General features: G+C 58.1%; 55 protein-coding genes (1 of these 55 only partly in view). 26 read left to right on the top strand and 29 right to left on the bottom strand.

The window, feature by feature from the left end; genetic code table 11:
* The 5 genes from VEG30_11680 to VEG30_11660 form a co-directional block, all read right to left on the bottom strand.
* A protein-coding gene (locus tag VEG30_11680; protein HXZ80584.1) for an electron transfer flavoprotein-ubiquinone oxidoreductase crosses the window boundary here: on the bottom strand, positions 1-1,102 show its 5' portion. Its footprint begins 614 nt before the window's first position; 1,102 of the gene's 1,716 nt are visible here — the first part of the coding sequence; its start codon is at positions 1,100-1,102; its stop codon lies off the left edge, out of view.
* A 266-nt stretch (positions 1,103-1,368) separates the two neighbouring features.
* Entirely contained in the window at positions 1,369-1,773 is a 405-nt protein-coding gene (locus VEG30_11675) for a hypothetical protein (GenBank protein ID HXZ80583.1), read from the bottom strand.
* A gap of 101 nt (positions 1,774-1,874) precedes the next feature.
* The gene (locus tag VEG30_11670; protein ID HXZ80582.1) at positions 1,875-2,867 is read right to left on the bottom strand and encodes an electron transfer flavoprotein subunit alpha/FixB family protein; all 993 of its coding nucleotides are present in this window, start codon (positions 2,865-2,867) and stop codon (positions 1,875-1,877) included.
* Positions 2,868-2,893: 26 nt separating this feature from the next.
* Positions 2,894-3,664, bottom strand: coding sequence for an electron transfer flavoprotein subunit beta/FixA family protein (locus VEG30_11665; protein HXZ80581.1), 771 nt, complete (start codon positions 3,662-3,664; stop codon positions 2,894-2,896).
* A 102-nt stretch (positions 3,665-3,766) separates the two neighbouring features.
* A complete protein-coding gene (locus VEG30_11660; GenBank protein ID HXZ80580.1) occupies positions 3,767-4,165 on the bottom strand; it encodes a hypothetical protein in 399 nt (132 codons plus the stop codon).
* Between the two features lie 935 nt (positions 4,166-5,100).
* On the opposite strand from VEG30_11660, the gene VEG30_11655 reads away from it, so the two are divergent.
* From VEG30_11655 to VEG30_11635, 5 genes are all read left to right on the top strand, one after another.
* Positions 5,101-5,910, top strand: coding sequence for a hypothetical protein (locus VEG30_11655; GenBank protein HXZ80579.1), 810 nt, complete (start codon positions 5,101-5,103; stop codon positions 5,908-5,910).
* Positions 5,911-6,154: 244 nt separating this feature from the next.
* Positions 6,155-6,715 (top strand): elongation factor P, encoded by a 561-nt coding sequence (gene efp, locus VEG30_11650; protein ID HXZ80578.1) that lies wholly within the window; start codon positions 6,155-6,157, stop codon positions 6,713-6,715.
* Positions 6,716-6,911: 196 nt separating this feature from the next.
* Positions 6,912-7,205: an acylphosphatase gene (locus VEG30_11645; GenBank protein HXZ80577.1), complete on the top strand. Its 294-nt coding sequence runs from the start codon at positions 6,912-6,914 to the stop codon at positions 7,203-7,205.
* A 1-nt stretch (position 7,206) separates the two neighbouring features.
* Positions 7,207-7,761: an adenine phosphoribosyltransferase gene (locus VEG30_11640; protein HXZ80576.1), complete on the top strand. Its 555-nt coding sequence runs from the start codon at positions 7,207-7,209 to the stop codon at positions 7,759-7,761.
* A gap of 185 nt (positions 7,762-7,946) precedes the next feature.
* On the top strand, positions 7,947-9,734 hold the full coding sequence (locus VEG30_11635; protein HXZ80575.1) for a GAF domain-containing SpoIIE family protein phosphatase: 1,788 nt from the start codon (positions 7,947-7,949) through the stop codon (positions 9,732-9,734).
* A gap of 18 nt (positions 9,735-9,752) precedes the next feature.
* Here the strand turns inward: VEG30_11635 and VEG30_11630 are convergent, their stop codons facing one another.
* On the bottom strand, positions 9,753-10,022 hold the full coding sequence (locus VEG30_11630; GenBank protein HXZ80574.1) for a hypothetical protein: 270 nt from the start codon (positions 10,020-10,022) through the stop codon (positions 9,753-9,755).
* Between the two features lie 107 nt (positions 10,023-10,129).
* On the opposite strand from VEG30_11630, the gene VEG30_11625 reads away from it, so the two are divergent.
* Positions 10,130-10,912 (top strand): LytTR family DNA-binding domain-containing protein, encoded by a 783-nt coding sequence (locus VEG30_11625; GenBank protein HXZ80573.1) that lies wholly within the window; start codon positions 10,130-10,132, stop codon positions 10,910-10,912.
* 530 nt (positions 10,913-11,442) lie between these two features.
* Here VEG30_11625 and map read toward each other — a convergent pair.
* On the bottom strand, positions 11,443-12,189 hold the full coding sequence (map, locus tag VEG30_11620) for a type I methionyl aminopeptidase (GenBank protein HXZ80572.1): 747 nt from the start codon (positions 12,187-12,189) through the stop codon (positions 11,443-11,445).
* Positions 12,190-12,399: 210 nt separating this feature from the next.
* On the opposite strand from map, the gene trxA reads away from it, so the two are divergent.
* On the top strand, positions 12,400-12,732 hold the full coding sequence (trxA, locus tag VEG30_11615) for a thioredoxin (GenBank protein HXZ80571.1): 333 nt from the start codon (positions 12,400-12,402) through the stop codon (positions 12,730-12,732).
* A gap of 83 nt (positions 12,733-12,815) precedes the next feature.
* On the opposite strand, the gene lexA is transcribed toward trxA, so the two are convergent.
* The gene (lexA, locus tag VEG30_11610) at positions 12,816-13,433 is read right to left on the bottom strand and encodes a transcriptional repressor LexA (protein ID HXZ80570.1); all 618 of its coding nucleotides are present in this window, start codon (positions 13,431-13,433) and stop codon (positions 12,816-12,818) included.
* A 154-nt stretch (positions 13,434-13,587) separates the two neighbouring features.
* Positions 13,588-14,751: an aminotransferase class V-fold PLP-dependent enzyme gene (locus tag VEG30_11605; GenBank protein HXZ80569.1), complete on the bottom strand. Its 1,164-nt coding sequence runs from the start codon at positions 14,749-14,751 to the stop codon at positions 13,588-13,590.
* Between the two features lie 212 nt (positions 14,752-14,963).
* Between VEG30_11605 and VEG30_11600 the strand changes: the two genes are divergently transcribed.
* The 7 genes from VEG30_11600 to VEG30_11570 all read left to right on the top strand — a co-directional run bounded on the left by VEG30_11600 (position 14,964) and on the right by VEG30_11570 (position 22,405).
* Entirely contained in the window at positions 14,964-17,522 is a 2,559-nt protein-coding gene (locus VEG30_11600; GenBank protein ID HXZ80568.1) for a tetratricopeptide repeat protein, read from the top strand.
* Between the two features lie 129 nt (positions 17,523-17,651).
* The gene (locus tag VEG30_11595) at positions 17,652-18,851 is read left to right on the top strand and encodes an acetyl-CoA C-acetyltransferase (GenBank protein HXZ80567.1); all 1,200 of its coding nucleotides are present in this window, start codon (positions 17,652-17,654) and stop codon (positions 18,849-18,851) included.
* A 68-nt stretch (positions 18,852-18,919) separates the two neighbouring features.
* Positions 18,920-19,843 carry a 3-hydroxybutyryl-CoA dehydrogenase gene (locus VEG30_11590; GenBank protein HXZ80566.1) on the top strand — a complete coding sequence of 308 codons (924 nt, stop codon included), beginning with the start codon at positions 18,920-18,922 and terminating at the stop codon, positions 19,841-19,843.
* A 65-nt stretch (positions 19,844-19,908) separates the two neighbouring features.
* Positions 19,909-20,712: an enoyl-CoA hydratase-related protein gene (locus tag VEG30_11585; GenBank protein ID HXZ80565.1), complete on the top strand. Its 804-nt coding sequence runs from the start codon at positions 19,909-19,911 to the stop codon at positions 20,710-20,712.
* Positions 20,713-20,816: 104 nt separating this feature from the next.
* A complete protein-coding gene (ribH, locus tag VEG30_11580; protein ID HXZ80564.1) occupies positions 20,817-21,650 on the top strand; it encodes a 6,7-dimethyl-8-ribityllumazine synthase in 834 nt (277 codons plus the stop codon).
* Between the two features lie 50 nt (positions 21,651-21,700).
* Positions 21,701-22,138, top strand: a complete 438-nt coding sequence (nusB, locus tag VEG30_11575; protein ID HXZ80563.1) for a transcription antitermination factor NusB — start codon at positions 21,701-21,703, stop codon at positions 22,136-22,138.
* Positions 22,139-22,141: 3 nt separating this feature from the next.
* The gene (locus VEG30_11570) at positions 22,142-22,405 is read left to right on the top strand and encodes a DUF2621 family protein (protein HXZ80562.1); all 264 of its coding nucleotides are present in this window, start codon (positions 22,142-22,144) and stop codon (positions 22,403-22,405) included.
* 61 nt (positions 22,406-22,466) lie between these two features.
* Here VEG30_11570 and VEG30_11565 read toward each other — a convergent pair whose 3' ends face one another.
* From VEG30_11565 to VEG30_11545, 5 genes are all read right to left on the bottom strand, one after another.
* Complete coding sequence (locus VEG30_11565) at positions 22,467-22,952, bottom strand: heme-binding domain-containing protein (GenBank protein ID HXZ80561.1); 486 nt, start codon at positions 22,950-22,952, stop codon at positions 22,467-22,469.
* Between the two features lie 48 nt (positions 22,953-23,000).
* Complete coding sequence (gene ruvB / locus VEG30_11560) at positions 23,001-24,044, bottom strand: Holliday junction branch migration DNA helicase RuvB (GenBank protein HXZ80560.1); 1,044 nt, start codon at positions 24,042-24,044, stop codon at positions 23,001-23,003.
* A 215-nt stretch (positions 24,045-24,259) separates the two neighbouring features.
* Positions 24,260-24,466 (bottom strand): hypothetical protein, encoded by a 207-nt coding sequence (locus VEG30_11555; GenBank protein HXZ80559.1) that lies wholly within the window; start codon positions 24,464-24,466, stop codon positions 24,260-24,262.
* A gap of 394 nt (positions 24,467-24,860) precedes the next feature.
* A complete protein-coding gene (fusA, locus tag VEG30_11550) occupies positions 24,861-26,966 on the bottom strand; it encodes an elongation factor G (GenBank protein ID HXZ80558.1) in 2,106 nt (701 codons plus the stop codon).
* A gap of 419 nt (positions 26,967-27,385) precedes the next feature.
* On the bottom strand, positions 27,386-30,046 hold the full coding sequence (locus VEG30_11545) for a protein kinase (protein ID HXZ80557.1): 2,661 nt from the start codon (positions 30,044-30,046) through the stop codon (positions 27,386-27,388).
* 263 nt (positions 30,047-30,309) lie between these two features.
* On the opposite strand from VEG30_11545, the gene VEG30_11540 reads away from it, so the two are divergent.
* Both VEG30_11540 and VEG30_11535 read left to right on the top strand, forming a co-directional pair.
* Positions 30,310-30,774: a group 1 truncated hemoglobin gene (locus VEG30_11540; GenBank protein HXZ80556.1), complete on the top strand. Its 465-nt coding sequence runs from the start codon at positions 30,310-30,312 to the stop codon at positions 30,772-30,774.
* Positions 30,775-30,995: 221 nt separating this feature from the next.
* Positions 30,996-31,625 (top strand): thioredoxin domain-containing protein, encoded by a 630-nt coding sequence (locus VEG30_11535; GenBank protein HXZ80555.1) that lies wholly within the window; start codon positions 30,996-30,998, stop codon positions 31,623-31,625.
* Between the two features lie 141 nt (positions 31,626-31,766).
* Here VEG30_11535 and VEG30_11530 read toward each other — a convergent pair whose 3' ends face one another.
* A complete protein-coding gene (locus tag VEG30_11530; protein ID HXZ80554.1) occupies positions 31,767-32,027 on the bottom strand; it encodes a hypothetical protein in 261 nt (86 codons plus the stop codon).
* Between the two features lie 36 nt (positions 32,028-32,063).
* Positions 32,064-32,294 (bottom strand): carboxymuconolactone decarboxylase family protein, encoded by a 231-nt coding sequence (locus tag VEG30_11525; protein HXZ80553.1) that lies wholly within the window; start codon positions 32,292-32,294, stop codon positions 32,064-32,066.
* Positions 32,295-32,446: 152 nt separating this feature from the next.
* On the opposite strand from VEG30_11525, the gene trmFO reads away from it, so the two are divergent.
* Positions 32,447-33,778, top strand: coding sequence for a methylenetetrahydrofolate--tRNA-(uracil(54)-C(5))-methyltransferase (FADH(2)-oxidizing) TrmFO (gene trmFO, locus VEG30_11520; GenBank protein HXZ80552.1), 1,332 nt, complete (start codon positions 32,447-32,449; stop codon positions 33,776-33,778).
* Between the two features lie 192 nt (positions 33,779-33,970).
* Here the strand turns inward: trmFO and VEG30_11515 are convergent, their stop codons facing one another.
* The 4 genes from VEG30_11515 to tldD all read right to left on the bottom strand — a co-directional run bounded on the left by VEG30_11515 (position 33,971) and on the right by tldD (position 37,964).
* On the bottom strand, positions 33,971-34,486 hold the full coding sequence (locus VEG30_11515) for a hypothetical protein (protein HXZ80551.1): 516 nt from the start codon (positions 34,484-34,486) through the stop codon (positions 33,971-33,973).
* Positions 34,487-34,576: 90 nt separating this feature from the next.
* Complete coding sequence (locus VEG30_11510; GenBank protein ID HXZ80550.1) at positions 34,577-35,938, bottom strand: TldD/PmbA family protein; 1,362 nt, start codon at positions 35,936-35,938, stop codon at positions 34,577-34,579.
* Between the two features lie 8 nt (positions 35,939-35,946).
* A complete protein-coding gene (locus tag VEG30_11505) occupies positions 35,947-36,516 on the bottom strand; it encodes an inorganic diphosphatase (protein ID HXZ80549.1) in 570 nt (189 codons plus the stop codon).
* Between the two features lie 11 nt (positions 36,517-36,527).
* Positions 36,528-37,964, bottom strand: coding sequence for a metalloprotease TldD (tldD, locus tag VEG30_11500; protein ID HXZ80548.1), 1,437 nt, complete (start codon positions 37,962-37,964; stop codon positions 36,528-36,530).
* A 204-nt stretch (positions 37,965-38,168) separates the two neighbouring features.
* Between tldD and VEG30_11495 the strand changes: the two genes are divergently transcribed.
* A complete protein-coding gene (locus VEG30_11495; GenBank protein HXZ80547.1) occupies positions 38,169-40,850 on the top strand; it encodes a PAS domain S-box protein in 2,682 nt (893 codons plus the stop codon).
* A 4-nt stretch (positions 40,851-40,854) separates the two neighbouring features.
* On the opposite strand, the gene lipA is transcribed toward VEG30_11495, so the two are convergent.
* Entirely contained in the window at positions 40,855-41,781 is a 927-nt protein-coding gene (gene lipA / locus VEG30_11490; GenBank protein HXZ80546.1) for a lipoyl synthase, read from the bottom strand.
* A gap of 306 nt (positions 41,782-42,087) precedes the next feature.
* Between lipA and VEG30_11485 the strand changes: the two genes are divergently transcribed.
* A complete protein-coding gene (locus VEG30_11485; GenBank protein ID HXZ80545.1) occupies positions 42,088-42,687 on the top strand; it encodes a DUF4440 domain-containing protein in 600 nt (199 codons plus the stop codon).
* 15 nt (positions 42,688-42,702) lie between these two features.
* Here VEG30_11485 and VEG30_11480 read toward each other — a convergent pair whose 3' ends face one another.
* Positions 42,703-43,056: a cytochrome c gene (locus tag VEG30_11480; GenBank protein HXZ80544.1), complete on the bottom strand. Its 354-nt coding sequence runs from the start codon at positions 43,054-43,056 to the stop codon at positions 42,703-42,705.
* Positions 43,057-43,089: 33 nt separating this feature from the next.
* On the opposite strand from VEG30_11480, the gene VEG30_11475 reads away from it, so the two are divergent.
* The gene (locus VEG30_11475; protein HXZ80543.1) at positions 43,090-43,518 is read left to right on the top strand and encodes a DUF488 family protein; all 429 of its coding nucleotides are present in this window, start codon (positions 43,090-43,092) and stop codon (positions 43,516-43,518) included.
* Positions 43,519-43,524: 6 nt separating this feature from the next.
* Positions 43,525-44,385, top strand: a complete 861-nt coding sequence (locus tag VEG30_11470) for a DUF3891 family protein (GenBank protein ID HXZ80542.1) — start codon at positions 43,525-43,527, stop codon at positions 44,383-44,385.
* Positions 44,386-44,411: 26 nt separating this feature from the next.
* On the opposite strand, the gene dacB is transcribed toward VEG30_11470, so the two are convergent.
* On the bottom strand, positions 44,412-46,004 hold the full coding sequence (dacB, locus tag VEG30_11465; protein ID HXZ80541.1) for a D-alanyl-D-alanine carboxypeptidase/D-alanyl-D-alanine-endopeptidase: 1,593 nt from the start codon (positions 46,002-46,004) through the stop codon (positions 44,412-44,414).
* 172 nt (positions 46,005-46,176) lie between these two features.
* On the opposite strand from dacB, the gene folP reads away from it, so the two are divergent.
* Positions 46,177-47,121, top strand: coding sequence for a dihydropteroate synthase (gene folP / locus VEG30_11460; GenBank protein HXZ80540.1), 945 nt, complete (start codon positions 46,177-46,179; stop codon positions 47,119-47,121).
* Positions 47,122-47,210: 89 nt separating this feature from the next.
* Here folP and dtd read toward each other — a convergent pair whose 3' ends face one another.
* Both dtd and hemL read right to left on the bottom strand, forming a co-directional pair.
* Positions 47,211-47,663: a D-aminoacyl-tRNA deacylase gene (gene dtd, locus VEG30_11455; protein HXZ80539.1), complete on the bottom strand. Its 453-nt coding sequence runs from the start codon at positions 47,661-47,663 to the stop codon at positions 47,211-47,213.
* Between the two features lie 92 nt (positions 47,664-47,755).
* Entirely contained in the window at positions 47,756-49,054 is a 1,299-nt protein-coding gene (hemL, locus tag VEG30_11450; protein ID HXZ80538.1) for a glutamate-1-semialdehyde 2,1-aminomutase, read from the bottom strand.
* Between the two features lie 491 nt (positions 49,055-49,545).
* On the opposite strand from hemL, the gene VEG30_11445 reads away from it, so the two are divergent.
* Both VEG30_11445 and VEG30_11440 read left to right on the top strand, forming a co-directional pair.
* Entirely contained in the window at positions 49,546-50,811 is a 1,266-nt protein-coding gene (locus VEG30_11445; GenBank protein HXZ80537.1) for a carbohydrate porin, read from the top strand.
* A 151-nt stretch (positions 50,812-50,962) separates the two neighbouring features.
* The gene (locus VEG30_11440) at positions 50,963-51,178 is read left to right on the top strand and encodes a hypothetical protein (GenBank protein ID HXZ80536.1); all 216 of its coding nucleotides are present in this window, start codon (positions 50,963-50,965) and stop codon (positions 51,176-51,178) included.
* Positions 51,179-51,189: 11 nt separating this feature from the next.
* On the opposite strand, the gene VEG30_11435 is transcribed toward VEG30_11440, so the two are convergent.
* The gene (locus VEG30_11435) at positions 51,190-52,101 is read right to left on the bottom strand and encodes a deiodinase-like protein (protein ID HXZ80535.1); all 912 of its coding nucleotides are present in this window, start codon (positions 52,099-52,101) and stop codon (positions 51,190-51,192) included.
* Between the two features lie 195 nt (positions 52,102-52,296).
* Here VEG30_11435 and VEG30_11430 point away from each other — a divergent pair, with 195 nt between their 5' ends.
* Positions 52,297-52,791: a redoxin domain-containing protein gene (locus VEG30_11430; GenBank protein HXZ80534.1), complete on the top strand. Its 495-nt coding sequence runs from the start codon at positions 52,297-52,299 to the stop codon at positions 52,789-52,791.
* A gap of 105 nt (positions 52,792-52,896) precedes the next feature.
* On the opposite strand, the gene VEG30_11425 is transcribed toward VEG30_11430, so the two are convergent.
* From VEG30_11425 to VEG30_11415, 3 genes are read right to left on the bottom strand one after another with little or no spacing between them, the layout of a single operon-like run.
* Entirely contained in the window at positions 52,897-53,373 is a 477-nt protein-coding gene (locus VEG30_11425) for a DinB family protein (GenBank protein HXZ80533.1), read from the bottom strand.
* 14 nt (positions 53,374-53,387) lie between these two features.
* A complete protein-coding gene (gene selB, locus VEG30_11420; protein HXZ80532.1) occupies positions 53,388-55,316 on the bottom strand; it encodes a selenocysteine-specific translation elongation factor in 1,929 nt (642 codons plus the stop codon).
* 51 nt (positions 55,317-55,367) lie between these two features.
* Positions 55,368-55,670, bottom strand: a complete 303-nt coding sequence (locus VEG30_11415; protein HXZ80531.1) for a DUF962 domain-containing protein — start codon at positions 55,668-55,670, stop codon at positions 55,368-55,370.
* A gap of 129 nt (positions 55,671-55,799) precedes the next feature.
* Between VEG30_11415 and VEG30_11410 the strand changes: the two genes are divergently transcribed.
* A partial coding sequence (locus tag VEG30_11410; GenBank protein HXZ80530.1) for an AIR synthase related protein occupies positions 55,800-56,475 on the top strand: 676 nt, incomplete at its 3' end.

Below are 56,475 nucleotides of genomic sequence, written 5' to 3'. Positions count from 1 at the left end.
CGAAAGCGGTTTCGGCAGCCAGCATGCCCGATTTGATGGCTAGATGAATGCCCTTCAGCCGCTGCGAATTCAGGAAGCCTGCCGAATCTCCCAGCAGCATCCAGCCATTACCCGCAACCGGCGGAATCGACCACCAGCCGCCGTACGGCAAGGACTTCGCGCCATAGCGAATCAGCTTACCTCCAGCCAGCAGCTTGCTGACCAGCGGGTGCCGCTTGAAACTCTGCAGCACGGTCTGGGGATCGAGGCGCGGATCGGGATAATCGAGTCCGGTCACGAAGCCTAGCGACACAATGTTGTCCTTACTGCCGTAGATCCAGGCGCCGCCGTACTCCTTGCTGGTGAGCGGCCACGCCATCGTGTAGATCACTTCACCGGGGGCGATCCGTCCGGGCTGCACCTCCCAGAGTTCCTTCACGCCCACGCCATAGGTCTGCGGATTGCGATCTTTGCCGAGTTGAAAGCGTGCGACCAGTTGCTTGGTTAGCGACCCCCGAGTTCCCTCTGCAAGAATGACGATCTTCGACTTCAGGTCGTAACCGGGCTCGAAATTGTCTTTCTTCTCGCCATCTTTGCCCACTCCCTTGTCGTCAGTGCGAACTCCGATCACCCGATCATCCTCGATGAGCAGCTCAGAGCCGGCAAACCCCGTAAAGATGGTGATTCCCGTGGGCTCGACTTTCTCCCCCAGCCACTTCACGAAGCGGTTGAGGGAAATGACGTAATTTCCGTGATCACGCAGCGGAGGCGGCGTGATGGGCAGCTTGAACTGGCCCTTCTCGGTTAGGAAGTACACCGCTTCTTTAGTGCACTGCGCGTCGAGGGGAGCTTCTTTCTCAAATCCGGGCAGCAATTCGCGCATGGAGCGGGGATCGAGCAACGCGCCCGACAAGCAGTGCTGCCCAAGCTCACGAGCCTTTTCTAGGACATAGATGTTGTCCTTGGAAAGCTGCGCGTCAGGATGAGCGGCGTTGTGCTGATCGATGAGCTGCGCCAGCCGCAAGGCACAAGCCAAACCGGCAGGACCGGCGCCCACGATTACCACATCGGCTTCCATCTGCGGCCGTTCGATATTCTCCAGAGGCTTGCGAAAAATCAGCATAGAAGAACAGCCTTCCATGATTTGTCATCACGAGCGGCCTCCAGGCCGCGAGGAATCTGCAGTTCAACTGCAAGACCTCTCGACTGGGGCCGGGATTTTCCAATCCGGTTCTCGTTCAAAATGGCAGAACAAGGGATTTTAACCAGAGTAGTCACCACAGTTGAGATCAAACCGAGCATACAGAGCACCATGCAGAATAGCATCAGGAGTTGGAACGAAAGAAGATCGGTAAGAACTCGGCAACTCGCTGTCCTGATTTGGGGCTGTTACTTGGAGATCAGGTGTGCCTTCAGACTATGTCCGGAAACAAGCTTCACTTCCATCTCTTTTCCCTTGATGCGTACCTGCGCGGTCTGCCCTTTGCTCGATTCCAGCTCGTGCACCAGATCCACGACCACCGTGTCGAACTCGCCCTCATAATTCTGACCGCCCATCTTTACCGTCAGTTCGATAGTGAACTGGTGAACCGCGAACCAGCGCCCGTTGGGCACAATGCGCTTCGATCGCTGCACGTCGACGATGGTGGCGTTCTGGAAATCATTCGGGCCAGCCTGGGGAACAGGAGGAGGAAGGCTTGCGGCATCGATGGAGCCGGACAGCCAGAACAAGAAAATAGCCAGTACTAGAGCAGGAACAACAGAGGAGCGGCGATGATAAGCACAGGGCGGCATTCGCCACTTCGATCTGACGCGGTGTACGTGCAGATTAGCGCAGATTTATGCCAATGAGAAGACAGCCCGGGAACCGCCAATTACCAAGGTCTGCTCGCGCACTATCCCGTCTTTGCCTTCTTCACTTCTTCCACCAGCGGAGGAATCACCTCGAAGAGGTTGCCCACCACACCGAAGTCAGCGATTTCAAAAATCGGCGCTTCGGCATCCTTATTAACAGCCAGTATCGACCGTGCGCCCTTCATGCCGACAATATGCTGAATCGCGCCGCTAATCCCCAGCGCAATGTACAGTTTGGGAGCTACCGTCTGGCCGGACGATCCGATCTGGCGGTCCATCGGCAACCACCCCGCATCGCAGATGGGACGCGAGGCCGCGATCTCGCCGCCTAATGCATCTGCCAGTTGTTTGGCGATTTCGATGTTCTTCTCCTCCTTGATACCACGCCCAACCGCGACGATGACCTCCGCTTGGGTGAGATCAACTGCCTGCTTGGCCTCCTTGAAGGGAGCCTCCGGCCTGGTGCGGATGGCGCCATCGCCAATCTGCGCCGAGACAGTTTCTACAGCCGCCGGGCTATCACCAGGCTTCACCTGATCTCCACGAAAGGCGCCGGTTTGGAAGGTTGCAAGCCAGGGAGCGTCACTAACGAATCCGATATCTGCGGCAAACTTCCCCTGAAAGAGCTGGCGTGTGAAGAGCAGCTTGTCACCCTCTTTCTTGTAACCAATGCAGTCGCTGATGAGGGCGCGCCCAAGCGCCGTCGCCAGCTTCGGAGCGAAATCACGGACCTGGTACGTGTGGGGCATGAGCACCAGTTGCGGTTTGCATTCGCTGATGAACGACTTCAGAGCAGCCACATAGCCGTCAGGGGTGTAGGGCTCGAGTTGCGCGGCTTCGATCGCATACACCTTGGCAAGCTTCTTCGTAGCGACCTCGCCGGCAACAGTTCCAACTCCGCTGCCGACCACAGCGGCTTCCAGGGTCCAACCGGTTTCGGCCGCAATGGCCTGCGCGCCCGTTATCGTTTCCCAGGAGACTCGATTCAGCTTGCCTTCACGCTGCTCAACTATGGCGAGAATTGTATTGGGCATGAGTTCGTTAATTCTTCCTTCCAGCGCTACAACACGCGGACATCGTTACGAAGTTTGTCCACCAGTTTCTTTGCGATCTCTGCCGGCGGACCGTCCAACATTTCAGTCTTCTTAGTTTTTTGTGGGATATAAAGACGCTGGATTTGCTGCAAGTTGGGGCTCAGCGCGGAAGCAACCTCGGCATAGGTCACCTTGCGCAGCGGCTTGTTCTTCGCCTGCTTGATGCCGATCAGAGTTGCATATCGCAGCTTATTAATGCCGGACTGGATCGTGAGCACGGCAGGCAGCGGCATGTCCACGAACTGGAAGAAGCCGGATTCGAGTTCGCGCTTTACACGGATGCCGCCATCCTTTTTTTCGATCTGCATGATGATGGTTGCGTGCGGCCACCCCAGCAATTCCGCCAGCACCACTCCGGTTTGCGCAAACCCATAATCATCGGACTGGAGACCGGTGAAGATCAGATCGAACCGCTCGTCGCGAATCGCCTGGGCCAGGGCACGAGCGGTGTTGTAGGCGTCGAGCGCGACGAACTTGTCATCCTCCAGATGAATGGCGCGGTCGGCCCCCTTTGCCAGCGCTTCGCGCAAAACCTGCTGCGCCCGCGCCGGCCCCGAAGTGATCACCACTACCTCACCGCCATGCTTCTCTTTCTGTCGCAAGGCCTCTTCCAGTGCGTAGGCATCGGGCTCGTTCACTTCATAGCTGACATCTTCGCGAATCCAGGTGCCGCTCTCGTTCAGCTTGAGAGGGGCGTCCTTTTGCGGCACCTGCTTCATGCAAACCAGGATCTTCACTTTATCTCCTTGGGCTCCCGCGTGTGTTCGAGCGCAATCCTTGTCACAACCTGATCGCAGGACAAACAGGTCAGTATAAATGAGCGCGCCCAGCGAGTTCCGCTAGTCCAGAAACGCAACTGACTGAACGCCGGACACCTCGAAACGCTTGCGGCACCGCAAGTTCTTGCACGCCACCAGGTCGTCGCGGCGCACCATGTAAGAACGAGCCTTGGCAAAGCGAGCGCGATCGCGTTCGTCGGCCCGCGGCGGCAATTGACGCTTCTTGGTTCGCACTAGCCACGCCAATTCATAATCCGCGCTTTGGTGACAATGCGGGCAATTGAGTGTAGCCATTCGCTTGTCGGGCCGTTCGTCAAAGAAGTCCCGCTCATCCAGCATGGGAAATACAACTCCAGTCGCCGATTCTAGTTCATACTCACGATAGCGAAGCAACCCGCAGCACCACGGAATGACCATGACCCGAAAGAGGAAGAAGAAAAAATTCAGTGCCGCGACCACGGTCAGGGAGATCGCACGAGAACTAATTGGATCTCCTCCCCCGACACGACGCGAGCCGGAAACCAAGAAGGCGGCGAGACAAGAAAAACATAAAAAGACTTTGGCTAGGCTTCTCGAGCCGGAAGAAGACTGAAAACAGCCGCAAGAACCTGATTTCCACTAAAGCCGGCAATTTCAGGGTGGGAATGTCGCCGTCGGTTAACTTTCCTGATAATCCAAATTTTGAGTTTTCCGCACAACCATTCGCTTCCTTGTCTGCCCCATCTTGCAGAGCCCGACTGCTGGGTTTACTTGAATGTTAAGTCTCGCCGGCCCTGGAGACGCGGGGCAATCGCAACAATGTAAAAATATTTTTCTGCCAAGTAATTTCTTAGGTACACTGTCGGCCTCTGTACTAGACCCGAGTCCAAGGAGATTCAGGCCGTGACCAATGCCTCCCAGGCTGGTTGTGGGACTGATGTCCGCGGGCGATTTTTTGTCTCTCGTCTCGCAGTCCCTGTTCGTTTCGCCACATCCAGTCGCACGGGAGGACCACAGCCTGACCCTCTCCGCTAGTCCCTCGCCTGCTGCCGTCACCAGACGACTTCAGGAAGAGGGGTTAGGGCTCCCAGGCCAAACTCGGATACCCAGAACTCGGTACGAACCCCTGACTCCCAGGAGGACCCATGAAAAGCTTAGTCCGGCTTTGCGTTATTGCTTTGATGATGGCCGGTTTCTTGGCGGCTGCTGCCACCCCGGTTAACCAGACCGGGGCGAGAGGCGGCCCTATGCCCGGATGTCTCGGCTGCCCAATTGTTAACTAGCTGTTACTAACACTGTATTACTGACGTAACGGAGGGGCGCGCCTGGAAAGCTCTTGCGGGCAGGCCGAGGGATAGGTATGCTCGCTAGTGCAGCCCAGCTAACTGTACCTTAGGCAGCTTTAGGAAGGTCAGATGCGCGCCCTCGTTTACGGCTTTTGGGTCTTGTCTGTCCTGCTGGAATCCCTCCTTGTCGGAATCATGCTCCGACGCAAACTGCGCAAAGAATTTCCCATCTTCTTTATTTTCGTCGCTTTTGATGTATGCACCTTCCTGATCGAGTTCCCTGTCAGCTTCTTTTCCGTCCGCGGCTATTTCTATGTTTACTGGTCGTTCACCATCGTAAGCATCAGTCTGGAATTTGCCGTTCTGCACGAAATCTTCCGCATTTTCTTCCGGCCTTTCGAATCGTTGCAGAAGCTGGGTGATGTGTTGTATCGCTGGGCGTCGATCGTCATGGTTCTGATCGCCCTGGTAATGGCCATTTCCTCCTCGCAGACCGAACCTATCACCATTAGCACCCTGGTCTTGACCCTGGGACGCAGTATCAGACTGATGCAGTGCGGGTTGGTGATCTTCCTGTTTCTGTTTGGCCCGCACATCGGGCTGACTCCGCGCCATCACGTCTCCGGGGTTGTTCTCGGCTTTGGAATCTATGCTGCCGCCCAACTGGTGGTCTCTACCATGGTCTATCTGTTTGGCGGACAGCGCATGGCCCTGAGCAATTCGATTAACGAAATGTGCTGGTCGCTGGCGGCAGCCATCTGGGTGGTTTACATGCTGCTGCCGGAGCCAGAGCGGAGGCGAGCCAGCCAGTTCGAAGAATCGAGCAACTGGAACTATGCGCTAACCAACATCAACCAGGAAAAGGCACAGAACAACTTCCTGCCGAGTGTCGTCGACACCGTAGACCGCATCATGAACCGCCGAGAATCGCTCGACTAGCGCTGAATAGTAAGCAGCCTTCCCTAGGCGCGGGCAATTCCCATTCTGCCTGTGGGTTTTGTAGAATCGAGTTGCGTTAGGAACTGCGACCCCTGGCATTCTTGGCAGAAGTCTTGCGCTCGGATCGAATCTGCAGCGGGAACGGTACTGCAGGACTGTAAATCCGGGTGCTCGAGTCCTGCCGAACTGGCCGAGCGCAACCAGCCTGCTGTTCTTATTTTGAATTCATAAAGGAGACTTACCGATGGCGATTCCAGCCACCCAGTTGCGTCCCGGGATGGTGATTAAACATAACAATGACTTGCATTCCGTTTTCAGCGTGGAGCACCGCACCCCCGGAAATCTGCGCGCCTTTATTCAAGCCAAACTGCGCAATCTCCGCACTGGAGCCATGTTCGAGCATCGCTTCCGCTCCGCTGACGCCATCGAGAAGATTACAGTTGATGAAGTCAACATGGAGTACCTGTATAGCGATGGCGACGATTATTACTTCATGAACACCGAGAACTATGAACAGTTGCATCTGACTCGGGATATCCTCGGAGACTCGGTGGATTACCTGATCCCCAATTTGCAGATCAAGGTGGAGTTCTTCGATGGCAGGGCAGTGGGAGTGGAATTGCCGCAGACAGTGGAACTCACCGTCGTAGAGACGGAGCCGGGGTTAAAGAGCGCCACCGCATCCAGCGTTACCAAACCAGCGAAGCTGGAGACCGGCCTGGTGGTGCAGGTGCCACCCTTCATCAATGAGGGGGAGAAGATCCGGGTCGACACTTCGGAAGGCGCCTACCTGTCGCGGGCATGAGGCGGAACCGAAGAAAGAAGCTATGCCAAAAATCGGTTTTGAAAGGGCGCGGCTTCAGCCGCGCCGTCCAGAGCCGCATAATTCCTGGGCTTTAAGCCCCTGAGGGAAACGGACGTTTGCCCCTCGGTTCTTTATGAGATAGCTTCTAAATCCCTAGGTAAGGAAACTACGTCTTCCCGATCTCGAGATGGCATGCATGGAACGTACAAAGACTGAAGCGCGACAGTTTGTCGTTCGCGGCCGCGTGCAGGGAGTCGGCTTCCGCTGGTTTGTGGAGCGAGAGGCGCAGGCGCTGGGCATCGCGGGTTGGGTGCGCAACAACCCCGATAGCAGCGTGGAAGTGCTGGCGGTCGGCACTCGCGAGCAATTGTCAGCCTTACGTGGGAAACTGCGGGAGGGGCCGCGGGCGGCCCGAGTGGATGATGTGCAAGAGTTCGAAGCCCCGGCGTCGACAGATCTTAAGACCTTTCGTATTGAAGGAGCCTGGTAAGTTGACAGCAGAACCCAGACCGGCACAATTCGATGGTAACTATCTGAAGCAACTCATCCGCAGTGTGCCCGATTTTCCCAAGAAGGGCATTCTTTTTTACGACATCACCACCATGCTGAAGGACAAGCTGGGCTTCGCCAAAGTGATTGATGCCCTGTCAGAGCAATACATTGGACGCCACGTTGACCTGGTACTAGGCATCGAAGCGCGAGGATTTATTTTCGGTCCGGCCTTAGCCTACCGCCTCAATGCCGGGTTCGTTCCCGTGCGCAAGCCCAGGAAGCTGCCCGCTGAGACTGCCAAAGTCACCTACGCGCTCGAGTACGGGCAGGATTCGCTGGAAGTCCACAAGGACGCCATCCAGAAGGGACAGAGGGTAATCATCGTTGATGACTTGCTGGCGACCGGCGGCACCGCCCTGGCAACCATTGAGTTGGTCGAGCAACTGGAGGGGAAAGTGGAGAGCCTGGCTTTCATCGTAGAATTGGACTTCCTGAAAGGGCGCGCTCGCCTGGCGCCACATGAGGTGATTTCGCTGCTGCACTACGATCAGTAGCTGCGGATCCACTCGCCCCCCTTCTCCCAAGACTGTCCTTCCGGACATGGCACTCTCGTCTTTACGCTGACCAGCAAAATTATTGGCAGGCGATCTCAGTCCTCATATAGTGAATCATTCCCGGGACGTTTTTATCGCCTCGCGCTCATTAAGGCCAGCGTCATGTGCCCGCGGAGTGATCTGCCATGGAAACACCCTCAACGGCTTCGCCCACGGAAACGGGAAGCGCAAAAGACTACATTGGCGCCTTTGCCAATGCAGTAGCGTTGTTTGGCACGCCTGCAGCGGGAGGGGACATCTTCTCGCACATGCCCTCCTTACTGGTGGCCAACTTTGATGCCGTCCGCTCGGAACTGTGGCTGTGGGACGAATCGTCCAGCTCCGCTTACCTCACCAACGCGGCCGGACGGGAAGGCAGTCATCGCCGCGATTTCAGCACGTCAGGCGTGGGAGCGATCGGCAAGGCGGTGGGCTCGCAGAAGCCACTCTACAATGCCCCGCTGGTCACGGCCGGAGACGATGACCGGGAATTCGCCATCCGTACCGGACTGACCCATGTTTCTGCCTATCCGCTGATCGCGCGCGGCAGGTTTATCGGGGTCTCGGCTAACTACACGCTACAGCCGGTGGACAAGGACCTGCTGCAGTGGTGGGAGCTCTGCGCGCAAATTGGCGCCGCCAGCCTCCAGCAGGTACTCACCGATCGTGAGAATCAGAAAACCATCAGCCAGTTGGCGCTGCTGTTCGAAGCGACTCGGCTGCTCAATTCCACCCTCGATTTGGCGGAGTTGCTGGAATTGATTTTGAAAATCGCGCGCACCGAGGTGAAGGCAGATCGGGGCAGCGTGTTCCTGGTGGATGGCAAGAACAGAGAATTGTGGTCGATTGTGGCTCAGGGCCTGGATCATCAGGAGATTCGCCTTCCCTTCGGGCGCGGTGTCGCCGGCCGCGTAGCAGTCACTGGCGAGACCATTAATGTCCAGGATGCCTACGAGCTCGACTACTTTGAACGCAGCTTCGATCAGCGAACCGGTTATCGCACCAAATCGCTGCTTTGCCTGCCCATTCGACATTCTGCCGGACACATTGTGGGCGTGATCCAGTTGCTCAACCAACAGACCAGCGGACAATTCACCAAAGAAGACGAGGAGTTCCTCGCCAAGCTCTCCGGTCATATGGCGATGGCCTTGGAAAATGCCCGCATGCATCGCGATGCTCTCGAGAAGCAGCGCTCGAACCGGGAATTGGAGATGGCGCGCGGAATCCAGCGCAGCCTGTTGCCGGAGGCTCCCCCGGTCATACCCGGCTATGACCTGGCAGTTGCCAGCGAACCCTGCGCGGATGCTGGAGGAGACTATTACGACTTTCTGACCCTCGGTCCACAGACCATGCTGCTGGTACTAGCCGATGTCGAAGGTAAAGGCGTTGCCTCTGCCTTGGCGATGTCGAACCTACAGGCCTCCCTACGCGCGCTGGTGATGCATCTGCATTCGCTCGAAGTGGTGATGCTGTCGCTCAACGAGATGATCCTCAACGACAGCCGGTCGAAAAAGTTCCTGAGCATTTTCCTGGGGCTCGTCGACACGCGGCGCAACGTGTTGCACTTCATCAATGCCGGACATGTGCCCCCGTTGCTGATTAATGGGCAAACCGGCCAGTCCTCGAAGCTCGCCTCTGGTGGATCGGCGATCGGGCTCCTTCCCGGGGTGGAGTATGCCAAGGGGACGGCGAAGCTTGAGACGAGCGATGTCCTCGTGTGCTGCAGCGACGGAGTGGTGGACGCGACCAGTAGACAAGGGGAAACGTTCGGCGCGGATCGGCTGGGCGCATGCGTGGCCGCGCATCGTGAGCAGCGGGCAGAATCGATCATCGCTTCGGTTCAGAAGGAACTCAACAACTTCGCCGCCGGCGGCACCCACGTGGATGACAAGGTGCTGGTAGTCATGAAGGTGACCAAGGAGCGGGCGGAGTAAGGACGTTACGGATCTTCGCTAAGATGACACCTTTATTTCTTCTACTACCAACTGCGCGCCGCTAGGCAGATAGCCCTTCCTACGAAACCAATCCTCCATCGCACTCTTCAGCCGATCCACGGAAACGCGCGCCCCAATCTGCATCTCACCGTCAGCGACCGGCAGGGTATCGTCGAATACCGGGTCGTTCGTGAAGTTCCGCATCGCGAAGCTGTCGAGCCACTTGATAGGTGCGGTATGGCGCTGACCGTCCACTGCGTACTCGATCCGCACTTTGCGCGCGAACATGATGTGATTGTAATCATAGGAGGGCGTGTTGCTAGCCGAAGTTCCCCGCTGGCCTGAGGTTTGACGCTCCTGAAAAGCCGCCGATATACTTTGACGTGGAGTGCGAAATGTCGCTTTCTACCCTGATTGTGGATGACGAGCAGCTGGCCCGCGACGAGCTGGCGTTCCTGCTGAAATCCGTCGACGACCTCGAGGTCGTCGCCCAGGGCCGCAACGGTGTCGAAGCCGTGAGTCTGATCAAGGAGCACTCTCCTGACCTGGTCTTTCTCGACGTGCAGATGCCCGGCCTCGACGGCTTTGGGGTAATCAAGAAGCTGATTGATAAGAAAGTTCGTCTTCCCCAGTTCATCTTCGCTACGGCCTATGACCAGTACGCGGTTAAGGCATTCGAAGTGAATGCCGTCGATTACCTTCTGAAGCCCTTCGACAAGAAGCGAGTGACTGAATCGGTACAGCGCGCGCGCAAGAAACTGCAGGCAGCTGTAGCACCTTCCGATCGCGTCGATGCCCTGCTCAAAATGCTCGAGGGCAAGGAAGAGGACAAGAAGAAGACACCTGCCAAGATTCTGCTGAAATCTACAGGACGCCTCTTCCTGCTCGATCAGAAAGACATCAGCTTCGCTTCTATCGAGGATGGCGTGATTACCGTCGTGACTCCGGCGATGGAAGGTCAATCCAATTGCCGTACCCTGGAAGAACTGTTCGATAGCCTGGATCCCAACCTTTTCTGGCGCGCTCACCGCTCCTACCTGGTGAACATCAACCGCATCCGCGAGGTCGTGCCCTGGTTCAAGAGCTCTTACATGCTGCGCATGGATGACAAAAAGCAGACGGAGGTCCCGGTAAGCCGGGCCCAGACCAAGCGTCTGCGGGAACTCTTCCGGCTGTAGCAGCAATCCCCGCTGCTTTTGACTAGGGTGGGATAATTTACGAACCACCCGGAACGAACCACCCGGAACGAACCACGTGGGAACGGACGTCCTCGTCCGTTCAGGTCGAGGCGCAGCCTCGACTCCTTCGACAAATTCTTAGGACGTCATCCTGAGCGCGGACAGTAGAGTTTGTGTGGGACAGGCGATCTCGCCTGTCCACCTCGTCCGAGTCGAAGGCCCTATGTGTTTTCCAGAGCAAACAACCCTGAGGGTGCCCCACCCGAAACTTTGACCTTGCCCTGACGAGACAAGCCCCAGGTTACCGCTCGTTACTCCCGCTGTTACCGAAGTGACATTTACACCCCTGACCGAGCGTACATAGAATGGCCCCGTTGTTAGGCAGTTCTGGGGGAGGGCTGCCGTGGCGTCCTGGTTCCGCAAGGTCCAGGGCGCTTCTAATTTTTGGGGATCTGGAGCGGCCTCGCCTTGCGTGAGTCAACCACCCTTCCGCCGGCTTTTTGGCGTGCTTCCGGCGCTCCAATTGCCAGCTATGCCGCGCTCGTCAGGATCACCGGCTCACTGCGGGTAATCATGATAGTGTGCTCGTGATGGGCGCTTAGCTTGCGGTCCCGCGTCCGCACCGTCCACCCATCCTGACCGAGAAAAACATCGCCCGTCCCGGCCGAAATGATCGGTTCCACCGTGATCACCAGGCCTTCAGTCAGCAGCTCGTTCGAGTTTGGATCGGGGTAGTTAGGTACCGACGGCTTTTCGTGAATAGTGCGCCCGATGCCATGGCCGCAGAGGTCGCGAATTACGGAGAATCCGGCACGGTGTACTTCTTCTTCGACAACCCTCCCGATTTCCCGCACTGGCTGTCCCGCTCGGGCAACACCCAAAGCTTTTTGGAAGGCCTTCTCGGCGCAATGGGCCAGGCGGCGGGCCACTGAGCTGGTCTCTCCCACGGCCACGGTGATGGCGGCATCGGCCATGTAGCCGTCCTTCTCGACGGTAACATCGAGCTTTAACAGGTCGCCTTCGCGCAAAGGCCGGTTGCCGGGAATCCCGTGAACCGCCTCATCATTCACGCTGATGCAAACCGATCCAGGGAAGCCGTAAACCAGCACGGGTGCAGACTTTGCGCCTTCCTCGCGCATGACGTTGGCGCCGATCGCGTCCAGCTCCCCCGTGGTGACGCCACGACGTGCTGCCTGCTTCATCGCCAGCAGCATCTTGGCAACAACCACTCCGGCGGCTCGCATTCCCTGCAGCTCTTCTTCACTCGTAATCGACACAAATCTCTCCGGTTGTTGGATGTCCCAAAACGGGGTGGGGCTGCAACCTGCGCCCACAGGCCGCTTGCGACCTTCTTACGCAATCCGCATCATATAGGTTACGATACTAGCCGGTTCCCCCAGGCTCTTATTTGGTGGCTCGGAACACGGATTAAGCGCAATTATCGCTATGGCGCAATTATTTGAAGATTGGGAGAGTTCAGGAAGAATATGGCGAATGAGTTGATTTTTGAGGTCACTGACGCGAACTTCGATCAGCAGGTGCTGAAATCGGATCAGCCGGTAGTAGTGGATTTCTGGGCAGCCTGGTGCGGCCCGTGCCGTGCACTGGCGCCTATCGTTGACGAAGTGGCCAATACCTATACCGGCAAAATCAAAGTCGGCAAGATGGATGTGGACAAGAACGTAGCCACACCCCAGCGCTACAACGTGCGCGGAATTCCCACTCTGTTGCTGTTCAAGGGCGGACAGGTTGCCGAGCAGATCGTGGGCTACGTGCCCAAAGAAACCATCCAGAAGGCTATCGACAAGCATTTGGCGTAATTGCCGGGGACCCTCATAACAAACATCGAGCCCAGCCAGAATTGGCTGGGTTTTTTTGCGATGCCAGCGAATCCGATTCGTGCCTAGTATTTGCGCAGCACTCCGATCACCCTCCCCTGCACTTGGACCGCTGCGGCGGGAACGATGATGGGCTGCATGCGGATATTCGAGGGCTGGAGTCGGATTTTCTCTCCTTCAGCGTAGAAGCGCTTCAAAGTAGCGTCGGAGCCATCCACCAGCGCCACCACGATCTCACCATTGCGCGCTGTCTGGGCCTTCTCGACAATCACAAAATCACCATCCACGATGTGTTCATCCTGCATCGACTCGCCGGTAACCCGCAGAACGAAAACATCTTTGGACTGTGTGAAGTCAGAAAGTGACAGCGTCTCCGGATTTTCGAGGGCCTCAACCGGCCTGCCGGCAGCGATCCGCCCCACCAGCGGCAGCGTCAACGCACTGGCAACGATCGATTGCTTCACCCGGCCGCGCGGCGGAATCAGGTCAATCGACCGGCTGCGGTTGTAATCGCGCCGCAGCAGTCCCTTTTTCTCCAGATTGGTGATGTGCTTGTGCACAGTAGCCAGCGAGCTGAGCCGCAATCCGTCCCCGATCTCCTCAAAGGAGGGAGAGTAGCCATGCTGCTGCACAAATTCTGCGATGAAGTCGTATACCTGCCGCTGCCGCCGCGTGAGAGCCATACTCGATTCCTCTGCCCTTGCCCGAATTCTGTGCAAAGTATTAGCGAAGAGAAGGCGAAAGTCAATCTTTGGATGAAAAAACTCGTGCGTAGGCAGATGCCCGTTGCCACCCATCGGGCGTCACCAAAACCCGTTGCGATTAGGAAAGCACCCCTCAAGGAGTCCGCGGTGCGCGTGTTGCCAGGATCTGCTCGACGGCTTCGATGGCGATCTGCAACTCTTCGTCTCGGGTATAGAAATGCGGCGACATGCGGACGCCAGCGAAAGGTCGCCAGTCCACCAGCACATCGCGCTTAAGGAGTTCTTCGCAAACGCGCTTCGAGTCGGGCATGTCGATGGAAACGGTGCCGCCGCGATGTTCGGGATCGCGTGGCGACATGACGCACCAGCCGCGCTCGTCAGCGAGGCGAATCAATTCGGCGGTTTGGCGCCTCGACTTGGCGCGGATCGCGGGAATCCCGGCCTCGAGAATGATTCTGAGTCCAGGGCGAGCAGCATAAAGTGCCGGGATATTCGGGGTTCCCGTCATGAATCGGTACGAGGTGTTGGCATAGCGTTGTGGGCCCACTTCAAACGCAAAGGGATCGGCGTGAGCAATCCAGCCGGTGAATTTAGGTTCGAGTTGGCGCCCGAGATCGGGGCGGACATAAAGAAAGGCCACACCCGGTCCGCCACAAAGCCACTTGAGAACGCCGCCGCAGGCAAAATCCACGTTCAGCGCCTCGATATCGATCGGCACCGATCCAAGAGACTGGAAGATATCAAGCAACACCATCGCCCCCACCCGGTGGGCCTTCTCCACGATGGCCTTCGCGTCCTGGATATAGGCGCTGCGAAAGATGACGTGAGACATCGGAACGATCAGAGTGCGCTCGTCGATGGCGTCGAGCATGGCCTCGAGCGGCACATGAATGCCGTCGGTGGGAACCACATGCACCTGCGCCCCGCGCGATTGCTGGGCATGCCAGAAGTACATCAAAGAGGGAAAGTTCAGATCGCAAAACACAACCTTATTGCGACTGCTGGAAAAATCCAGGCAGGAAGCAACGATCGCCTGGCAGGTAGTAACGTTCTGGTGGGTGGAAACAGATCCCAAAGGTGCGTTCATGAGCGCGCCAATTTCGCTGCCCACAATTGCACCCAGCATCCACCATCTTTCCTCCCAGGCTCGGACTCCGCGCGTGGCCCATGTTTCGGCGTAGCCATGCATCGCTTCATAAACACCTCGCGGCATCGCACCCAGGGAATTGCTGATGAGGTAGGTGGTCTTCTCCAGGATAGGGAATTCGGTCCGGTAGCGCAGCAGCGGATCGGGCATCCGAGGCATTCTAGTGAGGAGGGCAGAACCCGCAAAGCCACTCGAACCAACGCCACAACTAAGCCGCGGCATGCAACAAAGGGGTAAGGCAAAAGTCGCACCTTGGTGAAGCTTCGGTGCATTGCCGCGGCAGTTACCTCCGCTTACAATACGCTGGCTCGGGTAGAATCGCCGCCAAAGAGGTAAACTCGTCTTTTCTGGCCGAATCCCTCATGTCCGACACGGCTAAGCACCTGGAAAAAGCGGAAAAACTGCTGCAGAGAGGCAAACTCTCCCAGGCCCTGGGAGAATTCCAGGCAATTCTCGAGGAGGATCCTGACAACGACTCCATCCGCCAGCGCGCTGTGGATGTTTGTCTATCGCTGAACCAACCGAACGAAGCCATCAACCTGCAGGCGGAATTGTTTGATCGCCAGGTTTCCAGCGGTCATGTAGCGGAGGCGATTAACAGCTACAAACGCCTGCTGCGGATGGGTGGCGCCACGCATGCCCGCACATTGCAATACGCGGAGTTGCTGGAAGCCTCAGATCCGCGCGAAGCCATGGAAACCTACAGCGTGGTGGCCAACGAGCTGATCGGCGCTGGCAAGAAGCAGGAGGCCCTCGAGGCCATCCGTCGCGCAGTAACCCTGGACCCCTCGGCGGAGAATCTCCGGCGCGAGGGCGAATTGGCGGCGCAACTGGGCGAAGAGGCCGAGGCGGCGATCGCCTTCCTGCTGCTCGGCCAGCTGGAGGAACGCAACGGGCGGCATGGAGATAGCTGGTTTCAGCGCGCCTACAAGTTGAATCCCAACGATCCCGAGATTGCCCAGGCGGTAGGCATGATGCTGCTCAACCGCGGAGATCACGAGGGCGCGCGAGCTGCACTGAAGCAGTTCGCCGACTATCCCGATGCGCCCAGAGAACTGCGCCAGATGTACGTCGAAGCCCTGCTGGGAGAAAGGCGCTTGGAGGAAGCGGAACCTATCGTTTGGGCGCTCTATGAACAGGATTCTCAGGCCGGAATGCCGCTGGTGGGACGGCTGCTCAGCGAATATCTCGACCAGAAGAAAGACCGCCAGGCAGTGGCCCTGACCCGCAGGCTGGAGGAATCAGTGCACAGCGCCGGCAGCGTCCGCGAGTTTCTGGCCATGGTACGGGAGATTACGCAGAAGCATCCACCCGGCGTCGAGTACCTGGAATACATGGTGGAGCTGTACAACTCTGCCAATCGTGAACCAGAGTACTGCGAAGCCCTGCTGCGGCTCTTCGAATTGCATTTCGCCGCCCGAAATTATGGCAAGGCTGCCGAGTGTCTCGATCGGGCCGCTGAAGTGGATGCCTACGAGCCCGGCCACGAGCGTCGCCTGGAACTTCTGCGTGGCAAGATAGATGCCAACCGCTTCAACGCTATCGCCAACCGCCTGGCAGTGGCAGCTAAGGCGTCCAAACCAATCGAGGAAGATAGTAGCGAAGCCGAGCCTCCCCCGCCGCCGACCGAGCAGGAACCGACTGTAATCGAGGATCTGATGCTGCAGGCGGAGATCTTCCTGCAGTACTCCATGCGATCGCGCGCAATGGAGCGACTGGAGCGTATCAATAAGCTGTTTCCGCGGGAAGAAGAGACACGGGAAAAACTCCGCCAGCTATACATGACGGCGGGTTTTGTCCCGAAATACGAATCGCAGGCAGTGCTTGCCGGAACTAATGGCGCTCCTCCTGCCCCAACCGGCGGAGCGGATGAAAACGCGGTCGACAACTTCGCGCGTGTGACCGAGATCACGCGCAACATCTCACGGCAGGGCAGTGTCAAGGCGGTTCTGTTCACGGCGGTAAACGATGCCGGCCGTCATTGGAACGTGAGCCGATGTGTCGCCGGGTTGTGCTCTCCAGGGAAGCCGCCATCGGCCGCCATCGAATATTGCGCTCCCGGGGTGAAGCAGTCGGAAGTCATGGCGCTGGTGAAACTGATCTCCACTCTGCAAGCCCTGGCGGTCAAGCACAAAGGCAGCGTGGCGATCGTCGATGCCGATTCTGCGGCGGAACTGGAGCCCATCCGCAACTTCGTCAGCGCGCTCACCATTCAATCCCTCATGGCAGTCCCATTAATAGATGGCAACGAGCATGTCGGCATCCTGATCCTGGAACAGTGCGATGCACAGCGTACCTGGCGCACCGTGGACGACGTGGTGCTGAAGACGGTCGCCGAGCAGATCGTCATGGCGGTCAACAACGCCAAGCTGCGCAGCCTGGTTAAGACGCTGGCGGTCACGGATGAAAAATCAGGTCTGCTGAAACGGTCTTCGTATCTGGATGTGCTGTTGTCCGAGGTGCGGCGCGGCTTGCAGCAGAGTTCTCCCGTAACCGTCATCCTGCTCAATATTGGATCCGCCGGAGCCCTCGTGAAGGAGATTGGCGAGCCGGCGGTAGAGTCGGTAATGCAGGAGGTCGGACAAGTGGTCACTGGGCACCTGCGTCAGAACGATGTCCCAGTACGCTACGACCTGACCACCATAGCGCTGATCGTAACCGATACCAGCGAGAAGACTGCGTTCCTGATCCTCGACAAGCTGCGCAAAGTTCTGGCGCCGGTGAAGTTGCCAAACGGCGAGTCAGTAGTGGTGAATGCAGGAATTGCCGAAGCGGTGATGCAGCCACGTTTCGACGCAGTGGACATCGTCACTGAAGCCATCAACCGCGTGGAGGATGCTCTGGAACTGGCGCGCCACGAAGGCGAGAACAAGGCGCACGCTCTCTCAGCCAACCTCGATACGGCTGACATGAGCGCGTGATTATCGCTCGCTCCCTCGCTATCGCCCGCGCTGCCCTGGTTGTCTCCGCTCAGCCGTGGCTGATACACTGAATTGTTGTTTCGGACGAGCGTTCGAAAAATCAGTTCCTCTCTTGCAGGCCAGGATTACATGCCAAACACAACTGAAATTGCTATTGTTAGCGGCGCTCGCACGCCGATGGGACGTTATTGCGGGAAGTTGCGGGATTTCACGGCTCAGGAATTAGGTGCCATCGCTGCAAAAGGCGCACTCGAACGTGCCGGCGTTGACCCCCAGGAAATTGACCACGTAATCTTCGGGAATGCCCAGCAGACCTCGGGCGACGCCATCTATGGTGCCCGCCACGTCGGCTTGCTGGCAGGCGTGCCGACTGACACGCCGGCCCTGACCGTCAACCGGCTGTGCGGATCGGGAATGCAGGCGCTGGTCAGCGCAGCGCAAATGATTCAACTGGGCGAAGCCAAAACTGTGCTGGCAGGCGGCATGGAATCTATGTCGCAGGCGCCGCATGTGATCCGCGGCATGCGCTGGGGCGTTGGCCTGGGCGAAGGCAAGCTGGAAGATTCACTCATGGTGGCTCTCCTCGACAGCTATTGCGGCCTGACCATGGCGAACACCGCCGAGCTTTTGGGCGAACAGCAGGGCATCACGCGTGAGATGCAGGATTGCCTGGCGCTCCGTTCACAGCAACTGGCGGAAGGAGCGTATCGCGCAGGGCGGCTGCCGGAAGAGCTGGTGCCGGTTCCGCTGAAGAACAAGCGGGGCGAGCCCACGGGTGAGATGTTCACCGAGGACGACCATCGTCGCCCAGAGACAACCATCGAGGGCCTGAGCAAGCTGAAGCCAGCCTTTTCCAAGAATGGGACGGTAACCGCAGGCAATGCCAGCGGAATCGTGGACGGCGGCGCGGCCACAGTGGTAATGAAGCTGGACGAAGCACAGAAGCGAGGCCTGAAGCCGCTGGGCCGCATCGTGAGCTGGGGTATTGCGGGAGTCGAACCCAAGCTGATGGGCCGCGGTCCGGTGCCGGCAACGCGAATGGCGCTGCAGAAGGCAGGCTTGAAGCTCGAGGATATCGACCTCATAGAGCTAAACGAAGCCTTCGCCGCGCAATACCTGGCGGTTGAGAAGGAACTGGGCCTTGACCGCAATCGCGTAAACGTCAACGGCGGCGCAATCGCTCTCGGGCATCCGCTGGGCGCGACCGGTACGCGGCTGGTGATCACCCTGCTCAACGAACTGCGCCGGCGTAAGAAGAAGTACGGCTTAGCCACTGCGTGTATCGGCGGAGGACAGGGGATCGCGATGATTGTGGAGGCGATCCAGTAAGGCTCCGATTCACCTTTGTGATCCTTCGTGTCCTTTATGGTAAGCGTTTTTTTGCTTAGGAGAAATTCATGATCATCCGAAAGGTTGCCGTTTGTGGCTGCGGTTTGATGGGATCAGGCATCGCGCAAGTCTGCGCAACGGCGGGGTTCGATGTCACCGTGCTTGAGACTGAACAGAAATTCCTGGACAAGGGCTTTGCTGGAATCGAGAAATCTTTGGCAAAATTTGCCGACAAAGGCAATCTCAAGGAGCCGCCAGATGCGATTCGCCGTCGCATCCGCGGCACGACCAAAGCCGAGGATCTTGCCGATTGCGACGTGGTGATCGAAGCCATCATCGAAAACATCCTGGAAAAAAAAGAGCTCTATGAGCGTTTGAGCAGAATCGTAAAGCGGGATGCGATTCTGGCCACCAACACTTCCTCGATCTCGGTGACAGAGCTGATGACAGCCACGCCGCTGCCGGAGCGCTTCGTCGGGTTGCACTTCTTCAATCCTGTGCCGCTGATGAAACTGGTGGAAGTGGTCAGGACCATCGCTACCGATCCCGAAGTTTACGAAATCGTGTACCAGTTTGCGCAGAAGCTGGGAAAGGTGCCGGTGCGCACCAGTGACCGCACGGGGTTCATCGTAAATCGGCTGCTGGTGCCTTATCTGCTCGACGCAATCCGCGCCTACGAAGAGGGAGTTGGATCGATCAGCGATATAGATACTTCCATGAAGCTGGGATGCGGATACCCCATGGGTCCATTTACGCTTCTGGATTTCGTCGGCCTGGATACGACGTACTACATCACCCACGTGATGTTCGACGAGTTTAAGGAGCCGCGCTTTGCATCGCCGCCGCTGTTGAAGCGCATGGTGCTGGCGGGCTGGATGGGGCGCAAGAGCGGGAAAGGATTTTACGATTACGCGAATCCGGAAAAACCGCTCCCGCAGGACGCGGCGCTGCGCGGCCTGGCAGAGGAGAAGGCCGGAGTCGCGGCAGACTGAGAAAAGTACGCATTAAGAAGTTTGATCTACGATTTGAGAATCGGAATCACTGAACGAGGATGAACATGGCTACTGCTGTGCTGGCTGTCACGTACGAAAATCTGCTGTTCGAAAAGAAAAACGCTATTGCCTACGTCACCGTGAACCGCCCTAAGGTGCTTAACGCGCTGAATATGGCAACCATGGAGGAACTGAGGTCAGCATTTACCGCCATCAAGAACGATCCTGAGGTAAGGGTGGCCATCTTGACCGGTGCGGGCGAGAAGGCGTTCATCGCGGGTGCGGACATTAACGAGCTTGCCAAAAATAATTCCGTAGAAGCGAAACAATACACGCATCGCGGCCAGGCCGTGCTGGATCTGATCGAGAATCTGGGCAAGCCGGTGATCGCCTGTATCAACGGATTCGCTCTCGGTGGAGGATGTGAGATCGCCTTGGCCTGCACCATGCGCTTCGCCAGCGAGAATGCCAAGCTCGGTCAGCCGGAGGTGAAGCTGGGAATCATTCCCGGTTATGGCGGGACGCAGCGCTTGCCACGGCTGGTGGGAAAAGGTCGCGCCATGCAGTTGGTACTCTCTGGGGAGATGATCCCTGCGCAAGAAGCCGCACGGATGGGACTGGTAAATGAGGTGGTCGCGGCGGCGGAATTGATCCCACGCGCTGAGGCGGTCGCTCACAAGATCATTGCGAATGCTCCGCTGGCAATCGAATACGCCATGGAGGCCGTGAACCGCGGGATGGAGATGACGCTTGCAGAAGGTCTTTTCCTGGAAGCCACGCTGTTTGCTGTCTCGTGTGCGACCGAAGACAAGAAAGAAGGGACGACCGCCTTCTTGGAGAAGCGGGCCCCACAGTTCCGAGGAAAATAACCGGAAAATCTGGTAATTGTGTTATGGAGTCTGAGGCGTGTTGTGCCCGGACGTCGCACGATTTTCAGGTCGGCTAACCTCGGTTTCGACCCCATGTTCGACTCATGATCCGATCGATCCACAAATTGCTGGTAGCCACAAGCCACGAAGACTACCGCGCTTTGACGGCGTTCTTCGAGGCGCTCGGCGTGTTCAACGGCGAAACCTGGGACGGTGAACGCAGCCGCGGTAGCAAGTTCAATGCGCCTGACGGAGGTGTAGAGGTTGGTTTCGGGCGGGGCTTTCCCGATGCGGATCTGGTAATTGAGGTGGATAACGCGGATGTCACCTACGACATCGCCCAGCGGCGCGGACTGCCTGTGGTGCAAGAAATTTCTGACGTCGAGTGGGGAGCGCGTCTGTTCTTGCTGGAAATGCCGGCAGGAGCCGGAAGACTGGCCATCTTTTCGTATAAAGAAGCGCACCGAAATAAGTCCCTGGAAGGCGAGCTGGACGCGCGCGGCTTGCGCTTCGCAGTCGTGCTCAGTCGTTTCAATGCATTCATCACAGAACGTCTGCTGGCAGGTGCGCTGGACACGCTCCACCGCATGGGCGCCAATCAAGATAATGTTGAAATCGTCAGGGTGCCCGGGGCATTTGAAATTCCCAACGCGGCCCGCACACTGGCACAGAGCGGGAAATATGACGCTGTGATCTGCCTTGGGTGCCTGCTGCGCGGCGACACTCTGCATTACGAGGTGATCGCCAACGAAGTCGCGCGGGGGATCGGACAATCAGCCCAGGAAACGGGAGTGCCACATGCGTTTGGCGTCCTTACCTGCGACACCCTGGAGCAGGCCATTGATCGGGCCGGGCTGAAAGCCGGAAATAAGGGAGTTGAAGCCGCGCTTGCGGCAGTGGAGATGGCACGGTTGAAAAAGAAAGTGCTCAGCCGGTGAACCCGATGCCAGCCCTTGGCATAAAAATGAGCCGTAAATAGGAATGGTGGATGGGAGTACGGCGCAAATCCCGAGAACTGGCTCTGCAGATGCTCTTTCAGGCGGATATGGGCAAGCAGACACCGGAGCAGGTGCGCCGGACCTTCTGGGCCGAACGCAACGACACCGAAAGTGAGGTTCGCGGCTTTGCCGATGATCTGTTTCGCGTGGCCAGCGATCGCGCCGAAGAGATTGACAGCCTGATCGAGAAGCACGCCGAAAACTGGCGGATGGAGCGAATGACCGCCGTCGATCGCAATGTCATGCGTGCGGCAGTGGCCGAATTTGTCGGCTTTCCCGCGACACCAGGTCCGGTGGTCATCAACGAAGCGCTGGAAATTGCGCGTAAGTTTTCTACCCCGGAGTCAGTGAACTTCATTAATGGTGTGTTGGACAGCGTGGCTAAGGATTTGGAAGCCACCCGGCGGGAAGTGCCATCAGAGGGGTGAATTATGACTTGGACGGATGAAGCCAACGCCATTGTTGATGAATTACTGCGCGAGTTGCCGGCGCCGGAGCGCGATCCGGTGCGCGAGTCAGCAACCTCGCGGGCTGAGATGCAGACCACCGAAGAGGGCGAGGACGAGGTAGCGATGGAGACTGCAGTGCGAGCGTTCATCGAGGCTACGCCCGCAGATCTCCGCAATCGGCTGAAACACACGTTGACGTATCACGGCATCGATCCCGAGGAATTCCAGGAAGCATTCGCGTCCTAAGGAGCGTTTGTCGCAAATTGACTAGGCATTCGCAATCAACGCTCTCCTTCCTTCTCATCCGTCACTTCCCCGTCCCGGGGGTTCCCTGATTTTTCGCTATCCGCTCGCGCTCGGCCTGGGTCCACTGGCAGATGGCATTGCGTTCGGCGGTTGAGAGCGCGGTCCCCGAGTGCACCCAGGTATAGGACCGCTCGGGCATGCCGCCGTCGGCAACCTGGTCGCATATGTCCCCCAGCTTATCGGAGGCCCGCTTCGAATCGTATTTGGCCCAATCAGACATGTCGAAGTGGCGGCGCCCTTCATTCACGTCGTCGATAACAATCCACGAAACCGGCGCAAAATTCGAATACCAGGGCCAGCGCGTCTTGTACGAGTGGCAATCGCGGCACGAATGATTCAGGATGGCAGCCACATCAGGCGGCGGTTGCGTATGCGCCAGCAGGGTACGGGCAGGATCCTCCGGCGGATTGGTCTTGCGCGGACGGACCAGCTGCGCCCCAACCACCACGATCAAAACAGCAAGCCAGAATTTAGCGGTGCGGCTCATAGAGATGGGCCAAAATGATTTTCCAGAATTGGCGCAGAATTGGAAAGTTCAAAACAGTGTGTTCTGGCGCTGCCCGGGCTTGATGCCGAAGTGCTCGTAAGCTAAATGGGTAGCCACCCGGCCGCGGGGCGTGCGGTTAAGAAAACCGATCTGGATGAGAAAAGGCTCATAGATTTCTTCAATGGCGTCGCGCTCTTCTGCCAGGGCTGCGGCGAGCGCGTCCACCCCCACCGGTCCTCCCTGGTAATTCTGAATGATCGTGAGCAGCAGCTTGCGGTCGATGGCATCGAAGCCGTGCTTATCCACTTCTAGCATTTCCAGGGCCGCCTGGGCCGTGCCCTGGTCGATTTTGCCAGCTCCACGGACCTGGGCATAATCACGGGCGCGACGCAACAGGCGGTTGGCTATTCGCGGCGTCCCGCGCGCTCGGGAAGCAATTTCAAAAGCGCCAGCCTCATCAACGCTGACGCCCAGAATTTCTGCCGAGCGTTTCACGATGATCTTTAAATCCTCGTGCGTGTAGAACTCCAGGCGCAGCACAATACCGAATCGCGACCGCAGCGGCGCAGAAACTAGCCCAGCGCGGGTAGTGGCTCCGATAAATGTAAAGGGCTTGATCTCCATCGTGTGGGTGCGCGCTGCTGGCCCCTGGCCGATCATGATGTCGAGCTTGTAATCCTCCAGCGCCGTATACAGCAGCTCTTCCAGAACCGGCTGCAGCCTGTGGACCTCGTCGATGAATAGCACCTGCTTCTGCCGTAGGTTGGTGAGCACCGCTGTAAGGTCGCCCTTGATCTGTAACGCTGGGCCTGAGGTCTGCTGAAACGGCACCCCCAGCTCGTTGGCGATGATGGTCGCCAACGTGGTTTTGCCCAGCCCCGGCGGACCATAGAGCAGCACATGGTCGAGAGCTTCGCCGCGGGAGCGCGCCGCCTGGACGGCAACCGCTAGGTTTTCCTTCAGCTTGGCCTGCCCGATGAACTCCTGCAGCCTCTGCGGACGAAGCTTGAGATCAAAAGACGCGTCGTCTTCGACCGGCGCGGCCGAAACGATTCGTTCACGGTTTTCCTGGTCTGAGATCGAGGGAGACACTCAGCGCGATACTAAGCTGAAATTCCGTTGGAGGCAATCGCGAGCTATTAGGTTCTACACGCGACCACGGCCTGTTCAGGAGAATGCAGATTCGGACAAGCCTGCCATGCTGAGCGAGGGCCGGGCATATAGCCCCCGGCCCGAGTCAAAGGACCCGCTGTTTTCTAAACAGCAAGGCTCTACTCGGGTGCCGAGAAGAATCCTGCCCTGCCACTCTACGGTTCCGTGCGGATGGCGCCGACTTCGGCGATCACTTCCTGTTCCACCGGAATCGAGTCTTCGTAGGTAACGCGCATCAGGCGGACGCGGCTACCGCGGCTCTGCGCCAGACCTTGGGCAAGCGCGAAATCGTGGAAGGTGGCCAGAAGTTCCCAGCGGTTGCCGGTCTGATGCATGATCTCGTATTGCTGAAAGCGAGCCATAGCCATTTCCTTCCGCGAGCGAATTCTGGCGGCCAGACAGCGCGCAACTTAACCGTGCAAAGTGGCGGCTCTACCCGTGGCAGCGGCGCGAGGCGGGTACCCAGCCCCTCGGGGGAGAGGAATATTCTCCCAAGCGCTTGCTGCGCGCAATAGCGTACTAAAGGACATGTCCGTTAACTGTTTGGTTCCTCGGGGAAACCAGCCGACTCTCAGAAGCTGTCATCTTGAGCGAGGACGGGGCAGAAGATCCCCGTCCGAGTCGAAAGACCTGGTGTTTCCGTTGGTTCCGCAGGGTACCCATCCTGGCCTTCTTTTGGCTAGCGTAGGAGGTTGAGGCGCAGACCTCGACTATTGTTGACTGTTTCTTGCAGGAGTTTCGGACGGAACGCTCTCGCTACTCCTCTTCTTCCGCCACCTCTCCCCGCTGTGCCTTAGCCTGGGAGATGATCTTCTCCTGCTGCAGCGCAGGCACGATGTCGTAGTGATCCATCTCCATGTTGAAGCTGCCACGGCCCTGCGTCATCGAGGTCAGATCCACGCCGTAGCTGAGCATCTCCGCCATCGGAACCTCGGCTTTGACAACGGTCTTCCCGCCCTTGTTGTCCATGCCTTGAATGCGTCCGCGCCGGCTGTTGAGGTCGCCCATAATGCTGCCGGCAAACTCATCCGGAACCGTGATCTCTACCTTCATGATCGGTTCAAGCAGCGTGGGCTTGGCCTGCTCCATGGCCTTGCGGAAGGCGATGCGGCCGGCTGTCTTGAACGAAAGTTCGTTGGAATCCACTTCATGATAGGAGCCGTCGTACAGAACCACTTTGAAGTCGACCACCGGATAGCCGGCGAGGAACCCACGCTGGGCGGCTTCCACAATGCCTTTTTCCACCGCAGGAATGTAGTTCTTGGGAATCGCGCCCCCGAAGATTTCGTTGACGAACTCGAACTTACCTCCGCGCGGCAACGGCTCCATTTTGATCTTGCAATCGCCATACTGGCCGTGCCCGCCGGTTTGTTTCTTGTGCCTGCCCTGGACATCGGCACGCCCGCGAATGGTCTCGCGGTACGGAACCTTCGGTGCCTTCAGCACGACTTCGGTGTGGTAGCGCTTCTTCAGCTTGGAAACCACAACTTCAATGTGTTGCTGGCCCGTTCCAGCGATCAGGAATTCCTTGGTTTGCTCATCGCGGAAGAAGCGCAACATGGGATCTTCTTCCATCAGCTTGTGCACACCGTTGCCGAGTTTGTCTTCATCGGCGCGGGTCTTGGGTTCGATGGCGAAGGTAATTGCCGGCTCGGACAATCCGACTTCGGGGTAGCGAATTGGGGCGCCCTTATCTCCCAGTGTGTCTCCTGTGAGCGTCTCACGCAACTTGGCCACGGCGCCTATATCGCCGGCATGGAGCTCATTCACCGGAACCGCATTCTTGCCCTGCATGATCGAGAGATGCGCCAGTTTTTCGGAGGTATTGCGATTGAAATCCTGCACCGTGGCATCGTTCTTAAGCACACCCGAATAAACCTTGAAATAGGAAATTCTGCCGGCGAAGGGATCGTTCAGCGTCTTGAAAACGTAAGCTGACAGCGGCTCGGAATCCGCCACTTTGCGCGACGGCGGTTCGCCATTGTTCGGTGAAGGCTGGCCTTTCACCGTGCCGCGATCGGTGCCATTCGGCAAAAAATCTGTGATGAAATCCAGCAGGCGATCGACCCCGACATTTCCCAGCCCGGAGGTATAGACCACCGGAAAAATTCGGTGCTCGCGAATCGCGTCACGCAAGCCGGGCATAAGGTGCTCGTCGGGAATGGTCCCCTTATCGAAAAATTCCTCCATCAGCGCGTCGTTACCCTCGGCGATCATCTCCACCAGCTTTTCATGGCCGGCTTTGGCGGCTTCCGCCAGATCGCCAGGGATAGGCACTTCCTTTCCCTTGCCGTTGCCCCCCATGTCGTACTGGTAGGCCTTCATCTTCACCAGATCGACAACACCAGAGAAATTCTTCTCCTTGCCGATGGGAAGCTGCACCGGAATTACCGCCCGGCCAAAAGCCTCGATCACCGAGTGCAGCATGCGGTCGGCGTCAGCCCGTTCCCGATCCATCCGTCCGCCGATGATTACACGCGGCATCTCGTACTCTTCCGCGTAACTCCAGGCCTTTTCTGTCGAGACCTCCACCCCCGACACGCCATCCACGACTGCCAGCACGCTCTCCACCGCCGGCATGGCCAGCTTAGCTTCGTGGACGAACATGTTGAAGCCGGGCGTGTCGATCAGGTTGATCTTGGACTTGCCCCATTCGGCAAAAGCCAGCGAGTTCGAGATCGACATGGCACGAGACTGCTCCTCCTCGTCGAAATCAGTGGGCGCGGTGCCAGCGTCAACCCGGCCCAACTGAGGCGTGGCGCCGGCGGTGTAGAGCATGGCTGCGACCAGAGAGGTCTTGCCCGCGTCCCCGTGTCCCACCAGGGAGACATTCCGGACGTTGGAGCCTTCGTAAACTTTCATGGGTTGATTCACCTCGGAACCGCATTTGGCCCCCGAGGACTCGCGCGGGATGAGAATCCCGGAGGCAAGAACTTAACAGCAGACCGCGGGGAGCCTGCAAAACCTGTGATCCTAGCACAGGAAAAAAAACGCCTCAACGGTGGGCGTCACCGGGCAGAGGGTTTAGTTTGAAACACGCTGTGCGCGATGCTAGCGATGGATGCTGCCTGAGCTACTACGTATGGAGCGGTTGATTGCCCTGTTCCCTGTGTCGAAACCGATAAAGTGTGGCTCTTACAAGAAGCGGGTGTAAGAAGTGTGGGGACCGATGGGAGATGCACTGTTTGGACAGTACCCCAACCCTAACGTCTGCCATTCGGCTCCGGTCAGTCCCCAACGAACCAGAGTACACGCCTAGTTTCAAACTGACCCACTACCCATCACCTGCCAGATGGCGAACTCGAGTTCGTGTGCAACACGATCATCAGCGGCGCAATCGACGCTGGCTTCCAGTAGCGGTTCATGAGAAACAGATTTCCATCCCTGGTCACGTCGTAGGTGAACACATCAGTCGAAGAAACCTGGGCCCGTGCGTGTACCTGGAACAAAGGCGTCGGAGCACCGCTGGAAAAGGTTCCGTCGAACGAGACCGGCACTGCCGTCAGGGTACCCTTCGGGTCGATGTAGAACAATTCCTTCCCGTCTCCGCGCCAGCGTGGTTCGGTACCGCCTCCGCGTGAGATCTGCCACTTCCCTGCGCCGGTAGGAAACGTGGTTACGAAAATTTGCCAGCTCCCCAATTCATCGGAAGCGTAAGCCACCCATTTCCCATCGGGAGAAATCTGCCCGTTCGTCTGATTTCCTTTGCCGTTCAAGAAAGGAACTGCGGATCCTCCCTTAGCCGGAACCAGCAGCAGTTGATGCCCGGACAATCCCTGGTGTTCGCACAAAATCTGCTGATCATCCGCTGACCAGGAATTGGGAAAAATATCATCGCTGGCGCTAAGCTCCAGTCTCATCTGCTCGCGTTCCAGACCCGTAGCTCGCTTGGTGAACAGAGTGGAGTTGGCCACATTCGAACGGTAAGCCAGCGTGCTTCCGTCGCGCGACCACACCGGCACAACCACTTCGCTGGGTGAGAACGTAAAACGCATCATGCCCTTCTGGTTCACATTCTCCAGCCACACGTTGATGCTGTTTGCCTTTTGATCGCTGATGTCCAGGGCAATCCGGCTGCCATCGGGCGAAATGGCTGGATTCGCTTGCACTGCGGGCTCTCCCATACGCGATACTTCTTTGCCCGTGCGGTCCACCCAGGTCAGCACCGAGAGATCCGCCCCGGTTCTGGTGCTGTACACCAGCGTTCCGTTTTCAGAAGCCGTCAAAGCCACCCAGTAAGTGGAAGGCTGATAACCCACAGTATCCGAAATGACCGTCGCAGCGCCGGAGACTGTCGCAGACGAGGGTTCAAATGCACGGCTGACCAGATGCCGGTCGTCATCCGCGTAGAACAAGTGGCCAGAATCGATCGCAAAACTCGAATGACACAGGACCACGAGTTTTCGTTCCTTCCCATCCAGCGAACTGACATAGATACCGCTCGTGCGGTCGTCGGCGGCATTGGAAAAGTTACCTCCCCAAAAAAGAAAATGACTGCCGTCAGGCAGGAAAACAGGCCAGCGATGAGTATTTTCAGTAGCAGTTCGAATTGCCTCTGTAAGGGGAGCTGCCCCGCTGCCATCCGCGTTGACACGCCACAGCCCGACGCCCCCGACGTCCGGCGCGTAGATGATCACATTTCGACGGCCCCAGGTTCCGCCACGAGCCGACAGAGCGCTCGCCAGTACTTGCGGCGTACCGCCGGTAGTTGCCACTTTCTGCAGTTTGCCGTTGGCAAAAAAACCAACATACGCTCCATCAGGTGACAGGAACGGATAGCTTGCGCCTTCCGTTCCAGCCAAGGGCGTTGCTGCCGCAGCCCCGACATGCTGAACGTAGAGCATCGGGAGTCCGGAGTCTTCTTCCGGTGAGACGAACACCAAGATGGAACCGTCCGCCGAGAGCGCCATATGGCTCACCTCTCCGCGCACCGGGATGGCGAACTGCAAAGTCGTCAAGGCAGCCGGACGTCTTGCAACTATCCAGCTCACTCCCGCCCCGATCAGCAGAGCCGCCGCTACGGCTGCTGCAACCGCCAGTGGAAACCCCCGCGGAGCGTTGACGGTTCGGGCAGCGCTGCTGACATCGCTTCCTGAGAGCGCACTCAGCGCAAACGACAGGTCTTTGGCGGACTGAAACCTCTGTCCGGGATGCTTTTCCAGACAGCGCCGAACAATCCGTTCCAGAGCTGGAGACACCGGCCGCGCAGGATCCGACAACTCCGGTGGATCCTCCTTCAGGACCGCCGTCATCGTTTCCGCAGGAGTATCGCGCTGAAAGGCTCTTTCACCCGAGAGCATCTCGAATAGCACCGAGCCCAAGGCGAAAATATCGGTGCGCGCATCGGTCGCCTCCCCTCGCACCTGCTCAGGCGCCATGTAGTTGGCTGTTCCCATCACCATACCCGGAGCCGTGTGGGAACTCGCTAGCGTTACGCTGTCCGCGTCCGTTTCTCCGCTGCCGCGCGCGAGCTTAGCCAAACCAAAATCCAGAATCTTGGTGTGCCCATCGCGAGTCAGGTACAGGTTCTCGGGTTTTAGATCGCGATGGATGATTCCCTTCTCGTGCGCTGCGGCCAGCCCTTGCGCCACCTGGACGGCAAATTCGGTGGCTTTCCGCTGCGTCATGGGCCCGCGATCTAGCACCGTGCGGAGCGATTCGCCCTCCAGCAACTCCGAAACCAGAAAAGGAGTGCCGTTGCTCTGCCCAACATCGTAGATGGCAACAATATTGGGATGATTCAACGCGGCCACTGCTCGCGCTTCCTGCTCAAAGCGGCGCAGCCGCTCCTGATCATGTGCGAATGACTCAGGAAGAATTTTCAGTGCCACGTCACGGCCCAGACGTGTGTCGCGCGCGCGATACACTTCTCCCATCCCGCCCGCACCCAGCGGCGAGAGAATTTCGTATGGCCCGAGTCTGGTACTGGAGGCGAGAGCCATTCCCGCCGGCCATTATATTCGCAAGTACGCTGGCTTTAGAGACTCATCCTGCTATCGAAGAAGATCTCTGTGCGGCAGTTTCTTGCGCATAACTTTTTCTGGGTGGCCCACCCTTCTGCCCTCTTGTCGCGACAACCGCACGCTTGGGCGCGCACCTGTGGCAAAATCACCGCCGAGCTAAACTTTCTTGCGCCTCGGAAAATCCGCCTCGGCCCCTTAGAACGTATTGCTCATCGAAGGCTGAACTTTCTGGAGGAGAAACTTTGACGAGAACGAAAAAAAAGGTTCTCTCTCTTTGCGCCGGCATGATCTTGCTGGCGACAGCAGCGAATCTCTGGGCCGCACCGCAAACTGCGAGCGGCAACCAGACTCTCTACAAGCGGCTCGGGGGCTTTGATGCCCTGGCCGCGGTGACCGACGATTTCATCGCCGGCATGGCCGCAGATCCGCAGCTGAAGCGCTTTTTCAGCGGCTTCAATGAGCGATCTCTGCACCGCATCCGCGAGCACGTCGTCGATTTCCTATGCCAGGCGACCGGTGGCCCCTGCATGTATCACGGCCAGGATATGAAGACCGCTCACACCGGGCTGCACATCACCGAGGAAGACTGGCAAGCAGGTGTCAAGGACCTCAACGCCACGCTGGATAAGTTCAAATTTCCTGACCGCGAGCGATCGGAGGTGCTGAGCGCCATCCGCGGGCTGAAGTCCGATATCGTGGGCCGCTAATACCTGTCGAGCGCGCCACGCCACCCTGACTGCTGCAAGGCTTATGAACCCCGGTGGCGTCAAGAATTGGAAACGTTTGCCCCACCCTTGCCGCCCTTTGGCGGAGGGTGGGACTGTTTGGCCCCCACATCGCCCTTCCTGGCACTTTCCGGTACTATGAGGGAAAGCAATGATCCCGGTGGACGTGCTGGTGGCGTCCTGTTGAGAGCGCATCCAGACTGATGAAAACTGTACGGTTCCGTCCTGTTCTTTTTCTCATCTTTTTGCTTTTGGCTGTGGTTAGCTCCCCACCCCTGCGGGCGCAGAATGCGGCGGTAGCGGCAACCCTGCTGCGGCCTCCCGCAGGAGCCAAGGTGGCGCTGGTGGAGTTTGCCGACCTGGAGTGTCCTGACTGTGGCCGGGCGGCGCCGCTGCTGGATCAGGCCGAAAAAACCTACAAGATTCCACTCGTGATATATGACTTCCCCCTGCCCCAGCATCAATGGGCATTCGACGCCTCGGTTTATGCCCACTATTTCCGCAGCAAGAGCACCAAGACCAACGATCTGGAACGCGCTTTCCGCCTGTACATCTACAGCAACCAGGCCCAGGTCACCAAAGACAAGCTGCGCAGTTTTGTCGAGAAGTTCGCGCAGGAGCACAAGATGAGTCTCCCCTTCGTGGTCGATCCGCAGGGCAAGCTAGCGGATGCGGTACGCGCCGACAAGGACAAGGGCACGGCGCTGGGAATTCAGCACACCCCGACCATCTATGTGGTCAGCAACAACCGCAGCGGGCCACCTTTTGTCGAAGTGGTGGACCGCAAGCAACTCTTCAATCTCATCGACGAGATGCAAAAAGAGGCGAAATAACTCCCGGTTGTCATCCCGAGCGGAGAGGATCGTTCGCCGCGCGAACGATCCCGCAGTCGAGGGATGTGCTTTTCTTATCCCTGCCTACGAACCCCGTGCCCGCTAGCTCTCGGACTAACTCTGACCGGTCGGCGAAAGCGCTTATATCTTCTCCGGCGGTGTTTCCAGCTCTGCTCCCAGGGGATCGGTGAAGCGGTTCGTAAGGTTAATCACGCCAATGAGCAAGTCCAGATCCACAATCTGCGGCTCGCTCAAATGCTTTTTTAACAATGCGATGTCTGCGTCACCAATTTCCCACGGCGTGCGAGTGAGCTTTTCGGCAAAGGCGAGAGCCGTCTTCTCTGCATCCGTAAAGCTCGAGGAAGAGGGATCCTTCAACGCCTGCCAGTCTTCCGGCGTCACGCCAGCTCGCTTCGACGAAGCAAGGTGATGCTGCAGTCAATAGTGGCAGCGGTTGAGCATGGAAACGCGTATGTAAACCAGCTCGTACAGGCGCCTCGGGAGGGTCTTGCCCGCGCTGGCGTAAAACGCCAGGAAAGCAGTCAGGGCCGCAGGCTGGTGAGCCATGATCTTGAAGATATTGCCTGGCTTTCCCCCCAGACGGTGCTCGTATATCTGTTGTACTTCAGGGCTGGCATTTTGCGGCTCGACATAGGAGATCCGGGACATAGATATCGATATCCTTTCTGGTTACTCGCGCCCCTGATGAGACTCGCAAGAGGTCGCCTGGGTCGCGGAAAATCTATCACTGAACTTCCACCTAAGTTCCGCTCCTAATCCTGTTCGTATAATAATCAAAACCATTCCACCGGAATTCTCGCATGAGCACCAGAGTGAAGGTCGTCGGCGCCGGACTAGCCGGATCAGAGGCAGCATGGCAGTGCGCCCGCCGAGGAGTTGCGGTCGATCTCTTCGAAATGCGGCCAGTGCGATCTACTCCGGCGCATCAGAGCGCTTACTTCGCTGAGCTGGTCTGCTCTAATTCCCTCAAATCCGACAGCCCTGATAGCGCGCCCTGGCTTTTGAAAGAAGAAATGCGCCTCGCGGACTCCGGGCTCATGCAGGTCGCGCTCGAGGCCCAGGTTCCCGCCGGACATGCCTTGGCGGTGGATCGCGATGCGTTTGCAAGAAAGGTCACCGCGGCGATCTCGAGCGAGCCGCTGATCCGCGTGCATCGCGAAGAGGTGACAAATATCGACGAGCACGCTGCCATCACCATCATCGCCACAGGCCCGCTAACCTCAGTTGCCCTTTCCGAGGAAATATCGCGCCTGTCCGGGCACTCTCATCTTTTCTTCTACGACTCCATCAGCCCGATCGTGGAAGCCGACTCCATCGACATGTCGCGCGTCTATCTGGCAGCGCGCTACGATAAAGGATCGGCGGACTACATCAACTGTCCCTTCACCAAGGACGAATACGACCGTTTTTACGATGCGCTGACGGCGGCCCAGGCGGTCGAGGGTCACACTTGGGAGAAGCTGAATTATTTTGAGAGCTGTCTGCCGATCGAAGAAATAGCGCGCCGTGGCCGCGACACACTCCGCTTCGGCCCGATGAAGCCGGTGGGCCTGAAGGATCCCCGCACCGGCAAGCCGCCATACGCGGCGGTGCAATTGCGGCAGGAGAACCTGCGAGCGGATTCCTACAACATCGTCGGTTTTCAGAATCACCTGAAATATGGCGAGCAGGCCCGTGTATTGCGTCTGATTCCGGGGCTGGAAAACGCCAGATTCCTGCGTTACGGGCAAATTCATCGCAACACATATATCAACTCACCGGCTCTCCTCACCGCGGCGCTGCAGATGAAGGCGCATCCGCGCGTGCTCTTTGCGGGGCAGATTTGCGGCGTCGAAGGCTATGTCGAATCCATTGCTACCGGGTTGATGGCTGGAGTGTACGCAACCATGCTCACCCAGGACTCCGAGCCAATCCCACCACCGCCTGTCAGCGCATTTGGATCCCTGGTTCATTACATAGCCAACGCCAACCCGAGGAATTTTCAGCCCGCCAACATTACCTTCGATCTCCTCCCGCCATTGGAGGAGAGAGTCCGCGACCGCAGCCACCGTCATCATCTGCAATGTGAGCGTGCGTTACAAGCCTTCGAGAATTGGTGGAAGCAGATTGCTGCGGTCGCACGCGCCGCCTGAGCAGAGCATTTGAAGTTTAGCCAGGCCGTCGTCATTACCGCGAGAATTCGAGCTTTTACCCCTGAGGCACCTTAATATTTGAATCTGTCATCCCGAGCGGGCCGGATCGTTCGCGGCGCAAGGATCCCGTAGTCGAGGGACCTGCTTTTTCTTGATTTACGACCGAAGCGTCTGCCCACCCACGCTCACTTTCTATTGTGTCGTGATCTTGATGAAGCGGATCTCCGGGATTCCCTGGTTCCAATCTGCAGAAATGTGCTCAAAGGTAAGTCGGAATTCACGGTTCGCGTTGGGAGTAAGCGGCTCGTCGGAAAGCGGAATTGTGTCGTTGTATCCCGGTCGCTCACGTAGCAGCCGCAGCGGTTGCGCCTCCCGCTGTACTACTTCGCCCAGCGAATTGCGGAAGACGACCTCAACCGTCGCGTCGACTACGCTTTTACCTCCCAAATTCGCAATCTTGCCTTCCAGGTAGGTCACTATGGCGCCAACGAAGTTATGCGCCTGGCTTAGCTTGAGATCGCTGACCTGCAACGTGGCCGCGTATGGAGCCTCGGGCACGGGGCCACTCGACTGTGCCGGCTTGCGGCTGAAAAAGAAAACGGCCCCAACGATGATCAGAAGGACGGCCGCGCCGATGGCGACAGGAATCCAGCGCCCGCCCTCTTCTTCAACCGGCGGCTTTAGGAACGGTCCGCCTAGTTCAGACATGATGATTGATTCTCGCGTGCATGAGCGAGGGCGTCAATTGAGTGAGTGGTGCAGCGCCTAACTCAACAAAAAGCGCACAATCGGCCGGCCTTACTCGCCCGCCACCATCAGGCCGTCAATCCGCAGCGTGGGAGACGCCACCGCGCCGCGAAATTCTAGGTCGCTGCCAATTTCGGAAATGTTATTCAGCATGCCTCGCAGATTTCCCGCTACCGTGATCTCTTCCACAGGATAAGTGAGTTCGCCGCCTCTGATCCACAATCCAGATGCCCCGCGGCTGAAATCACCGGTCACCAGGTTGACGCCGAATCCGAGAAACTCGGTGACATAGAGCCCGTCGGGAATGGCAGCGATCATCTGCTCGGGAGATACGGGCCCGGGCTGGAGAAAGAAATTGCCAACTCCGATGCCCGGGGTGCCTGCCAAACCCCGGGAAGCGTTTCCCGTGGTTTGCAAATGGAGCTTCTTCGCGGTGTAGGTATTCAGCAGATACGACTTGAGCACGCCCTTCTCGATCACCACCGTGCGGCGGGTAGGAACCCCTTCATCGTCAAATGGCGAGGTACCGAAGCCGCCTGGCATGGTGCCGTCATCGATAACGGTGACGTTTTCTCCGGCAACTTTAGTTCCCAGCTTTCCTGCCAGGAATGAGGCGCCGCGATATATCGAGTCGCCGTTTACTGCGTCTGCAATATTGTCGAGCAGCGAGCGCGCGACCAGCGGATCGAACACCACCGGCACCCGTGCGGTCTTCACTTTGCGGGCGCCCAGACGCCGCAAGGTGCGCTGTGCGGCAATCCGCCCCACCTCTTCCGGCGACTCCAATAACTTCAGCGAATGTGCTACTGAAAACCAGTAATCGCGTTGCATCGCGCCATTTTCGTCACGTGCCACCGGAACGGCGCTCACCGAGCAGTACGACCGGCGAAACTGGCCGACGAATCCGAGAGAATTGGCGAGCACCTTGTTGCCATCGGCCGCGTCAAAAGAACCGCCCTCCGAGTTCTGGATGCGCGGGTCGGCGGAGGTGGCTGACCTTTCCGCGCGGCGGGCGTAATCAATGCGCTCTTCCCCGGAAAGCGAATAAACATCTTCGTGGTAAAGGTCGAGATCGGCGCTGTGCGAGCCCAATAGCTCCGCATCGGGCAGCCCTGCAGCCGGGTCTTCGGAGGTGATGCGGGAGAGAGCCAGCGCCGAGTCCACCAACTGCTCCAGACCGGCTGGTGTGAGATCACTGCTGTAGGTGCTGGCTGCACGCTGATTGCGGAAGACACGCACTCCCATGATCCGCGCGCCCGATTCCTTCAGGGTCTCAACTTCGCCCATCCGCACCACGGTGGCAAATTCGTTGCCTTCTCGCACCACCGCCTCGGCGGCGCTGGCGCCACTATTCATGGCACGATTTACAACTTCGACAGCGATTTCCCTTAATTCCATAATTTCCATCGACATTGGATCCTTCAGTGCCGGACACGCTTTGCCAGCATTGGCTTGGGTTCAGCTGGCTTCTTCTGTTCGCGGAAGCGCTTAGAACACTCGACAATGACGTTGCGCGCAACTGGAGCGTCACGCCAGCCCTGCATTTGTGTGCGCTTGCCTTCCAGATCTTTGTAGATGGAGAAGAAATGCGAGACTTCCCGCATCACGTGCGGATAGATCTGCGTGTAATTATGCACTTCCTCGTAGCGTGGATTGTGACGAGGGATGGCCAGCACCTTTTCATCATTCACTCCCTGGTCCAGCATTTCCAGCAGCCCAATCGGGCGAACTTCGATCACGCATCCGCAGAAGCTTGGAATGTCGACCAGCACCAGCACATCGAGAGGATCGCCGTCGGCAGCCAGAGTCGAAGGAATAAAGCCGTAGTCTCCCAGGTAGTGAACCGGTGAATAGAGTTGGCGGTCCAGCCGGAAGACTTGCAGTTCCTTGTCGTACTCGTATTTATTCGATTCGCCCAGGGGGATCTCGATCACCGCATTGACCAGTTCCGGATGCTGGTCGCCGATGGGCAGGCGCAGGTAGTCAGTCATGGCGGCAGTCTCTACTCGCTTCGCGCCGTTCCGCCCACCGTGATGCGGTCGACTTTTAGAGTCGGGATGCCTACCCCCACCGGCACGGACTGGCCTTCCTTGCCGCAAGTACCCACACCTTCGTCCAGCTTCAGATCGCTACCCACCATGGACACGCGAGTAAGCACGTCCGGGCCATTGCCGATCAGAGTGCAGTTCTTAAGCGGAGCGCCAATCTTGCCATCTTCGATTAGATAGGCCTCTGAAGCTGAGAAGACGAACTTGCCGTTGGTGATGTCCACCTGTCCGCCGCCAAAATTAGCGGCATAAACGCCATGCTTCACCGAACGGATGATGTCATCGGGTGCGTCTTCACCCGCAAGCATGTAGGTGTTGGTCATGCGCGGCATGGGAATGTGTTCGTAGCTTTCGCGCCGCCCGTTACCCGTGTTGGGAATCTTCATCAGCCGGGAAGAGAGCTTGTCACTTAGATAGCCGCGCAGAATGCCCTTATCGATCAGCACCGTGCTGCTGGTTGGCGATCCTTCGTCGTCCACATTGAGGGAACCACGCCGCGAAGGAACCGTTCCGTTGTCCACCACCGTGCACTTGTCGCTCGCAACCCGTCGGCCAATCAGGCCCGTGAACGCTGATGTTCCTTTGCGGTTGAAGTCAGCCTCAAGCCCATGACCAATGGCTTCGTGCAAAAGGATGCCGGGCCAGCCCGGGCCCAGCACCACTTCCATTTCGCCGGCCGGCGCTTCACGCGCATCGAGTTGAATGATGGCCTGGCGCGCTGCCTCCTCGGCAAAAAATTCGGGAGTCTTTTCGCTTTGAAAATATTGCAGCTCGACACGCCCTCCGCCTCCGGACGCTCCCCGCGAAGACTGCCCTTTGGAGTCGCGGCCGATGCAGGTTACGCTTAAGCGCGCCAGCGGCTGAGAGTCCTCCGCGAAGCTCCCGTCGGAGGCCAGCACAAAAATGCGCCGCATCTCGTCGGCATAGAGGGCCCGAACTTCGCGTATGCGGGGATCATAGACACGAGCGGCACGATCGGCCCGCATCACCAGATCTACTTTTTCCTCGACTACCGCTTCCACTGACGGCAGGGTCACCGGGTAGAGATTACGATCCTCATTTTCCTTAAGACTGACGGTGGGTGATTTCGCAGGCCCGCTCGCAATCAATGCCGCAGTCCGGGCGGCGCGCAGGATTTTTTCAGGAGCCAGGTCGTCCGTATAAGCATAGCCGGTGCGCTCGCCGGAAATTACCCGCACACCGCAACCCGCCGATATTCCGCGCGACGCTGACTTCACCAGAGATTCATCCAGGCTGACCGAAGTTGTGGTCAGGTACTCAAAATACAGATCAGCGTAATCGCCGCCGGCTGAAAGTGCAGCCGCCAGATAACGCTCCAGGTCCGAAATCACCAGTCCGTAGTGATCGAAGAAAAATTTCGCTTTGTCCATGATGAATACCGATTAGATGCCCGGGCGCGCAGCCTTGATTCGAAGAGCACAAACGGCCCGTTGACGCAGCGTCAACAACATTATCCCACATCACGGCTCGATCTCCGCCGAGCAGAGATGAGCGGACAATGAGATTTCCTGTATGATGTTCCAACCAGCCGCGGCCCAGCCAAACGTCGTCAAGCCACTCGTGTTGTTGGGGACATGGAATACGCACAAAAATCTGGCGCTTTTCTGCAGCAGGAAGCAGAACCCTCGCCGCCTTCCGGCGTGCTCAGCCCCGAGGCCTTTCGGGCGGTATTTCAGAATGCCGCCATTGGAATCGCATTGGTAGCCGCCGACGGCGAGGTCTTGGGAGTTAATCCCGCGTTGCAGGAAATGCTGGGATATTCGCAGGAAGAACTGGTGCGCCTGGGTGTAGACGGCGTCACTCATCCGGACGATGTCTCCAAAGACGCGATCTTCTTTCAGCGTCTCATCCGCAGCGAGTGCAGAAGCTACACCATTGAGAAGCGCTACCGGCGCAAAGACGGCTCCATCATGTGGGGACGGCTCTCACTTTCCCTTGTGCCATCCGGGAAAGCAGAGAAACCGGTGGCCATCGGTATTTTGGAAGACATCACCGATCGCAAAGCAGTACGCGACGAGCTAAAGAGCCGCCAGGACCGCCTCTCGCTGGCCCTGGATGTAGCCGAAGCAACTGCCTGGGAGTGGAACGTCTCCAGCAGTGCTCTTACCGCTTACGGCGAACTGCCTGCTTTCGGAGGCCAGCCCCCGAGAAACTCGACCGAGTGGCACAACCGCATTTATCCCGAGGACTGGCAGAAGATGTTCCCCGTCATCCAGGATCGGATGAGAAATGGGGGAGAATATGAATTCGACTACCGCATCCACGGCACCGATGACAAACTCCACTGGCTCCACAGTAAGGCACGCGTATATGTCGACGAATCAGGACAATCGCGGGTGTTGGGCGTCACATCGGAAGTTACCCGCCGCAAAATGGCCGAGCAGAAATTGCAGCAGGCGCTGGACGAAGTCCGCAGAACCAGCGAGCGCCTGCAGCTTGCGCTAACCACCGCCAACGCTGCGACCTGGGATTGGGATGCCGCCACCGATGAACTCCTGTGGGACCAGGGCGGAGCCGAACTCTACGGGCGTCCCCTTTCCACCTTGAGCCCGCCCTCCGAATGGCGCAAGGCTGTTCACCCCGATGATCTGGAGCGAGTCAAGGCTGTCATCGCAGACGCATTGGCAACCCGCAGTGAATTCGAGACCGAATATCGCGTCATCTGGCCGGATGGCAGTGAGCATTGGCTGGTAATCCGCGGTCGCGTCCTCTGCGACTCCGAAGGTACGCCGCTGCGTATGACTGGCATCAACATGGACGTCACCGAGCGCAAGAAATCGGAAGAAAACCTGCGTGCGATCCAGGAGCGCTTTCGCCGAGCCCAGGCCGCCGCCAAAGTTGGTGCCTACGATTGGGATCTGCGGGCCAACGATGTGCACTGGTCGGCGGAGGTACCAACCCTCGAGAACCTCGCCTCACGTGGAACCTTCCAGGAATTGATGCAGCATGTTCATGTGGACGACCGCAGCCGGCTTCTGGCCACGGTTGAGCGCATGCTGAAGCACGAGAGCGAACAAACGGACGAAGTTCGGATCAACAGCCTCGACGACGAGGTTCGCTGGGTCCAGGTCACCGGCAAAGCGTTGCGCGACTCGCGCGGCATACCAATTCATGCGGTTGGCGTAGCCATGGATATCACCGAGCGCAAGCGTGCTGAAGAGGGCCTGCGGCGGCGGGAAAACGAACTGCGCCTGGTCATCGACGCGCTGCCCAGCCTGGTCGCCTATGTCGATCGCGATCAGCGCTACCGGTTCGCCAATCGAACCTATAGGCTGTGGATGGGCGAGGACCTGCAAGTCGAGGGCAGGGGCCTCATCGAGGTGCTGGGTCCCGAAGCTTACGAAGTGCTGCGGCCACACCGCGAAGAAGCTTTGCGGGGTCACATCTCCGAGTACGAAGGCTTGGTGCCCTTCCGGCATGGGGGCGATCGCTTTGTCCACAGTCTGTGCATTCCTGATCTCGGCGAGGAGGGCGAGGTGCGCGGCTATGTGACGTTTATCACCGATCTCACCGAGCGCAAGAAAGCCGAGCAGAGTTTGCGTAACGCTGAAAAACTGGCTGCTACCGGTCGCCTGGCAGCGACCATTGCCCACGAGATCAACAACCCGCTGGAAGCGATCATGAACCTGCTCTTCTTGGCCAGGAATGACTCCTCACTCAGCAAGACGGCGCAAGACTACCTGGTACAGGCCGAGCAGGAGCTGGCGAGAGCAGCGCAGATCACTCGCCAGACGCTCGGCTTCTATCGCGACGGCACCGCTCCGGAAAAATTGAAGGTCCGCGAAACCATCGACGACGTTCTCAGGCTCTACATGCGGAAGCTTTCCTCCAAGCGTATTCGCGTGGAAAAGCGCTACCAGGATGAAGGCGAAGTCACTGCTTTCGCCGGGGAAATACGGCAACTGTTCTCCAATTTGATCGCCAATGCCGTCGATGCCATGAACGAAGCTGGCACCCTAACCGTGAAGATCTCCAGGTGGAGTTCGCGTTCCGGAGCCGGCATACGTACCACCATCGCTGACACCGGCTCGGGAATTGAGCGCGAAAAAATGAAGAAGGTCTTCGAGCCATTCTTCACCACGAAAAAAGAAGTGGGAACGGGCCTTGGGCTCTGGCTCTGCAAGAACATCGCCGAAAAGCATGGCGGAAAAATATGGCTGAAGAGTAGCCGTCAGGGCCAGCGGATGGGAACCGCACTATCCGTATTTCTGCCCGTGACCCCGCCCGCGGCGGTGCTCTCTCGATTGTCTTCCTGATCTGTTACTGGAGTGGCAGGTTGGCACTGAGGCCAGTGGCGTCGGCTTGCTCGTGTGCGTGATAGCTGGATCGCACCAGCGGACCTGATTCCACATGGCGAAATCCGAGCTTCAGCGCTTCTTCTTTCAGCCAGCGGAATTCATCGGGTGTGTAGAAACGCGCAAGCGGCAGTTGATCTTTCGAAGGCCGCAGGTATTGCCCGATCGTCAGGATGTCCACCTTGCGCGACGCCAGGTCGCGGAAAACATCGATCAACTCTCCGCTTTCCTCCCCAATTCCCACCATCAGGCTGCTCTTGGTAACGGCTCCAGGATCAATCTGTTTCGCTCTCTCCAGCAGGTCCAGTGTGCGTTCATAACGTGCCCCTGAGCGCACCGCGCGATACAGCCGGGGCACAGTCTCGGTATTGTGATTGAGGATGTCCGGCCTTGCCTCCATCACGATGCGCAAGCACTCTTCGATGCCTTGAAAGTCGGGGATCAGCACCTCCACCCGGCATCCGGGCGCCTGTCGGCGGATTTCGCGAATGGTCTCCGCGAAGATCATCGCTCCGCCAACATTGTCGTCATCCCGATTTACACTGGTAACCACCGCGTGCTTAAGCCCCAGAATCGCCACTGCTTGGGCGACTCGCGCCGGTTCTTGCCAATCAATGGGTTCGGGCTTGCCCTTGGGGACGGCACAGAAACCACAACGCCGTGTGCACAAATCGCCCAGCAGCATGAAAGTTGCGGTTTTATGATTCCAGCATTCTCCGATGTTGGGACACTGCGCCGATTCGCAGACGGTGTGCAGCCCCAGTCCACGAGCCAGTTTCTTCAGCTCGTGATAGTTTTCTCCCATCGGAGCGCGGGCGCGAAGCCACTCGGGCTTGGGCGTACGCGGCCGGGGGCCGATCTCGATCTGCACCAGCTGCGACTGGGTGGACATGACAATGAGTTATTTTACGATGCGTGGGCCAATTACGGCCATGCCTTGGCCCGCATCTACTTCATTAGATAACCTGCTTGGGCAAAAGCAGCTCGCCCAAGGCTAGTTCGCAGCACTTGGAAGCTATCTCACAAATCGGTTTTGACAGGGCTCGGCTTCACAGGTTGCGGAAAAACTCGCTTCTCGCGAATGGTCTTGAAAGCGACGGCCTTCAGGCCGTCCGTAGAGATTGCAAAACTGGGCTTCAGTCCCTGAGGCACCATTCAGTTCACTATGAGGTAGCTTCTTACAACCCGAAGGAACTATATGCGACGATACAGCCTCATTCTACTTGCGCTACTGGTCGTGTTTTTCACTCTCGCCTCGGCTGTCATTGCCTGGCCACAGACCAAATCCTCGCGAGCGCCTGCTCCAAAGTCACGGCCACTGACGCAGGATCAGAAGGATGATCAGCGCGCGATCGAAATGCTCCATGAAAAAGACATCCGCTACAACGCCGCCGACGACCTCGACGGAATCTCTTCCTTGTGGACTGAGGACGTCGTGACCCTTCCCCCAAACGCAGCGCCGGTCGTAGGCCGGGAAGCCAGCCTGGAGTACTTCAAGAACAGCCGCAAACAGAATCCTACCGAGGAGATTCTCTCGTTCGACGAGCAGTGGAATGAAATTCGCATCTCCGGCGATTGGGCGTGGGAATGGGGCACAATCTCCAGCCGCGTGCGGCCAGCCTCGACTGAAAATCGTGAAGTCCAGCTCAACTACAAAGTGGTCCGAGTGCTGCAGCGGCAGCCGGATGGCTCCTGGCTGATCGCGCGAAGCATCTGGAACAATGCCGCACTGCAAGAGTCCAAGGCTGCCGCTCCCGAAGAAAAGAAACCCGCGCAGCCTCGAAGCCTCGATCGCTAGCTCAAGCCTTGCTGTTCACAGGGAATGCAGGTACGCGATCAGATCGTTCACTTGCGTGTCGCTAAGAGTGTGACCGAAACCCGGCATGGTCGCGCGTCCCATGGTGATGACATCGCGAACGCGCTCGTCGTTGGCGGGAGTCCCGCTGGGAAGGTATTGCTTGCGCAATATGCCAGTCAGCTCTGGACCTTGCTTGCCCTCGCGATGACAAAGCGCACAGTATTCCTGAAAGACTTCTTTTCCCCGGGCCTGTGCCGGGCCGAGCGGTACCTCACCTTTTCCCTGGTCTGACGACCTGCAGGCTGTCAAGCCGACCGCAATTGCTGCGGAAATGAGAGTTGCCGCGATGATGCCGGTGTAACGGGTCATGATTGGACTCTAAACGAGTAAAATATCAGACCGATGCCCGTCGCCCTCAAGCGCGCCTACGAGAAGCCGGCTCCGGCCGATGGGGTGCGTGTGCTGGTGGATCGACTCTGGCCGCGCGGCCTCAACAAGAGTGATGTTCGCATCAATGAATGGCTGAAGGATCTGGCGCCGTCGAATGAGTTGCGCCGCTGGTACCACGCGAATCCAGACCAGTTTGCTGCCTTCCGCAAAAAGTACCTTGACGAGCTCTCCGCCCCGGAGGCTACCCAGGCTTTGGAGCGTCTTTACGCACTTCTGCGGAGTGGAAAGACTCTGACTCTAGTATTTGCCTCTCGTAACAGCGAGCAAAATAACGCAACCGTCCTCAAGCAACTGCTGGAGGGCATGCGCAAGCCTCCGTCGAACACCGGACCGGTGAAAGCAGGAGCGGGACGCTCCCGGGCTCGCATGCAGAGTCGGTAGTGTGAGATGGTCATTCGCCCCGAACCTGACGCTCTCCGGGAATCGCCAATTCCGAACGGCTTCAGCCTTCCCAACGAATTCATTACTTCTCACAAAATCACAACCCATAGTTTCCTGCCCGCCTGGCAAGCGGTCGCCAGGCGACAAACGCTGGTTGCACCGTCTTATTGCCTGATTCGCCAGCCTGACCACGCCGCTCTCTCAGGGGAACTAGCGACTCAATTCCGTAGCGGCGGATTCCCGAATTTGACCGCGGACGCCATACAGGCAATCGGCCAGCACGACTCGGGTTGGTCAGCCTTTCCTTTCGAGGCAGCGCTGGATCTCGATCCGCCGGTCAGCGGCGCCGGCCATCCCATGAGCTTTCTCGAATTCGGTCCGGAGGACTTCCTGCAGGCGTGGAAAGGCTCCATCGACAATGCGGGGCGAATCTCGCCTCTTGCAGGACGAATGGTCAGCGGCCATTTCTACCGCTTAGGCCAGGGCCGGCTCGCGGCTCGGGTTGACAATGACCCCAACGCCAGGTGCCTGGAAGAATTTCTGGACTTCGAAAATTCACGGCAGCGGCGGCTCGAGCGCAACATTCCCCTCAGTGCCGCGGAAATCGAGGCTCTGGTAAACGTGCTTCAGTTCTGCGATGTCCTCTCGCTTTATCTTTGTTGCGGCGCCGAGGAAGCTGTGGAATTCCCGCAAACGCTGGCTGGCTGCAGAATTCAGCTGCAATTTGTGGATGGAGTTTTCCGCTTCAATCCCTCGCCATTCCACGAGGTAGTCAATCCGCAGTTGGTTCGCTCCAGCGTGTCCGCAACCCGCTATCCGCATCCCAGCGGCCCGGAGATCACGCGACTGAATTTCTCGTTATCTTGATAGTGCCGCGAGCATCTGATGAGCGACTATTTGCTCTTTTTGGGGCGATCGTCCACCATCACATCCACCAGTTGGTCGAGGGTCTCGAGCGCTCGCTTGTTGGGCAGGTTGTGGTTGTTGGCCATGATGGAGAATGCCAGCCGATCCCCGCTTAACGTCGTGACATAGCCGGCAAGCGAGTTTACATGACCAAGCGATCCGGTCTTGCCCTGCACCCGTCCTTGCGCGTTCGTGCCACGGAAGCGGTCTGCCAGCGAGCCATCTACTCCGGCGACCGGAAGTGTGTCTTCGAATTTCGCTCCCCAGGACTGCATATCGGCATAGCGCAGGAGCTTCACCATCGCATGGGGAGTGACCAGATTCTGCCGGGATAGTCCCGATCCATCGTAGAACACGTACTCTTCCGATCGTATGTCAGCCTGGGCAAGAAATCCCCGCAGCACTTCCAGTCCCGCTTCGATCGTCCCCGCATTACCTTTCTCTTTACCCAGCAGACGCAGCATAAGCTCGGCGTGCAGGTTTTGGCTCACCTTGTTTACCACACGCAGATCTTGCAGCACCGGCTGCGAGTCGTAACTGGCCAAGACCGCATGCGGAGTCGGCTGCGGCGTTCGCCGTACATCCTCGCCACCGCCTGCCGGCGCAGTCGTGGTCACGCTGAAAGTTGAGAGCGATGCCAATTCCGTGTGCTTCGTTCGCGCCCGGCCATTGATGACGATTCCACGGCGCTCTAGCAACTCGCGAAACATCTCCGCCGTGAACTCAGCCGGGTCCTCAATCGCGAGGGCTTCGTTTGCCCCAGGATCGTCGGCCGGAATGTTGCCCCACAACGTGAGCACGTTGGCCCCAGGTTCGCGCGTAATGTAAATTCGCCGCGGGCCCGTCGAGGGCGGCGTGGTCATAATGCGATTGTCCAGCCGGTAGTATCCAGATGCCGGACTTACGCTCACGAAAGCCTTGTCGCCGGGAAGATCAGCCGGCAGGATGCTCACGAACACCACATTGTCGTTCAGGGTTAGTGCCGAAACCGGAGCGCCCCACTCCCACACCATGTCGTCCTGCGCCCAGCCTTCCCCGTAGCGTTCGAAGGCAAAGTAGGAGTCGTCGCCGACCACGTCTCCATCGACGTACTTCACTCCCTTCTGGGTCAACTGATCGGCCAATTGCTCCAGCACCCACATGGGCGGTTGCTTGCGCTCGGTTCGCAGGTTGTAAGGCAGGGTGCGTCCGGAAAGGTTCGGATCACCGCGGCCCACCACGTACAGATCGCCGTTCAGACGCCCGTGCCGGTCTATCTGCCCATTCGTTTCGATGGTGGTACGGAACTTGTAGTCCGGGCCGATCAGCGCCAACACCGCTGCGGTAGTGAACAACTTGGTGTTGGAAGCTGGCGTGAACAGCTTCTCCCCATTCAGCGAGTACAGCAACTGATTCTTCTTGAGCGAAATAATCTCAATGCCCCAGAAGCCACGCGCCACATCCGGATCGGCAAGCACCTTGTCAATCCGGTCTGCCAGCGCAGAAGGGGAAGAGTTGACTTTCTTGTCCTTGGCGACAGCAAACAACGCCAAATGGAGGGTCAGAACTAGAGTGACCCGACGAAGAGCGGCACCGCGCATTCCGTACATGGAGGCGGACGCATTTTAGCATTTTCACATCACGGAAATGGAGATTCCTCGCCCAGTTTCAAAGAAGAGACCGCCATCATTGGGTGCGGCCGTCCTTCCCACGATTGAGTCTAGCGTTGCCTGGCGCAGATGGAATCTTTCCTGAGTTTAAAATCGATGTGCCATGCGTCCGCATTTTTGCTGGAACCTGGGAAATCGCAGTCTGGAACTAGGCGAACGGACCCTGGTTATGGGCATCGTGAACGTCACCCCGGACTCCTTTTCCGATGTCGGACAGCACCATGATCGCGCACGAGCCGTCGAGCACGCCCTGCGCTTGCTCGACGAAGGCGCCGACATCATTGATATCGGCGGTGAATCTACGCGCCCCGGTACCAGGGTAGAGACACCGGTCAATCGAGGCCGGCACGCAGTTCCATCACCTCCTCCCGATCCACAGCGAAAACCCGTAAGCCTGGAAGAGGAATTGAAACGGGTGATGCCGGTTATCACTGAACTTCGGCACTTGCGTCCGCATGCCGTCCTTTCCATCGATACCTACAAGGCTCCTGTGGCACAAACCGCTTTGGAATCCGGCGTCGACATCGTGAACGATGTTAGCGGCCTCCAGTGGGATCAGACGATGGCAGAAAAAATCGCCGGGCTGAATTGCGGCCTGGTCATGATGCACATGCGCGGATTGCCGGACAACTGGCGTCACCTGCCACCCCTTGACGACGTCTTGGGCACGGTGAAACGTGAGTTGGCTCAGTGCGTGTGTGCCGCGGAACGCGCTGGCATTGCGCGTGATCGCATCGTCATCGATCCCGGGATTGGGTTCGGCAAGAACTACGAACAGAACTATCCCCTGCTGGCACACCTCGACCAGTTACAGCAATTGGGCCTGCCCATCCTGGCTGCCACGTCGCGCAAATCGTTTGTGGGAAAAGCCATCGCTCACCGTCTGGCCAATGGCCAGCTCATGCCCTCGCCGAACGACCGCCTCTATGGCAGTCTCGCAGCCATGGTTATCACGATTCTCAAGGGGGCGCACATTGTCCGCGTGCACGACGTCAAACCTGCAGTGGAGGCGGCCGCGATGGCAGACGCAATCCTGCGCTCGGGATAACGACGAAACTGAAACGCACCCTCTGCGTCTCTTCTTAAGCTTTTTTGGGCCCTTCTGATCTGTGAAAATCCGTCCAATCCGTGGCTCTTTCAGAACAGCTTGCGCGAGTCCAGCAGGATCGTCACCGGGCCATCGTTGACCAGCTCCACCTGCATCATTTCCTGAAAGCGACCGGTTTCGCAGCGGACGCCGGCGGCGCGAATCTTATCCCCGAAGTACTCGTATAACCTGCGCGCTTGCTCAGGCGCACCAGCAGCGTCGAACGATGGCCGCTTCCCCCGCCTGACATCTCCAAACAGCGTGAATTGCGACACCACCAGCACTGCTCCGCGCGGAACGCTGGTGACCGGCAGGTTCATCTTCCCGCCCCCATCTTCAAAAACGCGCAGCCCCACGATCTTGTCTGCCAGATAGTCAGCATCAGCTTCCGTGTCTTCCTGCGCCACGCCCAGAAGCACAAGCAGTCCTGGTCCGATCGCGCCCACGGTTTCCGTGCCCACACGCACGGAGGCCCGGCTTACACGTTGAACAACAGCGCGCATAGGAAGAGTTAGCTTAGATTATTCACAGGTGCAGCAGGCCTTTCGCTCCACCCGAACCATGTCCTGCCGATGAATATTGCAAGCGAGGATCCTCACGCTGCCACCAGGGCGAACGCCTCTCGCGCGGCCGAAATGGTTTCGCGGACATTTTCCTCAGTGTGGGCAGCGCTCAGAAAGGCTGCTTCAAACTGCGAGGGCGGCAGATAGACGCCAGCATCCAGCATCGCGCGATGGAACTTGCCGAATGCCTGCGTGTCGCACTTAGCGGCAGAATCCCAATCGGTCACCGGCCCGCCAGCGAAAAACCAGGTGAACATCGAGCCCACGCGATTTGCGCTCACCCGAATTCCAGCCGATTGCGCTGCCTCCTGCACCATGGTCACTAGGGTCGCGCCCAGCCGCTCGAGCCGGCCATAGATTTCGCGGTGATCACGCAAATGCTTGAGCATGGCCATGCCTGCTGCCATCGCCAGCGGATTACCCGAGAGTGTCCCCGCCTGGTACACCGGGCCCAGCGGCGCAATCATGTCCATAATTTCAGCCGGACCCGCGTACGCCCCCACCGGCAGCCCTCCGCCGATCACCTTCCCCAGCGTTACCAGATCAGGCCGGGTCCCATAGAGCTCAGTTGCTCCGCCGTAAGCCAGCCGGAAGCCCGTCATGACTTCGTCGAAAATTAGAAGCGAATTTTCTCGTGAAGTCAGATAACGCAGCCCATCCAGGTATCCTTTGGCCGGAGGGACGCAACCCATATTGCCGACCACCGGTTCAACGATCACGCACGCAATCTGATCGCGGTAGCGGCGGAATGCTTCTTCCACCGCATTCAAATTGTTGTAGGGCAGCGCCAGGGTGAATTGAACGAATTCCTCCGGCACTCCGGCAGAGCCCGGAATGCCCAGCGTTGCCACTCCCGAACCAGCTTTGACCAGCAGGGCATCGCTGTGTCCGTGATAGCAGCCTTCAAATTTGATGATGTACTTGCGATGCGTGTATCCGCGGGCCAGCCGGATCGCCGACATGGTGGCCTCGGTGCCCGAATTCACGAATCGAACTTTCTCCATGGCGGGGTAAGCTTCGAGCACGGCCTCGGCCAGATCGATTTCTGCCGGAGTCGAAGCGCCAAAGCTGGTCCCCCGGCGGGCAGCTTCCTCCACCGCCTGAACCACCGGCGCAAAAGCATGACCCAGCAGCAACGGCCCCCAGGAAAGGACATAATCAATGTACTGATTGCCATCAGCGTCGAAGATCTGGGAACCTTCGCCCCGCACTACAAACGGCGGATCGCCACCGACCGCGCGAAAGGCACGCACCGGCGAATCCACGCCGCCGGGAATCACCTTCTCGGCACGCTTTTGCAACTCTAGCGATTGATTCGTGTTTCGTGGCATGCCAGTAGCCGTTTGTCTGTGGGTGCGCAGTAAGTTTACCAATCCGAGCAAATCACCGGTTGTGAGGACGCTCACGCGAAGTCCGAGCGTTGCAGAAACGCGCTCTAGCTGTAGCTCTTCACGGAAATGCAACAATGATATGGCATAAAGAAAGATTTACTTGAGCGGCGCTTGCCCGATCATCGTTGTGGCAAGCAATGGCTGGCAGGCCGCGCGAGCGGCGCCCTTCATCACGCGACACTGTGGGCGGAACCGCGGTGCCGGTTGGGGTCAGGCCCGGATCCTTGGCCAAAGCGAAAATGAATTTCAATTTCAAATCTGCACGTCGTTGTCTCCTCCTCTGCGGCCCAGCCCTCATCTTTCTTATCTTTGCTCTTCTCGCCGGTGCTCTCCCCCTGCATTCACAAGACTCCGAGCAACACAAGGATCAGAAGCAAGATCAGCCGCAAGATCAAGATCAATCCCAGCCTTCCGACGCTGAGGCCAGCACCATGTTTCCCCACAATCCGAGCAGCCGGTTCTGGCTCTCCGGACAGGCGAACTTCATCTTCCAGACCCATCCCCCCTTCGACGCCAAATACAGTGGCCCGAACAGTCTGCACAACACCTACGAAAAAGCCACCTCGCGTGTTCTCACCCTCTACACCGGGGTGCGACTGAACAGTTCTGCTGAACTGCTGTTCGACATCGAGGAATCCGGGGGCCAGGGTCTCAGCAATGCCCTCGGCATGGCCGGCTTCACCAATCTCGACGTGGTTCGCAATCCCACCATAGGGCAGGCTCCATACATAGCCCGCGGGATTTTCCACTACGTCTTCGCGCTTAGTGAGGAGAGAGTGGAGGTAGATCGCAATCCCCTCTCCGGATTCGCCGAACTGCCGCTTAGGCGGGTGGAAATCCGCTTTGGCAAGTTCTCGACCGCGGATTTTTTTGACCTCAACTCGGTGGGCACCGACAGCCACTTCCAGTTCATGAACTGGACCATAGACAACAACGGAGCCTACGATTATGCGGCCGACACTCGTGGCTACACCATCGGTCTCATTGCTGAATACCAGAACCCGCGGTGGGGCTTTCGCTTTGGCGAACTGCTCCTGCCCAAGCTGGCCAATGGCATCGACCTGCAATGGAATCTTCGCAAAGCACACGCCGAGAATTTCGAATTCGAACTTCGCAAGCAGTTCCTGCCCCACCTGGACGGCATCATTCGCATCCTCTCCTACATCAACACCGCGAACATGGGCATCTACCGGGTGCAGAACCAGCGCTTCCTGGATGGCCTTGATCCCACTCCCGACATCACCAACCATCCCCCCCAGACCACCCGCAAATACGGTTTCGGTTTCAACTTTGAACAGTCGCTCAATTCGTGGATAAGAGGGTTCGGCAGATTTGGCTGGAACAACGGCAAGACCGAATCGTTCGCCTACACGGAGGTGGACCAGACTGTGCTATTCGGCGTTGGATTTGCCGGTTCGCGCTGGAAACGTCGGCTGGACCGTGCTGGAGTCGCCTTCGTTTCCAACGGAATCTGCCATGACCACAGCCAATACCTGGCCCTGGGTGGCCTCGGCTTCATCCTGGGTGATGGCGCCCTGACCTACGGACGCGAGAAGATCCTGGAGAGCTACTACACGGCTCATGTCTGGCGCGGCATTTACCTCGGCCCAGCTGTGCAATACGCAACCAATCCCGGCTACAACAAAGACCGCGGGCCAGTCGTAGTCCCTGGATTCCGCCTGCATCTGGAATTCTGAGGTATCGTCGCAAAAAGGCTTTAGCCCACCCTTTTGAACCTTCACCCGCTGGGTTACCTCGATTGGCTTGTTACTTCGGTGATATTGCCCGCATTGGCCCTTCGGCCCGATTATGCCCCTGTACCCCGGGATGAGGATGATGAACAACCCCATGACAGCCCTGGCCGCCGCCGCGGACGCGATGACCGACAGCTCGCGTTTGTTCCACTACCTCAGCGTGGCCTGGACCCTGACCAACGCCGCTGTCTGGGTAGTCGTTGGAGTTTCCACCGTCTCGTTTACGCTGGCTAACCTGGGATTAAGCACCATCAGCGAGGCGATGGCCCCGATCCGGGTATCGAACGACCCGAACCCGCCGCAGCTGTAATCAGCTGCCTGCTAAATTCCAACCGCATAACCGCCATTGGAGTCATCCGGCGAGCCTTCTCGCGCATAGCGGTAGGGATCATGCGACTGACGCTGCCATGCTTCGCGCAGCCGGAAACCGGCAAACAGTCCGGCCGCGATCACCCCGGCAGCTAAGGCTGCGCCGGCAATCACCCGCTCTGGATGCATGGCGATCGGTCCCACTACCCGGCTGGTCGTGTCCGCGAGACGCCCGGGACGGCCCATCTGCTCGCGAAAGTTTTCTACTGCTCTCTCGCCCCCGCGCTTCAATGCCCGATGCGTGTGCACGACCGCCTTGGCGGCTGGCATTCTCGTGTCCTCGCCGTCGTGCACCACCGCCTGCTCAGTGCCGCTATCCAGTAATTCTTCGAGCGCGTCGGCGATTATGTCGGCTTGCGTCCACAGACAGCGGAAAGCAACGTGTCCTGATCTATCGATCAAATAAGTGGGATTGGCAGCCTTGCCGTACATACGATGGATGCGGCCGTGCAGCGTATCCACCACGATCGGGATGTCGACTTCCTCCTCCTCCCTGAACAGCTCAGCCGCACGCACTTTTTCCTTGAAAGACTGGTGCGCGGGCAACCTTTCTCCAGGATGAGCCTCACGGATATACACGAACAGGAATGCCACCTCGTTGCTGTCCTTGTACTCCTCGTAAAGCTCATTCAGCGGACCGATGGCGGCTGTAGTGAAAGGGCAAGTTGCCGATCCGAAGCTCAGAACAGCGTTCTTCTCACCGCGAAAATCACGCAGTTCGATCTTTTCACCATCGAGGTTATAGGCTTCGAAGTCTGGGGCGGGATCGCCAGGCTCGGGCCCGCCCGAGAACCTCGCCAAGTCCTTCTTAGACATCAGTTCGCTGCTGAAAGTATCATAGTTATAGCGTCGCAAGCCGAACATCGAAACCTCCCAGCATTACCAGCCGCGAGTAGCCCGGGGGACAAACTGGCGTGCCTTGGTGACTATTGTAGCCCTCCACTGAGATGCATTTTGCCGTCGTCCCGCCCAACTTGTTACACCCAAGTCCGCCATTTAGAATCAAATACAGTGGATGTGGGCTGTTAATTCAGCTTCATAACGTGAGCGGAGGAACCTATGGCCATAAAAGTAGGAGATCCGGCCCCCGACTTTACTCTTCCCGCAGTTATAGGAAACCAGAAAACCAACATTACCCTCAGCGGGTATCGCGGCAAAAAGAATGTCGTCATTGCTTTTTACCCTGCCGCCTGGACCCCGGTCTGTGGCGCGCAAATGCCTTCCTATCAGGCTGATCAGGACAAATTCGCCCGCTACGACGCGCAGGTCCTTGGGATCAGCGCCGATACCATTCCCAGCCACATCGCCTGGCAGAAGAAAGAAATTGGCATGATGGACTATCCGCTGCTCAGCGATTTCTATCCTCACGGCGAAGTCGCGAAGAAATTTAGTGTTTTTCGTGAAGGCGAGCCCATTCCGGGAATCAATGAGCGGGCGGTCTTCGTGGTCGATAAGCAGGGAAAGATCGCTTTTGCCAAGGTCTACCGGCTGGATCAGCAGCCTGACAATGCAGAAGTCTTCGAGGCACTGGAAAAGCTGAATCACTCGAGATAACAGCTCCGGGCGTTCGCAGCTTGCTGTGACGCTCGGGCCGGGGTGGTTTGCCTGGGGCACTGGACTCAATTAATCCTCATGGCATCGAGCCAAAGGCGCGAAATCTCACGCGGTGCGCGCCGGGGGAATTTCCATCTCGAAATCGTCCACGCGAACGCCCATGTGTTCCAGGTGATGCAGCGCGTGCTGAACGTAATCGGTGAATAGGAATTCCAGGGTCATTTGCGAGCCTTCGAGCACGCATCGCCGCTGCCACGCCGTACTCGGTGTTCCTTCGGCCCCCATCAGGAAGTGCTGGTTTAATAGCTGCCAGGTCTCGATGAGCTGGTCCCACGAGCGATCCTGATAGTGGTGCGCCCGTACCCAAAGCGGGCCATCATAGCCTGGCAACTGCGGCGCGTCTTCGGTCTGGACGCGCATCAGTCGCACGTGGTTCATTACCGCGGAATCCAGCAAGTGACCGAGTTCTTCTCTCCGAGACCACCCGTCCGGACCACTGCGCGTGCCGCTGTCCCCGGAAAGTGAACGCAGCCGCTCTGGAACCTTCTTCACCATGTCGCGAAGAATCTCGATTGCCTGCATGTTTCCTCCCTCTGCTACAGAATCACTCGTTCATCGCCAACTCTCTTGGTGACGCGTTCCCGATCCAGATATTCGAGCAACGGAATCGCATATTTGCGCGTCTGTCCGATCAGATCCTTAAAGGTTGCCACATCGATCTTGACCGATTTCGACTTGTAGGTTGCCATCATTTTACGCAGCTCCTCGAGCGCTGAGTGGTGGAAAACCAGTTCGTCGGAAACCTTCACCAGCACGCGGTCGCGCAGCAGAAGGGTCACAATCTTCTGCGCCCGCATTTTATCGACCGGCAATCCCGCCATTACATCCTTGAGCGCGGGAACCCGCAAACCTGCACTCGCGAAGGCCTGCTCGATGGTTCTTTTTGCTTCCGCCTCTTCATCTTTCATTGCCACGCCACGGCCGGCTTCGCGAACGAGCTCTCCCACGACCTCGAGCTTCTTTTGCTTGACCTGGTGGTCCAGCGCGCCCGCGAACACGTCAGCCGGCAGTTGCAGCCTCTCGCGCAGCTCCTGCTTGCTGATGCCCTCAACCAGCCGGTTCTGGTCGTGAAAGGCAGAAACCGCCGCCATCATTTCCTTCGTTGCTCGATCGAATGCATTCTGCGAAAGCAGCACACTGCCAGTGCGCACGAGCTTCAGCTCCGGAGCAGCTTTAGGAGAGACCAGCGCCGACGCCGTGCTCGCAACAATCGAGGGTGGCCATCCCGTCTCCCCGATGATGTCCGCCAGCGGCAATCCTTGAGTGCCCCGGCGCGCCACCCGCGCTGCGAGCACTTGCTCCCGCGAGCCCTTCATCAGCAAATCCAGTGATCCGCCTGCTGGATCGACCAAGGCTTTGCGGCGTCCGCCTTTCAGAGGCGACCCGTCGACAACCACGCCGCCGCCGATCGTCACTACCGGAGAAAACTGACGCAGGATGAAATGGTCGCCAGGCAATAGCATCACCGGCTCTTCCAGCCGCAATTGCACGAAGCCACTCTCCCCGGGTTGCATCGGCTGATTGGAATAGAGCACGACCGTGGCAATGGTCTCGCTGGTGTACGCGTGCAGGTGAACGCGCGCGCGATTGCGAAGAGGCTTGCCAGAGGGCAATAACGAGAGCGACACGTCCAGCCGGCGGGTAGTGTGAAACAGGCCCGGTACTGCCAGGGTCATGCCTCGCGCGAGCTCTTCGACAGACGCTCCGATCAGGTTCAGTGCGGTGCGCTCCCCAGCGATAGCCTCCGCGGCCGCCTGACCGTGCACCTGTACCCCGCGGACGCGAACGCGCCGCCCGGAAGGAAACACTTCCAGCTCTTCATCCTTCTTCACCGTGCCGGCGATCAGGGTTCCCGTCACCACCGTCCCAAATCCCTTCATGGTGAACACGCGATCGATCGGAAGCCGCGGCAGGGCGGTGGAGTCCTTGGCCGGCACCTCCAGCGCTGCCTTCGCCAGTTCACGTTTCAGATCTTCCAGCCCGGCGCCAGTCAGGGAGCTGACGGCCACCATGAGCGAGTATGCAGGGTCAAGAAAGGAGCCTCGCAGGAACTCCTCCAGCTCCAGGCGGACCACGTCAAGAGTGTCGCGATCCACCGTATCCGCTTTTGTGATCACGGTGATTCCGCGTTGTACCGCCAACAAACGGCAGATGTCGAAGTGCTCGACGGTCTGCGGCTTGATCCCCTCATCAGCCGCAACCACCAGCAGCACCACATCGATCCCCCCGACTCCCGCCAGCATGTTGCGCACGAAACGCTCGTGGCCGGGAACATCTACAAACCCCAAACGCAAAGATTCGCCGTTCTCGGCTTTCAGCTCAAGATGGGCAAAGCCGATATCGATGGTGATTCCCCGCCGCTTTTCCTCTTCCAGGCGATCGGCATCGATCCCCGTCAGCGCCTTGACCAGCGCGGTCTTGCCGTGATCGATATGTCCGGCAGTCCCTACGATGACGGACTTCATAGGTATCGGGTAAGCGTTACTTGATTCGATTGTAATCGGAACGTTAGAAGATCACGCACGGCCACGGATCTTGGCAAACCACCATCGCAAGCCAACGAAGAGGAATCGCCAGTCGTGGAAGAATTCCGGCTCCTTGCGCTCGAAGGCGTGCCCGATAAACTGCAGGGCCCAGCCGATCACGAACAGGGCGATGGCGTATCGCAGTATCGAATGCGCGAAAATGCTGGCCACGAACAGTGCCAGCGAGATCACGATGGTGGGAATGCCAAAGGTGTGACAGACACGATTGACCGGATGTTGATGGCTGGCAGCGTACTGCGCGATCCACTGCTCGCTTGTTCGCCCGCCCGGCATAGCGCTCCATCATATACCCGAAGATATACCCGAAATGCCCAATCCTGGTGCATCCCAGGCAGACTCAAACATGCGAAAATAAAAGTGTCGCCACGGCGCCCCTCTGGGTTATCGTGCCATCCAAAATTCATGCCCAACGTTGAAATCGCGCCTGCTATCTCTCCCGGGGTCATCCGCGACCACGGCCTGACAGATGACGAGTACCAGAAAATCGTTCACCTGCTGGGACGCGAGCCCTCCCTCACCGAGCTCGGCATCTTCAGCGTGATGTGGAGCGAACATTGCTCCTACAAGTCCTCACGCGTCCATCTGAAGCGCCTGCCAACACGTAGCCGCCGCGTAATCCAGGGCCCGGGAGAAAATGCCGGCATCATCGACATCGGAGACGGCTGGGCCTGTGCCTTCAAGATTGAGTCGCACAATCACCCCTCGTTTATCGAGCCTTTCCAGGGTGCGGCGACGGGTGTTGGCGGCATTCTGCGCGACATCTTCACTATGGGCGCGCATCCCGTTGCCGTAATGGATTCGTTGCACTTTGGTCCGATCACCAGCCGCGCGAATACCAGGGCCCGCGCGGATCAGCAGACCATCCATCGCAATCACCGCATTCTGGAAGGCGTGGTCAGCGGAATCGCCAATTACGGCAACTGCTTTGGCGTACCCAACCTGGGCGGCGAAACCAAGTTTGAAGACTGCTATTCGCAGAATCCGTTAGTCAATGCGTTCGCTCTTGGCCTTGTCCAGCGCGACAGGATTTTCTATGCCCGCGCAGCCGGCGAAGGAAACCCGGTCATCTACGTTGGGG

Source organism: Terriglobales bacterium, assembly GCA_035624455.1.
Lineage (GTDB): Bacteria > Acidobacteriota > Terriglobia > Terriglobales > Acidobacteriaceae > DASPRM01.
This window is presented reverse-complemented; position numbering and strand designations above follow the sequence as displayed.

What these genes read in the sequence shown, in the direction of transcription:
- VEG30_11675 (HXZ80583.1), bottom strand. Translation starts at nt 1,773, where the DNA reads ATGCCGCCCTGTGCTTATCATCGCCGCTCCTCTGTTGTTCCTGCTCTA.
- VEG30_11670 (HXZ80582.1), bottom strand. Translation starts at nt 2,867, where the DNA reads ATGCCCAATACAATTCTCGCCATAGTTGAGCAGCGTGAAGGCAAGCTG.
- VEG30_11655 (HXZ80579.1), top strand. Translation starts at nt 5,101, where the DNA reads ATGCGCGCCCTCGTTTACGGCTTTTGGGTCTTGTCTGTCCTGCTGGAA.
- efp (HXZ80578.1), top strand. Translation starts at nt 6,155, where the DNA reads ATGGCGATTCCAGCCACCCAGTTGCGTCCCGGGATGGTGATTAAACAT.
- VEG30_11645 (HXZ80577.1), top strand. Translation starts at nt 6,912, where the DNA reads ATGGAACGTACAAAGACTGAAGCGCGACAGTTTGTCGTTCGCGGCCGC.
- VEG30_11635 (HXZ80575.1), top strand. Translation starts at nt 7,947, where the DNA reads ATGGAAACACCCTCAACGGCTTCGCCCACGGAAACGGGAAGCGCAAAA.
- VEG30_11630 (HXZ80574.1), bottom strand. Translation starts at nt 10,022, where the DNA reads ATGTTCGCGCGCAAAGTGCGGATCGAGTACGCAGTGGACGGTCAGCGC.
- VEG30_11625 (HXZ80573.1), top strand. Translation starts at nt 10,130, where the DNA reads ATGTCGCTTTCTACCCTGATTGTGGATGACGAGCAGCTGGCCCGCGAC.
- trxA (HXZ80571.1), top strand. Translation starts at nt 12,400, where the DNA reads ATGGCGAATGAGTTGATTTTTGAGGTCACTGACGCGAACTTCGATCAG.
- lexA (HXZ80570.1), bottom strand. Translation starts at nt 13,433, where the DNA reads ATGGCTCTCACGCGGCGGCAGCGGCAGGTATACGACTTCATCGCAGAA.
- VEG30_11605 (HXZ80569.1), bottom strand. Translation starts at nt 14,751, where the DNA reads ATGCCCGATCCGCTGCTGCGCTACCGGACCGAATTCCCTATCCTGGAG.
- VEG30_11600 (HXZ80568.1), top strand. Translation starts at nt 14,964, where the DNA reads ATGTCCGACACGGCTAAGCACCTGGAAAAAGCGGAAAAACTGCTGCAG.
- VEG30_11595 (HXZ80567.1), top strand. Translation starts at nt 17,652, where the DNA reads ATGCCAAACACAACTGAAATTGCTATTGTTAGCGGCGCTCGCACGCCG.
- VEG30_11590 (HXZ80566.1), top strand. Translation starts at nt 18,920, where the DNA reads ATGATCATCCGAAAGGTTGCCGTTTGTGGCTGCGGTTTGATGGGATCA.
- VEG30_11585 (HXZ80565.1), top strand. Translation starts at nt 19,909, where the DNA reads ATGGCTACTGCTGTGCTGGCTGTCACGTACGAAAATCTGCTGTTCGAA.
- ribH (HXZ80564.1), top strand. Translation starts at nt 20,817, where the DNA reads ATGATCCGATCGATCCACAAATTGCTGGTAGCCACAAGCCACGAAGAC.
- nusB (HXZ80563.1), top strand. Translation starts at nt 21,701, where the DNA reads ATGGGAGTACGGCGCAAATCCCGAGAACTGGCTCTGCAGATGCTCTTT.
- VEG30_11570 (HXZ80562.1), top strand. Translation starts at nt 22,142, where the DNA reads ATGACTTGGACGGATGAAGCCAACGCCATTGTTGATGAATTACTGCGC.
- VEG30_11565 (HXZ80561.1), bottom strand. Translation starts at nt 22,952, where the DNA reads ATGAGCCGCACCGCTAAATTCTGGCTTGCTGTTTTGATCGTGGTGGTT.
- VEG30_11555 (HXZ80559.1), bottom strand. Translation starts at nt 24,466, where the DNA reads ATGGCTCGCTTTCAGCAATACGAGATCATGCATCAGACCGGCAACCGC.
- fusA (HXZ80558.1), bottom strand. Translation starts at nt 26,966, where the DNA reads ATGAAAGTTTACGAAGGCTCCAACGTCCGGAATGTCTCCCTGGTGGGA.
- VEG30_11545 (HXZ80557.1), bottom strand. Translation starts at nt 30,046, where the DNA reads ATGGCTCTCGCCTCCAGTACCAGACTCGGGCCATACGAAATTCTCTCG.
- VEG30_11535 (HXZ80555.1), top strand. Translation starts at nt 30,996, where the DNA reads ATGAAAACTGTACGGTTCCGTCCTGTTCTTTTTCTCATCTTTTTGCTT.
- VEG30_11525 (HXZ80553.1), bottom strand. Translation starts at nt 32,294, where the DNA reads ATGTCCCGGATCTCCTATGTCGAGCCGCAAAATGCCAGCCCTGAAGTA.
- trmFO (HXZ80552.1), top strand. Translation starts at nt 32,447, where the DNA reads ATGAGCACCAGAGTGAAGGTCGTCGGCGCCGGACTAGCCGGATCAGAG.
- VEG30_11515 (HXZ80551.1), bottom strand. Translation starts at nt 34,486, where the DNA reads ATGTCTGAACTAGGCGGACCGTTCCTAAAGCCGCCGGTTGAAGAAGAG.
- VEG30_11510 (HXZ80550.1), bottom strand. Translation starts at nt 35,938, where the DNA reads ATGTCGATGGAAATTATGGAATTAAGGGAAATCGCTGTCGAAGTTGTA.
- VEG30_11505 (HXZ80549.1), bottom strand. Translation starts at nt 36,516, where the DNA reads ATGACTGACTACCTGCGCCTGCCCATCGGCGACCAGCATCCGGAACTG.
- tldD (HXZ80548.1), bottom strand. Translation starts at nt 37,964, where the DNA reads ATGGACAAAGCGAAATTTTTCTTCGATCACTACGGACTGGTGATTTCG.
- VEG30_11495 (HXZ80547.1), top strand. Translation starts at nt 38,169, where the DNA reads ATGGAATACGCACAAAAATCTGGCGCTTTTCTGCAGCAGGAAGCAGAA.
- lipA (HXZ80546.1), bottom strand. Translation starts at nt 41,781, where the DNA reads ATGTCCACCCAGTCGCAGCTGGTGCAGATCGAGATCGGCCCCCGGCCG.
- VEG30_11485 (HXZ80545.1), top strand. Translation starts at nt 42,088, where the DNA reads ATGCGACGATACAGCCTCATTCTACTTGCGCTACTGGTCGTGTTTTTC.
- VEG30_11480 (HXZ80544.1), bottom strand. Translation starts at nt 43,056, where the DNA reads ATGACCCGTTACACCGGCATCATCGCGGCAACTCTCATTTCCGCAGCA.
- VEG30_11475 (HXZ80543.1), top strand. Translation starts at nt 43,090, where the DNA reads ATGCCCGTCGCCCTCAAGCGCGCCTACGAGAAGCCGGCTCCGGCCGAT.
- VEG30_11470 (HXZ80542.1), top strand. Translation starts at nt 43,525, where the DNA reads ATGGTCATTCGCCCCGAACCTGACGCTCTCCGGGAATCGCCAATTCCG.
- dacB (HXZ80541.1), bottom strand. Translation starts at nt 46,004, where the DNA reads ATGCGCGGTGCCGCTCTTCGTCGGGTCACTCTAGTTCTGACCCTCCAT.
- folP (HXZ80540.1), top strand. Translation starts at nt 46,177, where the DNA reads ATGCGTCCGCATTTTTGCTGGAACCTGGGAAATCGCAGTCTGGAACTA.
- dtd (HXZ80539.1), bottom strand. Translation starts at nt 47,663, where the DNA reads ATGCGCGCTGTTGTTCAACGTGTAAGCCGGGCCTCCGTGCGTGTGGGC.
- hemL (HXZ80538.1), bottom strand. Translation starts at nt 49,054, where the DNA reads ATGCCACGAAACACGAATCAATCGCTAGAGTTGCAAAAGCGTGCCGAG.
- VEG30_11445 (HXZ80537.1), top strand. Translation starts at nt 49,546, where the DNA reads ATGTTTCCCCACAATCCGAGCAGCCGGTTCTGGCTCTCCGGACAGGCG.
- VEG30_11440 (HXZ80536.1), top strand. Translation starts at nt 50,963, where the DNA reads ATGACAGCCCTGGCCGCCGCCGCGGACGCGATGACCGACAGCTCGCGT.
- VEG30_11435 (HXZ80535.1), bottom strand. Translation starts at nt 52,101, where the DNA reads ATGTTCGGCTTGCGACGCTATAACTATGATACTTTCAGCAGCGAACTG.
- VEG30_11430 (HXZ80534.1), top strand. Translation starts at nt 52,297, where the DNA reads ATGGCCATAAAAGTAGGAGATCCGGCCCCCGACTTTACTCTTCCCGCA.
- VEG30_11425 (HXZ80533.1), bottom strand. Translation starts at nt 53,373, where the DNA reads ATGCAGGCAATCGAGATTCTTCGCGACATGGTGAAGAAGGTTCCAGAG.
- selB (HXZ80532.1), bottom strand. Translation starts at nt 55,316, where the DNA reads ATGAAGTCCGTCATCGTAGGGACTGCCGGACATATCGATCACGGCAAG.
- VEG30_11415 (HXZ80531.1), bottom strand. Translation starts at nt 55,670, where the DNA reads ATGCCGGGCGGGCGAACAAGCGAGCAGTGGATCGCGCAGTACGCTGCC.